Origin of the sequence: Weissella muntiaci (assembly GCF_008107635.1) — a bacterium.
Classification (GTDB): Bacteria; Bacillota; Bacilli; order Lactobacillales; family Lactobacillaceae; genus Weissella; species Weissella muntiaci.
The window spans coordinates 1-57,671 of record NZ_SDGZ01000010.1 but is presented as its reverse complement, the minus strand read 5'-3'; the positions used below and the strand labels follow the sequence as shown (position 1 = coordinate 57,671).

At 40.4% G+C, this 57,671-nt stretch carries 59 protein-coding genes and 5 tRNA genes (1 of these 64 running past the window's edge); 54 read left to right on the top strand and 10 right to left on the bottom strand.

Annotated features, from left to right (window positions below; genetic code table 11):
• The 4 genes from ESZ50_RS03190 to ESZ50_RS03175 all read left to right on the top strand — a co-directional run.
• Positions 1-357, top strand: the 3' end of a protein-coding gene (locus tag ESZ50_RS03190; RefSeq protein ID WP_148622152.1) for a YitT family protein. 597 nt of this gene lie to the left of the window's left edge; 357 of the gene's 954 nt are visible here — the last part of the coding sequence; its start codon lies beyond the left edge, outside the window; it ends in the stop codon at positions 355-357.
• A gap of 22 nt (positions 358-379) precedes the next feature.
• Positions 380-565 (top strand): 2-hydroxymuconate tautomerase, encoded by a 186-nt coding sequence (locus ESZ50_RS03185; protein ID WP_148622151.1) that lies wholly within the window; start codon positions 380-382, stop codon positions 563-565.
• Between the two features lie 135 nt (positions 566-700).
• On the top strand, positions 701-2,200 hold the full coding sequence (gene glpK, locus ESZ50_RS03180) for a glycerol kinase GlpK (protein WP_148622150.1): 1,500 nt from the start codon (positions 701-703) through the stop codon (positions 2,198-2,200).
• A 128-nt stretch (positions 2,201-2,328) separates the two neighbouring features.
• Complete coding sequence (locus ESZ50_RS03175) at positions 2,329-3,300, top strand: LysM peptidoglycan-binding domain-containing protein (protein ID WP_148622149.1); 972 nt, start codon at positions 2,329-2,331, stop codon at positions 3,298-3,300.
• A 48-nt stretch (positions 3,301-3,348) separates the two neighbouring features.
• Here the strand turns inward: ESZ50_RS03175 and ESZ50_RS03170 are convergent, their stop codons facing one another.
• Positions 3,349-3,990 (bottom strand): deoxynucleoside kinase, encoded by a 642-nt coding sequence (locus tag ESZ50_RS03170; protein ID WP_148622148.1) that lies wholly within the window; start codon positions 3,988-3,990, stop codon positions 3,349-3,351.
• A gap of 252 nt (positions 3,991-4,242) precedes the next feature.
• Here ESZ50_RS03170 and ESZ50_RS03165 point away from each other — a divergent pair, with 252 nt between their 5' ends.
• The 6 genes from ESZ50_RS03165 to ESZ50_RS03145 all read left to right on the top strand — a co-directional run bounded on the left by ESZ50_RS03165 (position 4,243) and on the right by ESZ50_RS03145 (position 9,306).
• On the top strand, positions 4,243-5,076 hold the full coding sequence (locus ESZ50_RS03165; RefSeq protein WP_148622147.1) for a Cof-type HAD-IIB family hydrolase: 834 nt from the start codon (positions 4,243-4,245) through the stop codon (positions 5,074-5,076).
• Between the two features lie 4 nt (positions 5,077-5,080).
• On the top strand, positions 5,081-5,284 hold the full coding sequence (locus tag ESZ50_RS11630; protein WP_187387537.1) for a hypothetical protein: 204 nt from the start codon (positions 5,081-5,083) through the stop codon (positions 5,282-5,284).
• Entirely contained in the window at positions 5,271-6,008 is a 738-nt protein-coding gene (locus ESZ50_RS03160; RefSeq protein WP_246111504.1) for a CPBP family intramembrane glutamic endopeptidase, read from the top strand. The genes ESZ50_RS11630 and ESZ50_RS03160 overlap by 14 nt, the downstream gene beginning before the upstream one ends.
• A 145-nt stretch (positions 6,009-6,153) precedes the next feature.
• Positions 6,154-6,660 (top strand): antibiotic biosynthesis monooxygenase, encoded by a 507-nt coding sequence (locus tag ESZ50_RS03155; RefSeq protein ID WP_148622146.1) that lies wholly within the window; start codon positions 6,154-6,156, stop codon positions 6,658-6,660.
• Between the two features lie 64 nt (positions 6,661-6,724).
• Positions 6,725-6,808: transfer RNA gene (locus ESZ50_RS03150), tRNA-Leu, on the top strand.
• A 665-nt stretch (positions 6,809-7,473) separates the two neighbouring features.
• Positions 7,474-9,306, top strand: coding sequence for a VaFE repeat-containing surface-anchored protein (locus tag ESZ50_RS03145; RefSeq protein ID WP_148622145.1), 1,833 nt, complete (start codon positions 7,474-7,476; stop codon positions 9,304-9,306).
• Positions 9,307-10,015: 709 nt separating this feature from the next.
• Here ESZ50_RS03145 and ESZ50_RS03140 read toward each other — a convergent pair.
• A complete protein-coding gene (locus ESZ50_RS03140; protein WP_148622144.1) occupies positions 10,016-10,654 on the bottom strand; it encodes a DUF1361 domain-containing protein in 639 nt (212 codons plus the stop codon).
• A 396-nt stretch (positions 10,655-11,050) separates the two neighbouring features.
• On the opposite strand from ESZ50_RS03140, the gene ESZ50_RS03135 reads away from it, so the two are divergent.
• The 8 genes from ESZ50_RS03135 to ESZ50_RS03100 all read left to right on the top strand — a co-directional run bounded on the left by ESZ50_RS03135 (position 11,051) and on the right by ESZ50_RS03100 (position 17,741).
• Positions 11,051-11,611 carry a DUF1643 domain-containing protein gene (locus ESZ50_RS03135; RefSeq protein WP_187387536.1) on the top strand — a complete coding sequence of 187 codons (561 nt, stop codon included), beginning with the start codon at positions 11,051-11,053 and terminating at the stop codon, positions 11,609-11,611.
• Positions 11,612-11,632: 21 nt separating this feature from the next.
• Entirely contained in the window at positions 11,633-12,214 is a 582-nt protein-coding gene (locus tag ESZ50_RS03130) for a hypothetical protein (RefSeq protein ID WP_148622142.1), read from the top strand.
• Between the two features lie 443 nt (positions 12,215-12,657).
• Positions 12,658-13,062 carry a transcriptional regulator SpxA gene (gene spxA, locus ESZ50_RS03125; RefSeq protein ID WP_148622141.1) on the top strand — a complete coding sequence of 135 codons (405 nt, stop codon included), beginning with the start codon at positions 12,658-12,660 and terminating at the stop codon, positions 13,060-13,062.
• Between the two features lie 86 nt (positions 13,063-13,148).
• Positions 13,149-13,892, top strand: coding sequence for an adaptor protein MecA (locus ESZ50_RS03120; protein ID WP_148622140.1), 744 nt, complete (start codon positions 13,149-13,151; stop codon positions 13,890-13,892).
• A 118-nt stretch (positions 13,893-14,010) separates the two neighbouring features.
• Positions 14,011-14,880: a competence protein CoiA family protein gene (locus ESZ50_RS03115; protein ID WP_187387535.1), complete on the top strand. Its 870-nt coding sequence runs from the start codon at positions 14,011-14,013 to the stop codon at positions 14,878-14,880.
• Between the two features lie 52 nt (positions 14,881-14,932).
• Entirely contained in the window at positions 14,933-16,744 is a 1,812-nt protein-coding gene (pepF, locus tag ESZ50_RS03110) for an oligoendopeptidase F (RefSeq protein WP_148622138.1), read from the top strand.
• An 86-nt stretch (positions 16,745-16,830) separates the two neighbouring features.
• A complete protein-coding gene (locus ESZ50_RS03105; RefSeq protein ID WP_148622137.1) occupies positions 16,831-17,232 on the top strand; it encodes a DUF948 domain-containing protein in 402 nt (133 codons plus the stop codon).
• 5 nt (positions 17,233-17,237) lie between these two features.
• Complete coding sequence (locus tag ESZ50_RS03100; RefSeq protein WP_148622136.1) at positions 17,238-17,741, top strand: hypothetical protein; 504 nt, start codon at positions 17,238-17,240, stop codon at positions 17,739-17,741.
• A 42-nt stretch (positions 17,742-17,783) separates the two neighbouring features.
• Here the strand turns inward: ESZ50_RS03100 and ESZ50_RS03095 are convergent, their stop codons facing one another.
• On the bottom strand, positions 17,784-18,884 hold the full coding sequence (locus ESZ50_RS03095) for a M24 family metallopeptidase (protein WP_148622135.1): 1,101 nt from the start codon (positions 18,882-18,884) through the stop codon (positions 17,784-17,786).
• 265 nt (positions 18,885-19,149) lie between these two features.
• Here ESZ50_RS03095 and ccpA point away from each other — a divergent pair, with 265 nt between their 5' ends.
• The 5 genes from ccpA to ESZ50_RS03070 all read left to right on the top strand — a co-directional run bounded on the left by ccpA (position 19,150) and on the right by ESZ50_RS03070 (position 23,034).
• Positions 19,150-20,154 (top strand): catabolite control protein A, encoded by a 1,005-nt coding sequence (gene ccpA / locus ESZ50_RS03090; RefSeq protein WP_148622134.1) that lies wholly within the window; start codon positions 19,150-19,152, stop codon positions 20,152-20,154.
• Positions 20,155-20,268: 114 nt separating this feature from the next.
• Positions 20,269-20,340 (top strand) — tRNA-Glu (locus ESZ50_RS03085).
• 122 nt (positions 20,341-20,462) lie between these two features.
• A tRNA-Ser gene (locus ESZ50_RS03080) sits at positions 20,463-20,551 on the top strand.
• A gap of 301 nt (positions 20,552-20,852) precedes the next feature.
• Positions 20,853-21,395: a hypothetical protein gene (locus tag ESZ50_RS03075; protein WP_148622133.1), complete on the top strand. Its 543-nt coding sequence runs from the start codon at positions 20,853-20,855 to the stop codon at positions 21,393-21,395.
• Positions 21,396-21,837: 442 nt separating this feature from the next.
• Positions 21,838-23,034 carry an Ig-like domain-containing protein gene (locus tag ESZ50_RS03070; RefSeq protein ID WP_148622132.1) on the top strand — a complete coding sequence of 399 codons (1,197 nt, stop codon included), beginning with the start codon at positions 21,838-21,840 and terminating at the stop codon, positions 23,032-23,034.
• A 77-nt stretch (positions 23,035-23,111) separates the two neighbouring features.
• Here the strand turns inward: ESZ50_RS03070 and ESZ50_RS11625 are convergent, their stop codons facing one another.
• On the bottom strand, positions 23,112-23,252 hold the full coding sequence (locus tag ESZ50_RS11625) for a hypothetical protein (RefSeq protein WP_187387534.1): 141 nt from the start codon (positions 23,250-23,252) through the stop codon (positions 23,112-23,114).
• A 203-nt stretch (positions 23,253-23,455) separates the two neighbouring features.
• Between ESZ50_RS11625 and ESZ50_RS03065 the strand changes: the two genes are divergently transcribed.
• The 28 genes from ESZ50_RS03065 (at position 23,456) to ESZ50_RS02930 (ending at position 52,745) form a co-directional block, all read left to right on the top strand.
• Positions 23,456-23,528: transfer RNA gene (locus ESZ50_RS03065), tRNA-Asn, on the top strand.
• A gap of 4 nt (positions 23,529-23,532) precedes the next feature.
• Positions 23,533-23,604 (top strand) — tRNA-Gly (locus ESZ50_RS03060).
• A 150-nt stretch (positions 23,605-23,754) separates the two neighbouring features.
• Complete coding sequence (locus ESZ50_RS03055) at positions 23,755-25,230, top strand: helix-turn-helix domain-containing protein (protein ID WP_148622131.1); 1,476 nt, start codon at positions 23,755-23,757, stop codon at positions 25,228-25,230.
• Positions 25,231-25,756: 526 nt separating this feature from the next.
• Positions 25,757-26,965 carry a bifunctional phosphopantothenoylcysteine decarboxylase/phosphopantothenate--cysteine ligase CoaBC gene (coaBC, locus tag ESZ50_RS03050; RefSeq protein ID WP_148622130.1) on the top strand — a complete coding sequence of 403 codons (1,209 nt, stop codon included), beginning with the start codon at positions 25,757-25,759 and terminating at the stop codon, positions 26,963-26,965.
• On the top strand, positions 26,962-28,146 hold the full coding sequence (locus tag ESZ50_RS03045; RefSeq protein WP_187387533.1) for a hydroxymethylglutaryl-CoA synthase: 1,185 nt from the start codon (positions 26,962-26,964) through the stop codon (positions 28,144-28,146). Before coaBC ends, ESZ50_RS03045 begins: the two co-directional genes overlap by 4 nt.
• Before the next feature lie 48 nt (positions 28,147-28,194).
• Entirely contained in the window at positions 28,195-29,082 is an 888-nt protein-coding gene (locus tag ESZ50_RS03040; protein WP_187387532.1) for an N-acetylmuramoyl-L-alanine amidase family protein, read from the top strand.
• 280 nt (positions 29,083-29,362) lie between these two features.
• Positions 29,363-30,682: a histidine--tRNA ligase gene (gene hisS, locus ESZ50_RS03035; RefSeq protein WP_148622128.1), complete on the top strand. Its 1,320-nt coding sequence runs from the start codon at positions 29,363-29,365 to the stop codon at positions 30,680-30,682.
• A complete protein-coding gene (aspS, locus tag ESZ50_RS03030) occupies positions 30,679-32,484 on the top strand; it encodes an aspartate--tRNA ligase (RefSeq protein ID WP_148622127.1) in 1,806 nt (601 codons plus the stop codon). The genes hisS and aspS overlap by 4 nt, the downstream gene beginning before the upstream one ends.
• A gap of 4 nt (positions 32,485-32,488) precedes the next feature.
• The gene (locus ESZ50_RS03025) at positions 32,489-33,370 is read left to right on the top strand and encodes a YitT family protein (protein WP_148622126.1); all 882 of its coding nucleotides are present in this window, start codon (positions 32,489-32,491) and stop codon (positions 33,368-33,370) included.
• A 151-nt stretch (positions 33,371-33,521) separates the two neighbouring features.
• The gene (rpsU, locus tag ESZ50_RS03020) at positions 33,522-33,707 is read left to right on the top strand and encodes a 30S ribosomal protein S21 (protein ID WP_027698383.1); all 186 of its coding nucleotides are present in this window, start codon (positions 33,522-33,524) and stop codon (positions 33,705-33,707) included.
• Positions 33,708-33,780: 73 nt separating this feature from the next.
• On the top strand, positions 33,781-34,224 hold the full coding sequence (locus tag ESZ50_RS03015; RefSeq protein WP_148622125.1) for a GatB/YqeY domain-containing protein: 444 nt from the start codon (positions 33,781-33,783) through the stop codon (positions 34,222-34,224).
• 112 nt (positions 34,225-34,336) lie between these two features.
• Positions 34,337-35,320, top strand: coding sequence for a PhoH family protein (locus ESZ50_RS03010; RefSeq protein WP_148622124.1), 984 nt, complete (start codon positions 34,337-34,339; stop codon positions 35,318-35,320).
• A gap of 4 nt (positions 35,321-35,324) precedes the next feature.
• The gene (ybeY, locus tag ESZ50_RS03005) at positions 35,325-35,807 is read left to right on the top strand and encodes an rRNA maturation RNase YbeY (protein WP_148622123.1); all 483 of its coding nucleotides are present in this window, start codon (positions 35,325-35,327) and stop codon (positions 35,805-35,807) included.
• Complete coding sequence (locus ESZ50_RS03000) at positions 35,791-36,210, top strand: diacylglycerol kinase family protein (protein ID WP_425473109.1); 420 nt, start codon at positions 35,791-35,793, stop codon at positions 36,208-36,210. Before ybeY ends, ESZ50_RS03000 begins: the two co-directional genes overlap by 17 nt.
• Positions 36,211-36,241: 31 nt before the next feature.
• Positions 36,242-37,150: a GTPase Era gene (gene era, locus ESZ50_RS02995; RefSeq protein WP_148622121.1), complete on the top strand. Its 909-nt coding sequence runs from the start codon at positions 36,242-36,244 to the stop codon at positions 37,148-37,150.
• 127 nt (positions 37,151-37,277) lie between these two features.
• Positions 37,278-39,077 carry a pyruvate oxidase gene (spxB, locus tag ESZ50_RS02990; RefSeq protein WP_148622120.1) on the top strand — a complete coding sequence of 600 codons (1,800 nt, stop codon included), beginning with the start codon at positions 37,278-37,280 and terminating at the stop codon, positions 39,075-39,077.
• Between the two features lie 127 nt (positions 39,078-39,204).
• Positions 39,205-39,843, top strand: coding sequence for a hypothetical protein (locus ESZ50_RS02985; protein WP_148622119.1), 639 nt, complete (start codon positions 39,205-39,207; stop codon positions 39,841-39,843).
• Between the two features lie 14 nt (positions 39,844-39,857).
• A complete protein-coding gene (locus ESZ50_RS02980; RefSeq protein ID WP_148622118.1) occupies positions 39,858-41,933 on the top strand; it encodes a DNA topoisomerase in 2,076 nt (691 codons plus the stop codon).
• A gap of 184 nt (positions 41,934-42,117) precedes the next feature.
• A complete protein-coding gene (gene rpmG / locus ESZ50_RS02975) occupies positions 42,118-42,267 on the top strand; it encodes a 50S ribosomal protein L33 (RefSeq protein WP_027698392.1) in 150 nt (49 codons plus the stop codon).
• A gap of 2 nt (positions 42,268-42,269) precedes the next feature.
• The gene (gene rpsN, locus ESZ50_RS02970) at positions 42,270-42,539 is read left to right on the top strand and encodes a 30S ribosomal protein S14 (protein WP_148622117.1); all 270 of its coding nucleotides are present in this window, start codon (positions 42,270-42,272) and stop codon (positions 42,537-42,539) included.
• A 192-nt stretch (positions 42,540-42,731) separates the two neighbouring features.
• Positions 42,732-43,553, top strand: coding sequence for a bifunctional hydroxymethylpyrimidine kinase/phosphomethylpyrimidine kinase (gene thiD, locus ESZ50_RS02965; protein WP_246111503.1), 822 nt, complete (start codon positions 42,732-42,734; stop codon positions 43,551-43,553).
• Between the two features lie 8 nt (positions 43,554-43,561).
• Entirely contained in the window at positions 43,562-44,047 is a 486-nt protein-coding gene (locus tag ESZ50_RS02960; protein ID WP_246111502.1) for an MscL family protein, read from the top strand.
• An 11-nt stretch (positions 44,048-44,058) separates the two neighbouring features.
• A complete protein-coding gene (locus tag ESZ50_RS02955; protein WP_148622116.1) occupies positions 44,059-44,634 on the top strand; it encodes a TetR/AcrR family transcriptional regulator in 576 nt (191 codons plus the stop codon).
• Between the two features lie 422 nt (positions 44,635-45,056).
• On the top strand, positions 45,057-46,853 hold the full coding sequence (locus ESZ50_RS02950) for a glycosyltransferase family 2 protein (RefSeq protein ID WP_148622115.1): 1,797 nt from the start codon (positions 45,057-45,059) through the stop codon (positions 46,851-46,853).
• A gap of 104 nt (positions 46,854-46,957) precedes the next feature.
• A complete protein-coding gene (locus tag ESZ50_RS02945) occupies positions 46,958-47,938 on the top strand; it encodes an ABC transporter ATP-binding protein (RefSeq protein WP_148622114.1) in 981 nt (326 codons plus the stop codon).
• A gap of 5 nt (positions 47,939-47,943) precedes the next feature.
• A complete protein-coding gene (locus tag ESZ50_RS02940; protein WP_148622113.1) occupies positions 47,944-48,771 on the top strand; it encodes an ABC transporter permease in 828 nt (275 codons plus the stop codon).
• Positions 48,772-48,788: 17 nt separating this feature from the next.
• Positions 48,789-51,014, top strand: a complete 2,226-nt coding sequence (locus tag ESZ50_RS02935; RefSeq protein ID WP_148622112.1) for a glycosyltransferase family protein — start codon at positions 48,789-48,791, stop codon at positions 51,012-51,014.
• A 228-nt stretch (positions 51,015-51,242) separates the two neighbouring features.
• Positions 51,243-52,745: a hypothetical protein gene (locus ESZ50_RS02930; protein ID WP_148622111.1), complete on the top strand. Its 1,503-nt coding sequence runs from the start codon at positions 51,243-51,245 to the stop codon at positions 52,743-52,745.
• Between the two features lie 40 nt (positions 52,746-52,785).
• On the opposite strand, the gene ESZ50_RS02925 is transcribed toward ESZ50_RS02930, so the two are convergent.
• Both ESZ50_RS02925 and ESZ50_RS02920 read right to left on the bottom strand, forming a co-directional pair.
• Positions 52,786-53,043, bottom strand: coding sequence for a hypothetical protein (locus ESZ50_RS02925; protein WP_148622110.1), 258 nt, complete (start codon positions 53,041-53,043; stop codon positions 52,786-52,788).
• Positions 53,044-53,047: 4 nt separating this feature from the next.
• Positions 53,048-53,467, bottom strand: a complete 420-nt coding sequence (locus ESZ50_RS02920; protein ID WP_148622109.1) for an HIT family protein — start codon at positions 53,465-53,467, stop codon at positions 53,048-53,050.
• Positions 53,468-53,662: 195 nt separating this feature from the next.
• On the opposite strand from ESZ50_RS02920, the gene ESZ50_RS02915 reads away from it, so the two are divergent.
• Positions 53,663-53,881, top strand: a complete 219-nt coding sequence (locus ESZ50_RS02915) for a hypothetical protein (RefSeq protein ID WP_187387531.1) — start codon at positions 53,663-53,665, stop codon at positions 53,879-53,881.
• 147 nt (positions 53,882-54,028) lie between these two features.
• On the opposite strand, the gene ESZ50_RS02910 is transcribed toward ESZ50_RS02915, so the two are convergent.
• The 4 genes from ESZ50_RS02910 to ESZ50_RS02895 form a co-directional block, all read right to left on the bottom strand.
• Positions 54,029-55,189, bottom strand: a complete 1,161-nt coding sequence (locus ESZ50_RS02910; protein WP_246111501.1) for a tyrosine-type recombinase/integrase — start codon at positions 55,187-55,189, stop codon at positions 54,029-54,031.
• 75 nt (positions 55,190-55,264) lie between these two features.
• Positions 55,265-55,819, bottom strand: coding sequence for a PH domain-containing protein (locus ESZ50_RS02905; protein ID WP_148622108.1), 555 nt, complete (start codon positions 55,817-55,819; stop codon positions 55,265-55,267).
• Between the two features lie 109 nt (positions 55,820-55,928).
• The gene (locus ESZ50_RS02900) at positions 55,929-56,360 is read right to left on the bottom strand and encodes a hypothetical protein (protein ID WP_148622107.1); all 432 of its coding nucleotides are present in this window, start codon (positions 56,358-56,360) and stop codon (positions 55,929-55,931) included.
• Between the two features lie 9 nt (positions 56,361-56,369).
• Positions 56,370-56,642: a helix-turn-helix domain-containing protein gene (locus ESZ50_RS02895; protein ID WP_246111500.1), complete on the bottom strand. Its 273-nt coding sequence runs from the start codon at positions 56,640-56,642 to the stop codon at positions 56,370-56,372.
• A gap of 319 nt (positions 56,643-56,961) precedes the next feature.
• On the opposite strand from ESZ50_RS02895, the gene ESZ50_RS02890 reads away from it, so the two are divergent.
• Positions 56,962-57,168, top strand: a complete 207-nt coding sequence (locus ESZ50_RS02890) for a helix-turn-helix domain-containing protein (protein ID WP_148622105.1) — start codon at positions 56,962-56,964, stop codon at positions 57,166-57,168.
• A 179-nt stretch (positions 57,169-57,347) separates the two neighbouring features.
• A partial coding sequence (locus ESZ50_RS02885) for an antA/AntB antirepressor family protein (RefSeq protein WP_187387530.1) occupies positions 57,348-57,671 on the top strand: 324 nt, incomplete at its 3' end.

The following is a 57,671-nucleotide window of genomic DNA, read 5'->3' as shown; positions in this document are numbered from 1 at the left end:
CGCTACCAGAAGTTAACCGCCTTTATCGTGACAAGACGTTCTTCCGAAGTTGCAAAGGCCCTTCAAGAAAGTGTTGTACGCGGAATTACGATTATGCCATCTTTCGGGGCGTATACCCAAGAGCCATCGAGTACATTGATGATGGTCCTGTCACGGTATGAATTACGTGAGATGGAGATCCTAACTAAAACGATTGATCCGGAAGCGTTTATTAATATTGTTAACACCGTTGAAACTTCAAATAACTTCTGGAATGAAGATTTACAAAGTCAAATTCGTTATGAACGAATCGCGGCTCAAGCGCAAATTACAGAAGCACTGAATTTAGATGAAGAAGCGGAAAAGTTTAAAAACTAATACAGAAATTGAGGAGATTAGCATGCCATTTATTCACGTAGAACTTGTTGAGGGACGCAGTGATGCGCAACTTAAAGCAATGATGCAAGAGATTACTGATGCCGTTGAAAAGAACACTGGAGCGCCACGCTCGGCAATCAAAGTGATTGTTAATGAGATGCGTGCAGAACGCTTTATGGATGGCGGAAAGCTTCGCTCAGAAGGTTAATATGGATACCATGATGCTTCAGCATCATGGTATTTTTTTGTCGATAATCAAGAATTGTTTAAATTAGTAGACGGTTATATAACTAGTGTCCTAAAATATAGTTATAAATATTGATTACGAAAATGAGGGGCCAAGATGACCGACCAATATATTATGGCTTTAGATCAAGGCACAACTAGCACGCGTGCAATTCTTTTTGATCACAGTGGGACAGCAATCGCAACTGCCCAAAAAGAGCTACCACAAATATTTAGAGAGTCCGGTTGGGTTGAGCACGACGCAACCAAAATTTGGGATGATGCCAGGCAAGTTATGGCAGAGGTAGTTATTCAAGCAAATGTAGCGCCTTATAAAGTGGCCGGAATCGGAATTACTAATCAAAGAGAAACGACAATTATTTGGGACCGAAAAACTGGTGAGCCGATTAGTTCAGCGATTGTTTGGCAATCTAAGCAGACTAGTCAGATTGCTGAGGAACTCAAAAAGCAGGGGTTGACTGAGCTGGTTCACGAAAAGACAGGTTTGTGGATTGACGCATATTTTTCAGCAACTAAAATTATGTGGTTGTTGGAGAATATACCTGGTGCACGCCAAAAGGCTGAGGCAGGGGAGCTACTATTTGGGACAGTCGATACATGGTTGCTGTATAAGTTAACGAATGGTGCCATCCATGCTAGTGACATGACAAATGCTAGTCGAACGATGTTGTATAACATCCATACCTTGGATTGGGATGATAAATTGTTAGAATTATTTGACATTCCACGAGCCATGTTACCTAAGGTGCAGGAGTCATCAAGTAACTTTGGTTACACGGCCGACTTTGCTTTTTTTGGGATTCAGGTACCAATTACGGGAATTGCTGGTGATCAGCAGGCAGCATTGATTGGACATAAGGCCTTTAATGTCGGTGATGTGAAAAACACTTTTGGAACGGGATCCTTTATTGTTATGAACACTGGGGATCATGTGGCGCAATCCAATAATGGCTTGCTATCGACAATTGCCTATAGCATTAATGGTGAAGTTAGGTATGCATTGGAAGGGTCGGTTTTTGTTGCCGGTGCGGCTGTGCAGTGGTTACGTGACGGTCTGAATCTGATCAAATCAGCCAAAGATACTTCGGATATGGCACAACGCGGTTATGAACAACATCCTGAACCGGTTTATTTGGTACCTGCTTTTTCTGGACTAGGTGCCCCATATTGGGACCAGCAGGCTCGAGGCGCAATGTTTGGATTAACACGAGCCACGACTAAAAATGATCTTGTACGGGCAACCTTGGATTCATTGGCCTATCAAACGCGGGATGTCTTGACCGTTATGGCTGAGGATACAGCAATTGACCTTTCAAGCTTGGTAATTGATGGTGGTGGTGCGGCTAATGATTATTTGCATCAATTCCAAGCAGATCTGTTACAAATGGAGGTTACACGACCTAAGCAAGTTGAAACAACAGCGCTAGGTGCAGCCTTTTTGGCCGGTTTAGGTGTTGGATATTGGGCATCAGTTGCCGACTTACCTGATGCAAGTGAGGTGATTGTTCGTCAGCCAGAGTATGCTAAGGCAGAAGAGCGTGAACGCGCATATCTGGGCTGGAAAAAGGCGATTGCAGCAACACAATTTTTTAAATAATTACTAAATTAGTTCTTTATTGGGAAAAATTGTGAACAAACCGTTTCCGATGGGAACATAAGGTATAATAAAATTATCTTAGCAATTATATTTATGACACTTGTTTTTATGAAAGAGGTGGGACGAACATGGGTAAGGTTTCAAAGAGAACGGTCTTTGCGGGTGTTGCCGGAACTATTGGTGTAGTAGCAACCACGCAAATTCCAGGCGTTCAAGCGGCAGTTGAAAAGTTGGCAGAAGGTCAGGTAAGCGATCCAGCAACTGAAGCAACTAGTCAGACTAAAAATACCTTCGCCAAAGTTAGCAGTGCAGACGACAAAACAAACGTCCGAACTGCGACACAAGTTGCACAATCGCAAGAAAAAAAGGCAACAAGCAAACAAAATGGGATGGTTGTCGAGAAGGATCAAACGGATAACGCTGTTGTGACAGTTGATAAGAGCGCAAGTTCGCAATCAACCAGTAGCGAGGCGGCAACGGCAACGCCATCTGAAGCACCTGTGACACCAGCGGAAAGTGCGGCGATTGCCAGCACAACACCACAGGTTAAGCCGGCTAATACTGTGCAAGTGACCATTCAAGATGGCGATACGCTAACAGCAATTGCCACACAATTTGGTGTAACGGTCAACGATATTGTTGCAGCGAACCAAACTGACTTGAGTCTGCTACAAATAGGGACGGTCATTTATGTCCCAGATGCAAATGACTCGACAAATGTAGCGACCGGGGAAAGCAATAGCAATAATTCATTAACGGATGCTGAAAAGAGCGACGTGGTTAGTGTTGCCCAGACGATGGCAAATGAACAAGTCACTGGTATCTCGGCGGCGACCTTCGTGAGTCAAGTCTTTGCACAAGCTGGAATTACACTACCTGCCTCAACGATTGCGCTTGAAGGGAGCAGTACGATTAGTACAGATACCAGCAGTGCACAAGCAGGTGATTTACTATTCTGGGGCACCCAAGGAGCTAGTTACAACGTAGCGATTTCACTGGGTGGTAATTTGTACATCGGCGTTTCACTTGAAACCGGACAAGTCCAGTTCGCCTCTTTTGATGCTACAAACGGGCCTAGTTTTATCGGCAGTGTGAATTAAAAATAAAAATACCGAAGCAGTTAACTGCTTCGGTATTTTTTAACTAACTTAATTTTGTGCATCTAGTTCCGCAAGGCGGGTATCAATAACATTAAGGACTGCTTGACGATTGGTTTCATCTTCTAAGTCATATTTTTGTAGATCAATCTTTAGTTTTGGTGAAGCGTCATATTCTTCAAACCATTGCTTGTAAGCTGACCACATCTTGAAATAATATGCACGTAGCTCATCATTATCATCAAATTGTTCGTAGTCGCGGCCACGCTTCTTGATACGATAAAGGATTGTTTCGAAATCTGCGTCCGCAAAGACCATCAAATCGGGTCGGCCTTTTTGCATAGACTTAATCTCATCCATCATGTTATTAAGCAGGGTCATATAAACATCAAGCTCAGCATCTGAAATATTACCTGAACTATGGTTTTCTTTGGTAAACAAAGCATCTTCGTAAATTGAGCGATCTAAGACGTTGTTGTCATCAGCAAGAGCTTTTTTGATCATCGCAAATCGCTTATTCAAGAAATAGATTTGTAGTAGAAAGCCGTATTGTTTAGGATCGGCATAATAGAGTGGCAAAACTGGGTTTTCACCGACTGGCTCAAAGAAAGCCTCAGTTCCTAAATGAGTAGAAATTAGTTCTGTAAGAGTTGTTTTACCAACACCGATCATACCTGCTGTGATAATCACCATGGTAGTCCTTCTTCCGCTGAAATTTTATCTTCGCTTGCCAAAATCTGGCAAGAATCAAAGCTCTGTCATTTATAATAACGGAGAAAAAAGGAGATTACAATTCTTGACATTTGATGAGAAATAGCATGTTAAAGACCGAGCTTTTTTTAAAAAGATAATATAAATATGAAAGGTATTTTTTATGCCCATGGTAATTGTTGAAATGCCATATTTTGGTACAATATAATAAGAATGTTAAGCGAGGATGAATTAATGGCCTATAAAATACTAGTTTCCGATTTAGATGAAACATTGTTGAATGACGACGGAACGGTTAATGAAAAAAATGTTAACGCAATTAAGGTAGCTAGCGCACAAGGCTTTAAGTTTGTGCCTAATACTGGTCGGTCATACCTATCAGTACAACCCTTACTGAAAGAGTTGGGACTGTATAACAAGGCTGACCAGTTTGTGATTTCATATAATGGTGCGGCAATTATTGAAAATGAAAATAATCAAGTTTTCTTAAGTCGGGCGATGGACTTTAAATTGGCGAACCAAATCTTTAAAGCGGGATTAGTTGATGAAACTGTAGATGCCCATATCTATACAATTGATCAGTTGTATATCTATAACCTATCAGCCAGTGACGAGAAATATATGGCAGAGCGGGCGGTCCCTTTTGAAGTGATTGATAATGCTGAGATTGATTTTCTTATGAACAAGCCGATCATGAAAGTGATTTTTGAGTCGCCAAATTCGGCAACCCGCGAAAAGATTAAATTAGCAGTTATCGAAGCGGTTGGAGAGACAGCCGTCGAAGCAACCTTTTCATCACAGCGCTATGTCGAATTTAATCAAGCTGGTGTTGATAAGGGTGCGGCGGCGTTACTGTTGGGAGAAAAACTAGGCATCAAGGCTGAAGAAATCATTGCTGTAGGTGACAACAATAACGATATTGCAATGATTAGGGCGGCTGGTTTAGGCATTTCAGTTGCAAATGGTATTGAGACAGTTCAGGAAGCAGCGGATGTAGTCACTAAGCGGACCAATAATGAAGGCGCAATTGCAGAAATTATTGAACGCTATGTTTTAGAAGGGAACTAAGCAAATGCGGGCGCATGCTCAACAAATTATTTTTGCGGTGGTATTATTCGGATTATTTATTGGACTAATGGTGTTAAGTTCAACTTTTGCTTGGAATAAGACGCTCACCTTTTTTGGAATTGTGATGCTATTTATCATGACTTCTGTTATCATGACTAAACTTACACTAAATGAGAAGAAACGGAAGCGAGATCGTGAAAAAAAGTAGTATTAAGATGATGTTGATTGGGGTAATTTGGGTTATTGTGGGGATGTTTTTCGACGTAATCATTCAATTGCTCGGTGTATTAACATCAAAGTTTCTTGGATCAATCAGTGGCGTTGGACGGAATACATTTGGTCCAATCTCGGCAAGTGTGCTAATGATGGTGGTGCTAACTGCATGCGCCTTTTGGGTAATTGCTAAATGGGGTATCCGACCTTATTCACCAAACTTTGGCTTTCATCGTGTTCAGGGTGAAAAGATCATCTGGATCCTTTGGGGCTACTTAATGGTTCTAGGAGTTGGTGCAGTTTTAGGGATTATCCAAACCTTATTGAAAGGGAGTGTTGAGGTTGCTCAAAACCAGCAGTCCTTGGAAGAGATGGCGAAGCAGGGACCTGGCGCATTAGCGTTCGTTCTTGCGTTATCAGTATTAGTCGCACCTTTTTTAGAGGAAATCATTTTTCGCGGTGTAGTGCTGAATTATTTCTTTAAAGGTAGTAATTGGTGGATCAATGTGATTCTATCGGGTGTGCTATTTGGTTACTTCCATTTAGCGGGTTATGGTGGTTTTGACATTTTTGCATTCTTACAATATTCAAGCATGGGAATTGTACTGGCGGTTGTTTATAAGAAAACAAAGCAAATTCAGTATTCGATCGGGCTACACATGCTAAATAACAGTATTGCGGCGATTATGTTAATTGCAATGGCCTTGAATGTTAAATAGGTAAACTGGGATGAATATTCATCCCAGTTTTTTTAGTGCCAGTTATGCGCAAAACATGAAGAGAGTATAGATAAAAAAAGAATCTGCCTGCTTTTTGTAAGGAAAAAGCCTATAATATACAATAGGACATGTAGGAGGTACTACTATGACACGTTACATTCATACTACTTTTGGTACACGAGAAGTTTTAAATGAAATTCGTAGCAAGCACTTGGATCGCCCAATTCATTTAAGCATTGACGATAGTGATCACTTGCGCGGAATGTTGATTGAGTTAACTGATGATTCGAAATCAGCTTTTGCTATGCCAACATCTTACAAGGTATTATCATCTGCTGGTGCTGATGAAGAATTGCGTGGGTGGTTGATGTTTAGCTTTATTACGTTGAACGATCAAGAACGTGATAACTTCATCAGACGTTATGAAGCATTTTTGAGCCAAGGAAACTTACATGGCGGTCTGTCATCGTTTTTGCTACAACGGACCAATAATGATCATCAGTTAGTATTACTGTCAACTTGGAATACAAAGGGGCAGTGGGAAGCTTGGTCACAAGAAGACGATTTCCCAATGAAGCGTTATGAAGGAGCCAATGCAAGTTATAATTTGCGTCGAGCAAGTTATAGTTTTGCAGCTTTCACGAAAGCTTAATTCAGTAAGTCAGATTTTACTAGGCAACGGTTCCATTTTTTGATAGAATAGGACTGTTGTTAAAGCCGCCGTGGCGGAACTGGCAGACGCGCACCGTTCAGGTCGGTGTGGGATTATTCCCGTGCAGGTTCGATTCCTGTCGGCGGCATTCTAGGGCATTTTCAATAAATTGAGCAAACGCTGATATATAGGCACAAACGCCTACATGTCGGCGTTTTACTTATTCAAATTGAAATGAATGGTGAATCAATTTGGCTGAAGTTCGCCTATGTTGAGTGTAAGATTTAAACGGAAAAAAAAGCAAGATAGTTCATTTTTTATTTATTTCATATCAAAATACCCCTAAGCAGATCAATTTCCGTTTAGAGGTGTTTTTTGATTTAAGAATGACTTGGAACAATACATATAATTAGCAATGTCCCTCGGTGCTTTCGTTGTACCACACCTCATTAACTTCGTCATATAGACGGAGGTAGTCATTCTTGATAACAAAATTGATTACCTCGTCCCTGCTTAGTCCTGTTAGTTTAACAGCGGCATGAACATTGATAATTTTCATCCTCAATATATCTGATGCTAGGCGATAGTACGTCTCTTCTTTAGTAGTAGTTGGCATGTGAATCCCCTTTCGGAATTGTTAAACATTTCACAAATAAATTGTACATGCAATTTAGCACTTAATCAAGTATGAATATTGAAGTGTTGCTAGGCTAATTTATTATTAGCTGGTCTTTTTTTGCTTGATTAAGCATCAGTTAAGTTATAGAATATTGTTTGAACGTTCGTTCTAATAATTTTGGGAGTGGTTTTATTATGAAAAAGTGGTTTGGAGTAGCCGGAACAGCGATTGTATTGGCTCAAGTTCTTATCTCTCCGTTAACTGGTGCAAAAGTAAGTGCCGCCGACTTAACGGGGACGAAGCAATTTGAACCTGTGACTTGGAGTAATGGCACATGGTCTGATGGTATTTCTACGGGCGGAAGCTATCTTAATATCGACAACAATGGTATTATAACTGGATTCGCGAAGGATCAGGATGGAAACGAATGGAATGGACAAAAATTCAAGAATATAACGGATAATTCATTAGCATATTGCCTAAACTTCAGTGAAATGACCCCAGATGGTGAATCTAATCCGGTCGATGACTTAACAAACACCCAAAAGAAAGAGTTAAGCAATTTATTGAAGCTTGGCTATACTGAGATTGGAACAACTGTGTATAAGGGGCAGGGGGTCACTACATTAAGCAACATTGATGCCTTTACTGCTACCCAATGGATGGTTCATAAAATTATTCCTACAGAGGATATGAGCAAGTTTACGATCACGAACCCTCAATTGGCCGCTGCAACAGAGAATTTAAGCAAATGGGTCGATGAAGATCTAAGCATTACTTTGACAAAAACATCAACGGATGATTCTCATTCGCAAATGTTTAAGTTGGCTGCTCCACACGATTTAACAGGAAAAGCTAAATTGACTCTCGACAAGGACGTATCAGGGGCAACGGTAACGGTTGACGGAAAGACAACAAATATTTCTTCAACAGAAGGTCCTGAAGTTGATGTTCCATCAACAATCACCTTAAATATTCCAAGTGGGACTGCTACAAATTCAGCAACACTTATTGCTACTGGTGGAACAACAGAGTTCACATTTATGAAGTATGATCGTCCGAGTGCTGGTCAACAACAGGCCCTCGTTATTGGAGATAAGACTGTTGGAAAAGATGAAGTAGCTAAAGCGCCATTTAACTGGAGTACAGAAGTTCCAGCGGTACCAGAGATTCATACAACAGCAGTGGATAATTCTGATGGCGATAAAGATATTGAACATTCAAATAATGTATCAATTAAAGATAGTGTTTCTTATACTAATCTAACTCCAGGGGAATCATATCAAGTTACCGGTACCTTGATGGACAAAACTACGGGTAAGGAGCTAATAGTAAATGGAAAAACAATTACTACTAGTAAAGACTTTATTCCCACCTCTGTAAACGGGACGGTTGATGTAATCTTCAATTTTGATGCATCTAATCTGGCAGGAAAAGATTTAGTTGTATTTGAAAAGTTGGCGATTAACGGTAGTGTAGTTGCAGTTCATGAAGACATGAATGATGTTGGGCAAACCGTCTCAGTTAAGCCAAATCAACCAACAATGCCATCGATTCGCACAACAGCTACCGATAAAATGGACGGGGATAAGTCCATTGACGCAACCAACAATGTTACGATTGTTGATAAAGTTGAATATACAAATCTGACCCCGGGTCAGCGTTATACAGTTAGTGGTAAATTGATGGATAAGAGTACAAATACTCCATTGGTTATAAACGGGCAAGAGATAACTGGAACTGCAACATTCTTGGCTACTGCGGTAGATGGATCGGTAAATGTTGAGTTCAACTTTGATGCCTCAAATCTCGGTGGGAAAGATTTAGTTGTATTCGAAAATTTAGAAACTGATGGATCTGTTATTGCTACACACGCAGATATTAACGATTCAGGTCAAACGGTTAATGTAAAAGCAGTTTCAGAATTACCAAATACCGGCATGGTAGCTACGGCATGGTTAAGTATTCTAGGATTAGTTGTCATTATCGGATTATCAGTATTTGCATTTAAAAAAGAGACTAAATAATTAAAAATGACACTTAAATTGGTATTCACCATTTAGGTGTTTTTTCATAAGCATAAATTACGAAAAAATCTTGTACGAACCATGGAAGACATAGAAGAGGGGGAAGCTAGATATTTGTAATATCGAAGCTACAAACTCTCAATCATCGAAATTTCGTCACCAAGATATTAAAGAATTAAAAAAAAAGATTGCAGGACAAAAAGTTGAAGGACAATAAAAAAAGACCCGAATCGGGGTCAGTCCTAAATAGTTACTATAAATCGTTTCTGAGTCCCATTTATAATTAAGTAGGAATATTCTTGTCGATTCCTGTCGGTGGCATCCAAAGTATCCTTGCAAACCTTTATTTTAAAGGAGTGTAAGGATGCTTTTTTAGTTAGTAGAGTCGTAATCTCAAACATTAATTTTGTGTCTTTTTTTCTGTATGAGTATGATAAAATCAATTAATTGAAAACGCTTGCAACTTGGACTCGGAACTGTTGTAATATAGGTAACGATGATTGAATATGATAATCACAGATATTGATATAGGGGGAGCATATGAAAGATTGGTTTGGGGATCGTGAAAATTGGATGACAAGCCTACTTTTAATCGTAATTGTGGTCGGATTAATTGTAATGGGCTTGTTTTTCGGCTGGTTTTAATTAACTCTCAAAAAGAGGCGCAACTTTGAACATTGGTTCATGGTTGCGCCTCTTTTTATGTATATTAATTGATTTCGTTCAAATTAGTTGTAGCATAGTCAACGGCTAACTTGAAAATAAAGATTAAGAATAGTTGTAAGAGTGCAAAGCAAAATACGAAGATGAGCAAGTCTCTTTCGTTGGCCGAAAGAATTACTTGAAGTGTACGACTGGGATTGAGCAATAAGTCACTAGAGTTCAAACGCATAAACCGGCCAATATAGATGGCGAAGGCTGAGATAAAACTAAGTACCGTGTAACTAAGGGTTTTTAAAAGAACATTCTTAACCAGGACGTTTACGATGATCTCCATGCTAATCAAACCAATGATTACAGCAAGGATGATGCTACCAGTTAAGATCGAATAATTATAGTACTGAAAGGGTGTGGCCAAGCCGGTACCAATTGATGATAAATGACTAAAGTCTGTCAGCATATACGTTGTATTAGGGTAAAAAATTAGCCAGATTAAGGCCAAGGGGATTTGCAAATACTTATGGGGAAGTCGCCGAGCCATAAGACTGAGGTTGAATGGGATCAAAGCTAAGCCAAGATTAGTAATTAGAAATTGGTAGCGCGAACCAGAGTAGTAGATAAAAATAATTAGTATTAGTGTAGTCAAGTTGATTAAAAGTGCGGCATGTTTTTTAAGGATTGGCTGCATGGTGTTCCCCCTTAACTTAATGTAAATATTATTTAGTATAGCTGATATTAGTTAGCTGGGAAAGTTGAATGTTCTTTTCTAAGAATAAACTTAATGTTGCAGGCTTTTTGAAAAAGAAATTTGACAAAAAAAGCAACAAGCCACTATCATTTTAAATTATGCTCACCCGCCTGACCAGACAAAGAAGAATAATTGTAGTGATATAGTTTGAAGTGGCTTGCTGCAATATTGGGGAAATCAAGAAAACTGTTTCCTGAATATAGATAACATTATTTATCAAATTGGATGCGGAAGCAAGCCTTTCATCGCAAATATATGGTTTAGCTTACAATATCGTGATAACAGAGGTGAAGCGATGTGTTATCATGAAGCGAAGCAGTAGTAAGGAAGATGATTATGACGAAGATCACGAAACAAAATCATAAGTATCCATTAGGACAAGAACCAAATTTTATCGTACCAAAAACTTATCAACCCTATCGTTATGTTCTTGGTCATTATGGTGAGAAGATGTTGGTTGTCCTCGGTATGAATCCGTCCAAGGCGCAAGCTGGGGTCAGTGATGCGACCGTTAATACGATCATCCGGCGTTCGATGATGTTAGATGATTATGATGGTTGGGCAACAATTAGTATTTACCCCGAACGAGCAACGAATGCTAGCGACCTTGATCCACTTAACGAGCGGTTGATTGAGGGGAATATTAAGGCAATTAGAACCTTCGTTCGTGAGTATCATGTTACTGAAGTTTGGGGTGCGTGGGGCGTACCAAAGCAACAGCAATTACTGCGGGGGCGAGATGCGGTTTTGGATTTGTTTCGTGAAGAACACGTGAGCGTCTATGGCTATGCTAAATTAAAGAGTGGAAATCCACATCATCCATTGTATTTATCATTTAAAGATGCGCAACGATTTGAGTATGATCTGTCTTATTCAAACGCGGAGTTATTTGAGTAGGTTATCTAAGAAGGAGGGGTAATGCAATATTTAGTTTTAGTGGGGGCGGTTGTTTCCTTTTCGTTCGGTTCATTTTATATATATTCGACCCTAAAAGGGCGGGTTCAGCCAAATAAGGTCACTTGGCTATTGTGGGCAATTGCACCTTTGATTGCTACATTGGCAGCAATTTCAAACGGAGTCACCTGGTCAGTTATTCCAGTATTTATGTCGGGATTCATGCCCTTATTAATTTTTATCGCATCATTTTTAAACAAAGATGCCTATTGGGATATTAGTCGCTTTGATTTGATTGTAGGAGCGGTTTCGATCCTTGCATTGGTGATTTGGCAGTTGACAAAGAATCCAGTTTTGGCAATCTGGTTCTCAATTCTTGCAGACGGTTTAGCGGCCGTCCCAACGGCATATAAGGCTTGGAAGTTTCCGGAGACGGAAACCCCAATTTTCTTTATGGGTGGGATCTTTTCTGCTAGCACAACTTTTTTCGCAGTAACAGATTGGAACTTTATTTCAATCGCCTTTCCGATTTATTTGATTAGCCTGGATATTACAATGATTTTAATCATTAATCGTAAACGCTTAATGACGCTTTTAGGAGCTTAATTTAGCCAAGAGAAAGGGATCTGACAATTTTAAATTGTTAGATCCCTTTTTTAAATTAAAAAACTAAAGCTGGCAAGGAGAAGCAAGAGCAGACCAATAATTAGTGGTATAGACAGGCGCCATGTCCCATAAGCGATACGACTCGTAATTTGCGTTTTAATACCAAGTGAAATGAATGTAACAGCGATAAACAGAATTAGGACAGCCATTGTCAATACCTCCGTATGTTTATTATTTAATTCTATTCGAAGAATCTGAATATTTAATAGTCGAACTTTAACCAATCTATGTTTGAAGTTGGTAGGAAATACGTTGATTAAAATGCTGATTATTCGCAAGTTTGAATTAAAATAGTGCCAAAAATGACAAAGGTTCTTCATAACTTGCCATGATAATAAAAGTATTATAAATCGCAAATGAAAACCAATGGAAGGAGTATTCGGATGGTCACTATTTTCACATCGCCAAGTTGTACTTCATGTAGAAAGGCCTTGGCCTGGCTAAAAGCCAACCAAATCCCAATGATTGAACGTAATATTTTTAAGGAGCCGCTTACTCGTGATGAGTTAAAGATGATTTTGCGGTTGACCGAGGATGGGACCGAAGAAATAATTTCGACACGTTCAAATCAATTCCAAAAGTTGAATATAAATTTAGATGAATTAAAGCTAAGTGAGCTAATTGATCTATTAATGAAGGAGCCGACATTATTGAAGCGACCACTGATGGTTGACGATCGACGTTTACAAGTTGGTTACAATGAGGACGAAATTCGCTGTTTCTTACCACGGACAGTTCGTCAGGAAGCACTAAACGATTTCATCAATTTAGCTGATATGCATGCCTAAGGGATATAAACACGCCAACTTACTAAAAATTTGTTATACTTACTAATAAGTATTTACTGAATTAAGCTGAAAGGGGTGTGCCCATCATGGAAATGGAACGTATTAATGAAGACACGATTCGGGTGGTTGTTACAAATGAAGACTTGGCCGAGCGTAGTATGTCAGTGATCGACCTTCTGGGCAACCAAGAGGAGATCGAACATTTCTTTTACAGTATTTTAGAAGAAGTGGATGTAGATCACGACTTTGAGAATAATGAGGCTGTGACCTTTCAAGTCCTTCCTAACCGTAATGGCTTAGAGGTTTTCATATCGAAGAATTTGAACGATCGAGATATGGTTAATGGTGTAATGGACTCGATGCTTGGACAGCGTGATGCTTCCGACGCTAGTGACGAAGTGTCAGATGCCTTATTGGAGCAATTGCTTGATCGTGACGGTCAAGAAGCACCCCATCCAGACGTCAAGCAAACAATGGCCGTGGAAGAGAATGAAGCAGTCGATGAATTGTTGGATGATGTTAAGAATAAGACAGTTGCCCAAACAACAGCACATATTATGATGAAGTTCGAGGATTTTGAACATCTAATTGGTTTTGCTAAGACAACAATGAGTATCCCCGCACGTACAACTTTGTATGAGCTGGATGCGCGATATTATCTCGAATTTTTGTTTAGTACGGCAACCCGTCAAACGGATATCCAGGATATTATGGCAGTAGCACGAGAATATGGTGAGGTCACTCCGATTTCGCCAGAGGTATTAACAGAGCACGGTAAAGTGATCTTTGCTGAACATGCGTTGGCTTCAGTTAATCAATATTTTAAATAAAGAGAACTCGGACGTTAAACTACGTTCGAGTTTTTTTATACATATCTGAAACAACATGGGTCCTATTTAGTTAAAGTGGTTTTAAAGTTAAACGCATGATATAAATGAGGGAATCTTATTGAAGTGGGCAAAGCGTGAGGATTGTCATAAATTTTCTGAATCAGCTGAGCACTTAGCGGGCAAATCAGAATTGGCAGATTATTTTAGAACACATGATTTCGATGTGCGATTTGAACAATGGTTAGCAGAAATTAAGCAACGTCCAGATTTATTGATCACGAAAGGAGCGTTAAAGATTGCTATTGAATATCAATGTTCAGATATATCCCAGTTGGTAATTAGGCAGCGGACATCTGGTTACAAGCGTTTGGGTTTACGGGTGTGTTGGGTTCCTGGGCGTCGTTTACGAGCAAAAGAACGAAGTTATTGTATTTGGAATAAGTTTAGTCAGCGATATCGAGAAACGTTAGGTCTTTTTGAATTACGGGGCGGGCGGTTGATTTTCAGAACTTGGGAGTGGTGTGACGTTTTTCAGTTCGACAGCTTACGAAAAGAGGCTGATCTCCTGCAACGGGAGGTTAGCCGAGGACACCGACAATGGCGAGCAATCATATCGGAGCTATACCAACAGAGAAGAGTATTGAGTGGCATACCATGGGAGTGTCACGTACCTAGGCTGACTTCGAAAAATCTACGGAGTCCATCATGGTTAATGAATTTAGATATTCTATTGCAGTTAGAGAAAAGCTCAATGACGATAACGGAGATTACTAGTGAATTAAGATTAAATAATTGGGATGACTACGCCCTATTATCAAGGGAAGTCAATCAGCAGTGTTATGTCAGTCATGTGTTAAAGGTTTGGTTGCTATATGGGATTGTCGAGTGTAGTGGTGGTATTTATTATTTAAAGAGTAGCCCAAGGTGGTTCCCAGATACCCTTAGTAAAATTCAGGCGCTTACCGGTTGGTTGGATCGCTTTCACTAGGAAATTAGCTTATAATACTATACAAAGAAATAGTGAAAGTGGTGGAGATAGCATGGCAAAGAATTTACCAACTAGAGCAGATCTAACAGAAAGTATGACTTGGGATTTGACAACAATTTTCGCAGATGATTCTGCCTGGGAGACGGCCTTTGATGATTTAGATGACCGGCTGGCAGGCGCTGAGTTGATTGCTAATAATGCAGCAACATCTGGTAATGGTTTGTTGATGGCACTTAAATATGGTTTGGGTCTGATGCGCGACTTGGAAAAGCTATATGTATATGCATCAATGAAAAGTGATCAAGATACTAATAATAATTTTTATCAAGGGTTAGATGCAAAGGCCGGGGCATTGGCGGCAAAGGTCTCTGCTGCGATTGCGTTTTTTGATCCATTAGTGTTATCACTGTCAGAGAAGACATTGGAGGACTTTTTTGAAGATACCCCAGAGCTGAAAGACTATCAACACTATTTTGATGCAATTTTGACTCAACGGGGGCATTTACTTTCAGCAGATGAGGAACGATTGTTGGCATCCGCGGGCGACATTTTTGGTGCGTCACAAAGAACTTTCGGTATTTTGGATAACGCCGATATTAAGTTTGGAACTGTGACTGATGATAACGGTGATGTAGTTCAATTATCTAATGGTGTGTACAGCCGCCTACTTGAATCAACGAATGGAGTAGTTCGAGAGACAACCTTTAAAACATTCTACGAATCATACATCGAATTGGAAAACACCTTTGCTTCATTAATGGTTGGAAATGTTAAGGCACAAAACTTTACTGCACAAGTTCATAATTTCGATTCTGCACGCGAGGCCGCTCTGGCACGGAATCACGTGCCGGAGGTTGTATATGATAATTTGGTAAATGAGGTTAATAAGGCGTTACCTTTGTTGCATCGTTATATTGCTTTGCGCAAGCAATTGCTTGGTGTAGAAGAATTGCACTCTTACGATTTGTATACGCCAATTTTAGGCGAACCGGATTATCAAATTGATTTTGAAGGTGCTAAGGCTGAAGCATTGAAGGCATTGGCTCCTTTAGGAGAAGATTATCTCGCAGTCGTTCAGGAAGCATTTGATCATCGTTGGATAGATGTAGTTGAAAATCAAGGGAAGCGATCTGGCGCTTATTCAGGTGGCTCTTATGATACAAATCCGTTTATTCTATTGAATTGGATTGATAACCTCAATAATTTAGGCACGTTGGTTCACGAGATGGGTCATTCTGTACATTCATATTTCACACGCCATAATCAGCCTTATCATTACGGGGATTATCCGATCTTCTTGGCTGAAATCGCATCAACTACAAATGAAAACCTACTCACAAATTACTTATTGGGTACTGTCGAAGATAAGAAGATCCGAGCGTATATCTTAAATCAATTCTTGGATGAAGTTAAGGGAACTGTCTTCAGACAAACCCAATTTGCAGAATTTGAACAGTGGATGCATATCCAGGATGCTGCGGGGATACCTTTAACAGCAGAAGTTCTTAATGAAGCATACGCAGAACTTAATCAACGTTACTATGGACCGGAACTAACTTTTGATGAAGAAATTGCGCACGAATGGGAACGGATTCCACACTTCTATTACGACTTCTATGTTTATCAGTATAGTACTGGCTTCGCGGCCGCGGTTGCGATGAGTGATAAGATCCTAAATGGTCAGGCCAAAGACGTTGATGATTACAAGGCATACTTAAAGGCTGGTTCATCAGCTTACCCAATTGATGTTATGAAGGCGGCAGGGCTTGATATGACAAAACCAGACTATTTGCAGGCGACATTTAAACTATTTGAACAGCGTTTAGATCAGTTTGAAGCGCTAGTTGCTGAATTGGCGAATTAAATTTAGAGTTAGAATAGAAAACGCTTTTATTGAAACCATTGATGAAAGCGGTTAAAATTAAATCATTAGATGATATGGAGGGTGATATGACAGCTGGAGGAATTGCATTGATTATTCTTGCGAGTGCTGTAATGCTATTTGTGATATTCTTGGGAATCTTTATGATGCGCTTAACGCAAAGCTTAGGAGTTGTTACTCGTGATGTGGACATTATTGCACGCGAGGCAAATGATATTATGGCAAACGCAAACACTTTACTAAATGATGTTAATGGCAAGGTCGCAACGATTGATCCAGCCTTTCAAGCAATCGCTGATGTTGGAACATCTGTGTCGGATTTGAATGATGCCGTTCAAAACGTGACGACGAAACTTCGCTCAAAATCATCGCATCGTGGTACGACAGGCGCGGCGGCTGTGTTCGCGGCGGTCAATGGGATGCGTAAAGCAAAAAAGAAAACAGACAAAGCAAGTAAAGAAAGCAGGTAAGGATTATGGGTAAGGGATTATTTACCGGATTGGCATTAGGTGCCGCCACTGCTACAGCTGGTTATCTAGCTTATAAGGCTTTAACACCAGAACAACAAAATGAATTAAAGAATAAAGTTGATAATGTCGTAAATGACACCCGCGACTGGGCCGAACCGCATGTGCAAATGGCTGGTGAAAAAGTCAGCGATTTATTAGATAAAGCAGATGAATTCATTGAAGGGCAGGGTTATGGTGATACTCGTGACCAAGCTTTAGAGAAGTTGGATGCACTGATGGCGACAATTCAGGCAAAGAAGGATAAAATCAAGCAAGGTTATGATGGTTTGAAAGATCAGGCCCGTGAAAAGATGGCACCAGATTTGGCTGAAGCAGACATTAACATTGTTATGGATAGTAACGATGAACAATCGTTGTCAGATGCTTTAGATGACATTTATGGTAATGATGATGAGCTAATCAATATTACAGAACCAGTTGAGGCTGCCTCACAAGTAACTGAAAAGTAAATAAAAAGACCTCTTAAAATAATTTTTAAGAGGTCTTTTATATTAATCAATAATACGTAAGTCTTTTGAAAGATGTGTAAACGAGTCTGCACCAGTGTCTGTTAACACAATTGAGTCTTCGATACGAATTCCTAAGTCGCCTGGAATATAAATTCCAGGTTCGATTGAGAATGCCATACCAGATTCAAGGATTAAATCGTTACCGCCGGCAATTTGGATACTCTCATGAACAGATGAACCAATTCCATGACCGAGACGGTGCACAAAGTATTCACCGTAACCGGCTTTTGTGATCACATCGCGGGCAATTGAATCAAGCTCGCCAGCAGTCATTCCAGGTTTAACCGCATCTTGAGCAGCTAGCTGGGCTTCAAGCACAATATTGTAAATATCGCGTTGATGATCTGAAACTTGTTTAAAGGCAACTGTACGAGTTGCATCAGAAACATAACCTTCGAAGAGTGTTCCTAAATCAAAGAGCGCTAGATCACCCGCATGTAAAGTGCTATCACCAGTTGCACCATGAGGCTCGGCAGCATGCTTACCAAATTGAACCAATGATTCAAAGCTCATGCCGACAACGCCTTGCTTCTTAAGCTCATATTCAAGTTTGGCGGCGACGGCTAATTCAGTAGTATTCTCTGCCAAGGCAGCAAAGCCAAATTCGAATGCTTGATCAACATCGCGACCAGCTTGATGCATTTTGGCAATTTCATCAGGTGTTTTGATGAGACGGAGTTGAGTCATCAATGGAGTTAGATCAGCAACGAACTCGGCATTTGAAACTGTTCGTTTGACTTCATTAGCGCGAGCAAGTGTTAGTTGTCCTTGCTCAACTGCCCAATTCTTTAAGGAATTTGTACTGCTTTGAAGATGCTGAGCAATCAAGCCATAAGCATCCTCGCCATCACGATAACCGAAAACGGGGTGTGACCAGCCAGATTGTTTGACTGCTTCGACTTCAAGTGCTGGGGCAAAGATGAATGGTTCGGCATTCGGGAAGACAAACAAAGCTAAGGTACGTTCAATTGGATCAGATTCAAAGCCAGTCAAGTACGCGATTGAGTGGTAGTCTGAGAAGTAACCCACATCAAGTTGATGTTCATTCAACCAGTCAGAAATTTGTGCGATTTGTGTCGTCATAAAAGTAACCTCCATTGAAAATAGTTATATGATAAGAGAAGTCCATTTGGCCGACTTCATGTTAATAGATAATTGTACGCTAGTTTAGAAAAAAACGCTCACATAGTTTGAAATTTGTGATATGATAGTCTAGTTTTTGAAAATTAATGAAAACATGCGGTTAAAGAATTGTAAGCGGTTGCAGTTGTTTCTGAAAGCGCTTATAATACTATTATGATTTAGATATTTGATTTATAAGAAAAATATCAAAAAAAGGGGAATAATAATGGACAAACAAACAGTAACGATTTACGATGTTGCCCGTGAAGCAAAGGTTTCGATGGCAACGGTTTCGCGAGTTGTAAATGGGAACGCTAATGTAAAACAAGAAACAAAAGAAAAGGTAGAAGAGGTAATTAAGCGTCTGGGGTACCGTCCCAACGCGGTCGCTCGTGGACTAGCATCACGTCGGACAACGACAATTGGGGTTGTAATTCCTGACGTTACAGATGACTATTTTGCGGAATTGGCACGTGGAATTGATGATGTTGCGCAAATGTACCACTATCATATTATCTTGGCAAACTCTGATGAGGCGGGGACTAAAGAGGCCCAAGTAATTGATAACTTACTTAGTAAGCAAGTCGACGGAGTCATTTTCATGGGTAACATGATTAGTGATGCAGTTCGTGAAGAAATGGTTCGTGCAGATGTACCATTTGTCTTAGCTGGGACAGTTGATCGGACAGGTGTACAGCCATCAGTAAATATCGATTATGTTTCCGCAATTGATGAGGCGACAGCTCGTCTAATCAAAGCCGGTCATAAGAATATTAGCTTTATTTCTGGGCCACTGACGGATGAAATCAATAGTGAGTATAAGTTGATGGGTTATAAGAATGCATTGACTGTTGCTGGTTATGATTATGACCCAGCCTTGGTGCTCTCAACTGGTTATGATTACCAAAGTGGATACAAGCTTGCAGATCAAGTTCGCAATACTTCTGCAACGGCGGCAATTGTTGTTAGCGATGAAATGGCGGCTGGGGTGTTGAATGGATTGACTGATGCCGGAGTTCGTGTGCCAGAAGAGTTTGAAATTATTACAAATAATGACTCAAAACTTGCAACAATCACACGACCACAACTTTCTTCAATCACACAACCAATGTATGATCTTGGAGCGGTTGCAATGCGAATGTTGACCAAGATGATGGAACGTGAAGAGCTAGCTGTTAAGAGTGTGATTTTGCCACACGGTTACGTGGAACGTGATTCAACAAAAGGGTAACTTAAGGATCAATTTCAGACGGGAAAACTTTTTTGAAAAAAAGCTTGCCTAAATAAAAAATAGCTGGTATATTAATATCTGTTGTTAAGAGCAAAGACAACGTGTTAAGCTCTTGGCCCATTCGTCTAGTGGTTAGGACACAGGATTTTCATTCCTGCAACAAGAGTTCGATTCTCTTATGGGCTATACAGATATTTAAAGGATTCAGGATTGAGATTATCTCGATTTTGAATCCTTTTTCTTTGCTTTTATACGACAAAGGTATTGAAGCAAACGCAATTTTTCGCTATACTAACTTAGTACCATTTGGAGCTATGGCAGAGTGGTAATGCAGCGGACTCGAAATCCGCCGAGCCGATGTTGAGTCGGTGCACGGGTTCAAATCCCGTTGGCTCCTTATATATTAGTGTAAAAGGTCTTTAAGTTTCTGCTTAAAGGCCTTTTTCATTTAATCAAGCAATGTACTTCAATCAGCAAGCAGGGATGTAAATTGATATGAATGTAAGGATTTGGGTACACTAGTACTTAAATATAGAATCGAAGCAACTATCAATATTAAAATCTTGAAATTGCTTCCTTATGCAATTTATTAGTTCAATCAGCAAAATATCGGTCTTTTTTACAAGAGTTCAAATACTTGCTAAAGAAAAGTAAGGGTTGTATTATCATAAAGTTGAATGAAATACGGGGGACTATAAATGATTTCAAAGAATGTAAAAATTGGTGTTGCTGGTCTTGTAACAGTTGTGGCAGCTTTCGTGGGCGGAAGCACAATGGCAGATAATAACTGGATCGGTTCAGGGGCGCTGTCGAATGTCCGTTCATCAATTGACGTACTTGTTGGGAAAAATAAAGACTTATCAAATAAATATAATCAGGCAAACCAAGAATTGAGCAGCTCGAAGAGTAGTGTCACCAGCTTGAACGCTCAAATCACAAGTTTGCAAAGTCAGTTGACGGCTAAGCAAAATGAGCTCAACACGGCGGTGAGCCAAGCTAATACTACTAGGCAGGCCGAGATTCAAAGCAAGATTGCTGAAATAAACCAAAAGATTACTGAGGGTAACCAAAAGGTTGCAGAGAAGCAGGCGGAAGTTGATGCTAAGCAAAAAGAAATTGATAGCTTAACAACGCAACTAGCAGCGGCTAATTCAAATAATGAAGAGTTACAAAAGGCATTGAAGGACGCACAAAATACTGAGAAGTATGCCAGCGACGCAGCTAATTCAGCTAGTAATTAAACTTGAAGTTTGAAAGTAACTGAAAAATCAAAAGACCGTTTGAAATAATTTTCAAACGGTCTTTTGTGTGTATTAAAAAGGGTAAAACAGAAGCCACCCAAGCAAAGAAATTAGCGCCATATGCTCTTAGAGAAGGCGATTAGTTTCTCGATTGTGAGAAAGGTGTTTATTATATTTGAAACTGAGAAAATAAAATTTGATTTAATTATCAATAAAAAGTATTTTCCAAACCTGATGTCCGTAAGCTACTGGCATTTTGGGTGTAGTATATTTTCTTCAAAATAAAAATTTTTCATAGAATTAGCTGATAAATACCAGCCATTATACTGGTAATCTAAAATAATATCGTTGAATATAGTGACTTTGGCTTGAAAATGTAATCAAAGTGCTTTAATATCAGATTTAACGTTGTGAATTATTTAATTTATATTGGGGTGTAAATATGCAAAAAAAGATGGTTGCAATTGGCTTTATCTTTTCATTGATTTTATCAATGTTTGTTTTTAGTGGCGGGCAAATTAATGCACGCACTTTTGATAATAGTCATGTTACAGATGTTAATATCACTAATGGGAGTGATTTCACTTACAGTCATGGTGTTAAGCTTACATATTCTTTTAATATGGGCTCGGAATCAGTCTCTGCCGGAGATCAGTTGGTAATTGATATTCCCAAAGAGTTCAAAACAACACCGGGAGATAAGTTCTCGGTGTTGGATAATGACGGAAATGAGATTGGAACAGCAACCTTCGGTGAAAATAACCAGTTGATAGTTGTTTTTAATGATTCTGTTGAGGGCAAGACAAATCTAGATGGATATTTGAACTTAGTTTTGAAACTGAATCCAGATGAGGTTACTGACGGAGAGAATACAATCTCTTTTCCAACACAAGACGGAAATAAGGACATCACAATCAATGTTGGATCTTCTGATCGTGACGTAAGTAAAAAGGGAAGCATTGAAACGGACGAAAATGGGAATAAGCGGATTCGTTGGACGATTATCGCTAACCGTAACGAATGGGACATCGAAGATTTGGTTATCAAGGATAGCATGATTGATGATCGTCTGGAGTTGGATATGAGTTCGGTGACTGTATCAACTGGTATGTGGACAAATGATGCAATGAGTTCTTATAAGCGGGTCAAGCAGTTGACGGCGGGTACCGACTATGATTTGGTTGCTGACGGAAGTAACGGTTTCAAGATTAACGTTCCTGGTGCAACTAATGAAATGTATATCGTCGATTTCTATACGGATGTACCGGATCAAAGCCTATTTGACGATGATTCAACCATCTTTAAAAACGAGGCCTCAATGACTTGGAATTATCCAAATGGTGACGGCTCGGATTCTGGAACTGCATCCGGTAAGGTCCCAGTTGCGGTTAATTCAGGTGGTGCAGATGGCTCGAGTAGTTCATCTAGCAGCTCTTCAAGTAGCTCTTCATCAAACAACAGTAGTGCTTCATCAAAAAGTAGCTCGAATGGCTCAAGTAGCCAGTCTTCAAGTAAGCAAGGTAATAATGACACTAATAGTGTCCTCCCTAGTTTAGGTAACTTGAAGGAGCCGTTGTTGGGGCTCGCAGGTATGATAATACTTGTCTCGGCAGCTTTTATCTATAAGAATAAGCATTAGATAAATAATTGAATTAAAAAAGGTCTGATAAGTTAGTGTTGAGGCTAACTTATTAGACCTTTTTAGATTGTATGCGACTAGAGCAAAACGGCCAATGCGGTGCCAATACCACCGAGCAAGACGATTGCAATGGAAATAATAGCCAGATTGCGAATTGTGTGATCTTCTTTTACGTTTTCTTGATGCATTTCTGCTTCGGTTTTAATCTCTTTGGTCATCAGATAACTCCTGTATCAATAATTGATATGATAAACTGCTTATCGTGGTAGGTCTAATACTTATACGAGTGTTTTGGAATGCTTGAAACTACCTTTTACTATAATAACATTGATTAATTGTAATTATACAGCCGACTTATAGTTTGTAAGGTCATTTAGGTCTTGCATACTTAATCCAAGTCCTGTAGAATACAACTTGTTATTCCGAATTAGCTCAGTTGGTAGAGCACCTGACTGTTAATCAGGTTGTCGCCGGTTCGAGCCCGGCATTCGGAGTTATGCGGATGTAGTACAATGGCTAGTGCTCCAGCCTTCCAAGCTGGGAATGCGGGTTCGATTCCCGTCGTCCGCTTAAATTGCAGACAACGTTACGAAAGTGCGTTGTTTTTTTATGCCCAAATTTCAATCTAAAGCTAATTGCCTAGAGGATATGTTATTATATTATACGAGAGTTAAGGTATTTGCCGGATAAATATATTGATATTTTTCGAGGGGAGAGTAGATGATGGAGGAACTTTTTTCTTGGGTTTTGGAACGTAAAGACTATGAAAAGTTACAGCTAAACGATTATTTTTATAGCCGTCCAGAAATAATTGTCCCGGTTAAGACAATTATGAAAGACCTGGACTGGTCACGTTATCGAGTGTTATCTACATATGAGTTATTAAGTAACGATATAAAACAACTCGAACCAACAGCAAAGCATGCGTTTAATTATGATGATGAGCTAAAGGCGGTGGTTGTTGATCACGATGTACGTTTAGATCGACAAATGTTGCAACGGAGGTATTTGGATGCATCAATTGTTTGGCAATATCTTGGTGAAGTAGTGGACGAAAGCATTGCATCCCTCGAGGATTTTGCGCAACGTCATTTGACCTCGATTCCGGTTGTACGGGCCGCCAAGCAGATTGTAGACGAACATCTTGCGCAATTAAATTTGAGAATCTCGAAGGACAACCGAGTTATTGGATCTGAAACAACCATTCGCTCTTTTTATTTTGGCATTGTACGATCAGTAAAAGGTTTGCTGATGATCTCGGCAACCAGTGATCGGTTTGACCAGCAGGTTGATCAAATCTTTCGGAAGGTTACGCAGAAGCTTAGTGGTCGGATGCGTCAAACAAATATCTTGAAATTAAAATTGACTATTTCAATTTGGTTTTTGCGAATTCGGAAGAATAATTTTGCGACGGCCGAAGATGTTACCTATGTTTTTGATGATAAAAATCCGATTGATGAGGATGATTTTCATCAGGCTATTTTAGATGTAGTTGCTGAATTGATTGAAAATGAAAATATGCGTAAAGTTGAGGCACGGTTCTTAACTGCGGCGATTTATGCGACTGGAGTAGTTCCTGGTAATCACGCACGGGTCTTTGATGAAGAGACACAACAAGTGTTAAAAGGAATGAACGATAGTTTAAAGCAGAGTTATCAAGAATTCTTTAAAGTTGCACTCACAACAACGCAAGCAGGTGAATTAGATGACATGTTGTTTGCAACGCACCTGTCAGTTCTATTTTTCCCTTATGCTCGGTTTGTAGCACGGAAGAATCATCAAATCAAGGTGGATTCATTGCCTGTTCAAAGTATATTTGCTGAATTCGCAATGCAAAGGATTATCAGTGATCACGGACTTCCATTAAAGGTGGCAGAAGCAGGTTTATTTAACGATTATTTAGTGAATTTCACTTATCTAATCCCAACGGAGCTGCTGCCAGTTGTGAATGTTGTCTTCGACTTTGCTGATAATCATGGTATGGCCAAGTTACTGTATCAGCGAATTGGAAATATTCAAGGGGTTAATATCAATATTTGCGATTATTTATCTGATCAAACAGACATCTATGTATCAGACCAAATTTTAACTTGGAATCAGGAAGTACCGGCCTTTCTATGGAATGAGTTACCAAGTGATTACGCTTTTTCACAATTTTTAAAGCGTGTCGTGGAAATTACCCGGGATCAGCTTTGACAACTGTTAAGAATAAAAGATCGCTTTTTTTGAAAATAATTTAAAAAAATCTCATGGACGCGTTTAAATGAGTTTAGTACATTGAATAGGTAGATGATTAAACATTTCTATCCGGATATGTAAATGTTATTAAGTGTTCTCTTTGTTGATAGGATTAACGAGTTTTGGGGAAATTTGTAATGAAATCTAACTGCGATCTTTAGGATTGTAGTTTGTTATAAACAAAGACAACGATTCCTGATAAAGGTCGGCTTTGCAAACGGGGGTTTGAAAAGTGAACTTTTAAGGGAAAGGTCAAAGGTTCTTGGGCGTTTTTACGTCAAGGAGCCTTTTTTCTTTTTAGCAATTTAGCAATTTGGGTTACAATAGTAAACGAGATAATTTTCTCGTGAGAATTATGATGGATATGATTGTTTTATGAAGTTGCATTCCGGTGCGGCTCTTGCCAAGGATATGTTTTTAAGGATAACAGAAAGTAAATGCGGTTGATTTGCCCATTAATGGCAATGACGCGGAGGATGCCACTATGTTTAATAACAAAAAGATTGTTCTAATTGTATCGGGCGGAATTGCGGCTTATAAAGCAGCCGTCTTTGCACGATTATTGATGAAGTCTGGTAGCCAGGTCCGGGTTGTTTTAACTAATTCAGCGCGTGAATTTGTGACAGAGAAAACCTTCGCTGGTTTGACGCATGAAGAAGTACTGACAGACTTGTTTGCGAATAATTCGGAGGTAATTCCGCATATTGCTTTGGCCGATTGGGCGGATTATATTTTTGTTGTGCCAGCCACGGCAAACATCATTGCTAAGATTGCACAAGGATTGGCAGATGATGCCGCCTCGACGGTCATAGTGGCTCGGCATACACCGCTGATTATTGCGCCAGCGATGAATGTAAACATGTTCGAGAATCCGGCTGTGCAGCGTAATCTTGCAACTTTGAAGGCAGATGGTGTGATTATTGTTGAACCGACTGAAGGTGCCCTAGCAGAAGGTTATGTTGGTAAAGGGCGTATGCCAGAGCCAGAGGAAATTCTAGCTCGGGCGGAAATAGCTTTATACCAACAGGATGGGCGACTAAAGGGTAAACGTGTCATGATTTCAGCCGGCGGAACAGTCGAGGAAATTGATCCGGTACGTTATATTTCAAATCGTTCATCAGGGAAAATGGGTTATGCATTTGCACAGGCAGCTGCTGAGGCGGGGGCTCAAGTGACATTAATTACGACCAGTCTTCGTTCAGTACCAGCTGGTGTAAATGTTATCCAAGTTGCTTCAGCCAGGGAAATGCAGACGGCGCTGACAGAGCGTTTTGAAGTAACTGATATTGTAGTTATGGCGGCAGCTGTATCTGATTATCGGCTTGCAGAGCCAGCAAGCCAAAAAATGAAGAAGCAGCCCAATCAAGAGCACTTGGTACTCGATTTGGTTGAAAATCCGGATATTCTAGCAGATTTGGGAGCTCAAAAAACGCATCAGTATTTGATTGGTTTTGCCGCTGAGACGGAAGATTTGATTGAGCATGCTCATGAAAAATTAATTAAGAAAAATGTTGACTTGCTATTAGCCAATGACGTTTCAAAGCCTAATGTTGGCTTTGGTCATGATACTAATCAAGTAACGGTGCTCAGCCCGAATGCCGAGCCAATTGTTTTACCACTACAAGACAAATTAGCATTGGCACGTGAGATCTTGAACCAAGTTGCCGATCAAATTGCGGAGGAAGATAAATGATTGCTGTTGGAATTGATAAATTAAGTTTCTTTTCACCAAATCAATATATTGATTTAACTGAACTCGCAAAACGTCGCGACACTGATCCCAATAAATATTTGATTGGAATTGGACAAAGCGAGCAGGCTGTCATTCCAGCAAGTCAAGATGTGATTACCATGGCAGCAAATGCAGCCGATCAACTGCTGACAGAAGCAGATCGTTCAGAAATAAGCATGATCATGTTTGCGACTGAGTCAGGGATTGATAATTCAAAGTCAGGAGCGGTTTATCTACAAACATTACTAGGTATTAATCGTTATGCTCGTACGATTGAGCTCAAGCAAGCGTGCTATGCTGGAACATACGGCTTAATGCAGGCGCGTGATTACGTGGCTTTGAATCCAGGGGCGAAGGTGCTGGTTGTTGCCAGCGATATCGCCCGATATGGACTGGCAACAGCCGGCGAGGTGACGCAAGGTGGCGGTGCAGTGGCGATGTTGGTTACTGAAAACCCCAAGGTTATGACCTTAGAGCGTGATAGTCAATTTATGAGTCAGGATTTAATGGATTTCTGGCGACCTGTATATGCGACGGATGCATTAGTTGATGGTCATTTTTCCCAAGATGTTTATCGAGAATTTTTTAAGGAATTATGGCAGCGTTACCGGGAACAAACTGGACGTACGATTGCGGACTTTCAAGCGTTTGCTTTTCATTTACCATACACAAAGCAAGGTTTGAAAGCCTTGAAAGATATTTTGCCAGAAGCGAATGCAGAACATGCAGAACACTTGTTGGCTGAATTTGAAGCGTCAAGGGTTTTCAATAAGCGAATTGGTAATTTATATACTGGATCACTGTATCTCAGCTTGCTATCGTTGTTGGTAAACTCGGCAACCCTGAAGGCAGGCTATCGAATTGGATTGTTCTCCTATGGCTCAGGGGCTGAGGGTGAGTTCTACTCAGGCCTTGTACAAGCAGAGTTCAAAAAAGGTTTGATTAATGAACAAGTTGAACGATTACTGTCGGAGCGTCGTAAGATGACGATTGAGCAGTATGAGAAAAATTACGGACAGGCACTAAATGGTCCACTTGATCGAGAGATTGATTTTAAAGATGACCCAGCGAAATTCGTTCTAGCTGGGCTGGTTAATCAGCAACGACAATATATAAACCAACAAAATCACGGTGCAGAGTAGGAATATGGTATGATAAACACTGACTTTTTAAGGAGGATCAAGAGTGTGATGCGTAAAGTCAGTTCAATTCTGGTTAAGTGGGGTCATCGTTTTTGGCTTCCGTTGATTTTAACAATCGGAATGCTTGGTGTAGCCCTTACTCTGATTTTGCTTTTGTTGAATCAAGATCAAGTGACAGTGGCGATTCCGAATATTCCAATTCATAAAACAGCTGGGGTAACCGGCGTTTCAGAAGGTGTGCTAAATGAGGGGGAGCATCTGACGATCTTGCAACGCCAGAATGGCTGGTATGAAGTTCGACGTTCAGATGAATCAAAAGGCTGGGTTGCCAGCTGGCTTGTTAATCGGACTAAGCCGATTAATATTACACCGCTTTCGGAAAGCACAATCGTGTTAGACCCCGGCCATGGTGGTTCGGATTCTGGAGCATTGTCGACGGGCGGCAAGGAAGAAAAAGTTTATACATTGCAACTCGCTAAAAAGGTTCAAAGTAGCCTAGAGGCGACAGGCGCTCGGGTGTTGATGACACGTACAAATGATCAGATTGTTTATCTTAGTAAAATCCCATTGGTTGGCGAGAACGCTGATGCTAACGCTGAGATTTCCTTTCACTTCGATTCTTCGCCGGATGCCAACACGGCATCTGGTTTTACGGCATATTATTATCATAAGGATAATGGATCTGACGTTTTGGCTAAATATATCAACGATGCAATGGCACCCAAAATGCCTTTGGAAAATCGGGGTGTCGAATATGCTAATTACCTTGTCCTGCGTGATAATAAGATTCCAGCGATTCTGTTGGAAAATGGCTATATTAATGATGATCATGATTTTAGTTATATCAAAAAGAGTAGCTACCAAGAGACGATCGCTAAGCAGATTACAATTGGTCTGAATAATTACTTTTCTGATTTGCAAAAAAATGCAAAGTAACTTGACCAAGCGGATATAGTAGTCGATAATATACAGAGATATTTGAACCGATAAGGAAGCTAACTTATGGTCGTCAGCACAGCGAATGGGGATTGGTGGAAGCCCATCATGGCGTAAGTGAGGTGACACTTCTTAGGTCGCTGCAAAGCGCGTTCGCCTCGTTACGGCATGAAAGATCCAAAACAAGGTGGTACCGCGCGAAAAGCGCCCTTGATGACAGTTTATCTGTCATTTAGGGCGCTTTTTTGATTGTATTACCACTATTTTGAAAGGGAAAATTATGGCTAAACAAACATTTCAAAAGCCCAAGGGAACAGCCGATTTACTGCCTGGTGATTCAGCAAAGTGGCACTATGTTGAAGAGACAGCACGGTTGCTTTTCTCAGATTATCAATACTCGGAGATTCGAACACCATTGTTCGAAAGTTTTGAAGTATTCTCACGCTCAGCTGGTGATACATCCGATGTTGTAACTAAGGAAATGTATGATTTCTATGACAAGGGCGAGCGGCATATTGCTTTACGACCTGAAGGAACAGCTGGAGTTGTTCGTGCTTTTGTGGAAAGTAAATTATTTGGCCCAGAGCATCAAAAGCCTTACAAGGCGTTCTATATTGGACCGATGTTCCGTTACGAGCGCCCACAAGCAGGCCGGATGCGCCAATTCCATCAAATTGGCGTTGAGGCGTTTGGCTCCGAATCACCAGCTTTGGATGCAGAAGTAATCGCAATGGTTGTTGATTTCTTTCAAACCCTGGGACTCACGAATCTAAAAGTAACTGTAAATTCTTTGGGCGATCAGAGTTCACGTGAGAACTATCGACAAGCGTTGATTGACTATTTGAAGCCACATTATGACGAGTTATCTGCCGATTCACAAGTACGTTTAGAGAACAACCCACTACGGGTTCTTGACTCTAAGGATCCACGAGATCAACAGTTTGTCGCCGATGCGCCATCAATTCTTGATTACCTATCAGAGGATGCACAACAACGTTGGGATCAGCTACAAGTCTTCTTGGATGCCCTTGGGGTTGAGTATGAGATTGATGCAAATGTTGTACGTGGACTAGATTATTATAATCACACGATTTTTGAAGTTATGACACAAAACGAGGCACTTGGCCAAGGTTGGTCGACGATCGCTGGTGGCGGTCGTTATGCCGGGCTCGTGGAAGAATTTGGCGGTCCAGAAATGTCTGGGGTTGGTTTTGGAATTGGACTAGAACGCTTGATGTTGCTGTTGGAGAATACACAAGCACCGTTACCAGAGACGGCACCATTGGATGTTTATGTTGCTAATCAAGGTGCGGGAACCGAAGTTGTTGCCTTACAGATGGTACAGGCAGTTCGAAGCTTTGGTTACTCGGCTGAACGTGATTATCAAGATCGTAAGTTGAAGGGACAGTTTAAGTCCGCTGACCGCTTAAAAGCACAATACATTATTACAATTGGCGAGCAAGAATTGGCAGAGCAGAGTGCCAATTTGAAGAATATGGCAACCGGTAAGCAAATTACAGTTAAATTGGCAGAATTATATACTGATTTACCAAACTTATTGGAAGCTCCGGCATTGGCAGAAAATGAGGCAGAAAAATGAAACGGACGAATTATGCAGGATTGATTGATGAAACATACCTTGATCAAACTGTTACATTGCAGGGTTGGGTACAAAAGCGCCGCGATTTTGGTGGATTGATCTTCGTTGATTTGCGCGATCGTGAAGGATTAGTACAGTTAGCATTTTCCGAAGAGCTTTCATTAAACGCCTTACACGTAGCGGAGAAGATGCGTGCTGAATATGTTGTTGAAATCCAAGGTGTTGTTAAAGAACGAGTGGCTGGTCAAGAAAATAATAAGCTGAAGTCCGGTAAAATTGAAATTCAAGTGACCGAGGCAATTATCTTGGCGGAGGCTCAGACGCCACCATTTGAAATTGATAACGCGGATAATGTGTCTGACGAAATGCGTTTAAAGTATCGTTATCTTGATTTGCGACGTCCTGAAATGCAACAAAATTTGTTGACACGTTCAAAGATCACGGCCGCAACGCACGAATTTTTGGATGCCAATGGCTTCATCGATATTGAGACCCCAATTTTGGCAAAGTCAACGCCTGAGGGTGCACGTGATTACCTCGTGCCTTCGCGCATTTATCCAGGTTCATTTTACGCACTACCTCAATCACCACAGTTGTTCAAGCAACTATTGATGGGAGCAGGTTTTGATCGATATTATCAAGTTGCTCGCGCCTTCCGTGATGAAGACTTACGTGGAGATCGTCAGCCTGAATTTACACAGCTTGACGTTGAAATGTCATTTATGACGCAAGACGAAATTATGGCATTGGTCAATGACTGGGTTAAGGCCATCATGAGTAAGACTGTTGGCTATGATTTGGATGTAACAACGATCCCAACATTGGACTACGCTGACTCAATGCGACGTTTTGGAACTGATAAGCCAGATATGCGCTTCGACATGGAATTGCAAGACCTATCTGACTTAATGGCTGATGCCGAATTTGGCGTTTTTGCTAACGCAATTAAAAATGGTGGACAAGTAAAAGCAATTGTCGTGCCAAGTGCTGCGGATAAGTATTCACGTAAGGATATTGATAAACTTGCTCAATATATTGAACGGTTTGGAGCTAAAGGTCTTGCTTGGTTGAAAGTAACTGATGAAGGCATTACTGGCCCAATTGCGAAGTTCCTTACGGCAAAGGCGGATGCCTTGCTAAGTACAACAGGCGCTACGAGTGGGGATTTGATTCTATTTGCAGCTGATCAAGCAGAAGTGGTAGCGGCAACGCTAGATGCATTACGTCGAATGACCGCTAAAGAGTTAGATTTAATCGACGAGAGTAAATGGGCGTTTGCCTGGGTGGTTAACTGGCCATTATTCGATTATCAAGCAGAAGAGGATCGTTGGATTTCAGCTCATCATCCATTTACGATGCCAAATGAAGAAGATCTACCCCTGCTTGATACAGTTGAAGGTGCTCATCAAGCACATGCACAATCATATGATTTGGTCCTAAACGGCTATGAATTGGGTTCTGGTTCAATTCGTATTCATCGAATGGATGTACAGGAGAAGATGCTGGCGGCGCTTGGCTTCACCAAGGAAGCCGCCCACAACGCCTTTGGATTCTTGTTGGAAGGGATGTCCTATGGCTTCCCTCCAATGGGTGGAATTGCACTTGGTCTTGATCGTTTAGCAATGTTGTTAGCTGGGCGCGATAACATTCGTGAAGTGATTGCTTTCCCAAAGAATTCAAAGGCAACTGAACCCATGACGGAGGCGCCACTACCTGTGGCTCAAGTTCAAGTTGTAGACGAACTTGGCTTAACTGCGCCAGTATATGCAGAGAATTCTGCGCCAAATATGGCAGAGGCATAAAAAAATGGAACGTTTTGATCGGTTTTCTGGTGAACATGAGTATTCAGCGCGGATTGGTGCAGCGATGGTTTATGCCGTTGCGGCATCAGTTGCCTTGAATTATTTCTGGACACCTGGGCATATTTACTCTTCAGGATTCACTGGAATGGCACAGCTGTTAAATACTTTATTTGACCGGCTGGTTGGTTTGACTGTCCCAGTTTATGCAATCTTTTTGATCGTAAATATCCCACTCCTTATTATTTCTTGGTTTAAAATTGGACACCGCTTTACTTTCTTTTCGGGAGTAGCGATCGTTCTAGCATCTGTTTCGATGCGAGTTCTTCATGGACCAGCAGTTCCATGGGTTCAAGATCCATTAGTTGATGCCATCTTTGGTGGCGCTCTGAATGGATTTGGAACAGGTTTAGCCTTGCGTAATGGGTTGTCAACCGGTGGTTTGGATATTATCGGCATTCTAGTTCGACGTTGGACTGGGATGAAGATGGGGGCCGCTAATTTAACTTTTAATTTCTTCATTTTGTTAGGATCAGGACTATTATTTGGACCTGAATTTGCGTTGTACACCGGTATTGGTTTAGTCGTAAATGCTCGTGTGATTGACTTGGTGTATACACGCCAACAAAAATTGCAGGTAATGATTGTAACTGAGAATCGTGAAGCAGTCGTTGATGCGCTGCAAAATAAAATGCGTCGGGGAATTACAATTGTGCACGACGCTGAGGGTGGGTTTAATCATCATAATAAAGAAGTTTTGTTCACCGTTATTTCAGAACATGAACAATATGACCTACAAGATGCAATTCATGCTGCAGATCCAGTAGCGTGGGCCTCAGCTTGGCGAATTGACCGAACCTTTGGACGCTTCTTCGAGCCTAAGTTATAGTCGATTAACAAATTACCTAATTAAATGTCTGAGTTTGAAACGGGTTTCAATAAAAACGTTGACATAGTTAGACATTCTGGTAACATAGTTAGAGGATAAAGTGTGCGACGAATATAGTTGAAAACTAACACGGGAAGGGAGGGTAAACATTATGGCTAAGACAGTTGTTCGTAAGAATGAGTCTCTTGATGATGCTCTCCGTCGTTTCAAACGCGGTGTATCAAAGGATGGTACTTTGCAAGAGTACCGTAAGCGTGAGTATTACATCAAGCCATCTGTCCAACGTAAGTTGAAGGCAGAAGCTGCACGTAAGCGTAAGAACAAGAAGAGCCGCTAAGAGCAGTTCTAGCCGGATTATCGTTTAGGCGATGATCCGGTTTTGTTTTATATCAAGAAAGTGAGAGTGCAAAATGAGTTTATTGGAACAATTAACTGCTGATATGAAAACGGCAATGAAGGCTAAGGATAAGGAAACTTTATCAGTAGTTCGAATGGTAAAGGCATCTTTGTCAAATGAACAAATCAAATTAGGTCATGATTTAACAGCTGATGATGAAATTGCTGTTTTGTCACGTGAAATGAAGCAACGTGTTGAAGAAAAGACTGCTTACGAAGAAGCAGATCGTGGCGATTTGGCAGTTGAGATTCAAAAGCAAATGGACGTTTTAAAGCGTTACTTACCTGAGCAATTATCGGCTGACGAAGTTACTGAAATCGTTAAAGCAACGATTGCCGAAGTTGGAGCAAGTTCAAAGGCTGACCTTGGTAAAGTCATGGGTGCATTGATGCCTAAGGTAAAGGGAAAAGCTGACGGAAAGTTAGTGAGCCAAACAGTCCAATCTTTGCTAAATTAAGCGATATTTACACAGCTCAGGGATTTAAAGTTACCCTTGGTTGTGATACATAAACCAGAATCCGGAAGTCTGCGGTATAATAGAAGGACTAAAGTAGATAAGGGGAAGAACTTTGACAGGATCATTCGAGAAGAAATATACATTTGAAAATGCTGAACAAGAGATAGGATTAGTGGGCGCTCAAGATGCTAATTTACGTTTACTTGAAGAAGGTATGAAAGTGGATGTCACAGTCTTTGGCGATGATTTAACAGTTCGTGGTGCCGAGTCAGCAGTTTTGGCGACGGTTGAAATTGTTCGAGCACTAACCGGTTTAATAAAAAAGGGTATTAAGCTGAATGCAACGGATGTTGTTTCAGCGATGAAGATGAGTGAACGGGGGACGTTGGAATATTTTGACGACCTCTATACGGAAACCTTGTTGCGAGATAATAAAGGGCGTTCAGTACGTGTAAAAAATTACGGACAGCGTAGGTATGTTCAGGCAATCCGCCATAATGACATTACCTTTGGCATTGGACCGGCGGGAACTGGTAAGACTTATTTAGCAGTTGTAATGGCTTTGGCTGCCCTAAAGCGTGGTGACGTTGAACGAATCATTATTACGCGCCCCGCAGTTGAGGCAGGTGAGAGTTTAGGCTTTCTACCGGGCGATCTGAAGGAAAAGGTTGATCCATATTTACGACCAATTTATGACGCATTGAATATGCTGATTGGTTCGGAACATACAGAACGCTTTATGGACCGTGGCACAATTGAAATTGCACCGCTGGCATATATGCGAGGGCGAACATTGGACAATGCCTTCATTATTTTGGATGAGGCCCAAAATACAACGCCACAACAAATGAAAATGTTTTTGACCCGGCTCGGTTTCGGATCACAGATGATCGTAAATGGTGATATCTCACAGATTGATCTGCCAGGTAAGGTGCGATCAGGCCTGATTCAGGCACAGACTATTTTGAAGCAAGTTGACCATATTGAATTTATTGAGTTTGGGGCGGATGATGTTGTGCGACATCCCGTTGTTGGTTCAATTATCAATGCGTACGATGCATATGATTTAGATCAAGAAAGTAAGAAGGAAGCGTAAGATTATGGATTTGGCAATTTATGACCAAACAACAGCGGGTGTTCCCGAAGCACATATCGAGTTAACGAAGAAAGTGCTCGATTTCGCAGGCAAGTATATTGAGTTACCAGATGATACAGAGATGTCTGTTACCTTTGTTAATAATGACGAAATTCAACGATATAATCGAGAATATCGTGGCTTGGACAAGCCAACTGATGTGATTTCTTTTGCCATCGAAGAGGATGGTGATGATTTGCCAATCATTCTGGACGAGGAAATGGCGGCTGATTTAGCCAAGAACATTGGTGATATTATCGTATCAGTTGACAAGATTGCAGAGCAAGCGGTCTATTTAGAGCATTCATATGAACGCGAACTTGGTTTTTTGATTGTGCATGGCTTCCTACACCTAAACGGGTATGATCATATGCGGAGTGAAGAAGATGAACGAGTGCATTTTGCACTGCAAGCAAAGATATTAGATGACTATGGCCTTACAAGATAAAGAACATACGCCACAAATTGAAAAGAACACAAATTTTCTTCAGGCACTAGGACATGCGCTTGAAGGAATCGGGCAGTTATTGGTGCGCGAGCGTAACATGCGCTTTCATTTCTTGGCGGCCATTGTTGTTTTGATTTTTGGTTTAAAAGTCGGACTCGGTCGCTCAGATTGGTTGTGGGTGACTGTGGCAGTGTTTACTGTAATTATGGCGGAATTCGTGAATACGATTGTTGAATCAATCGTGGATTTAATCGTAGGTGACGAATATTATACGTTGGCAAAGGTCGCCAAGGATGTTGCGGCGGGTGCAGTTTTGGCAGCGGTTGGCTTCGCAGTCATTATTGGCGCATTAATCTTTGAGCCATATGTATGGCCGTGGATCAAGATGATATTAACTAGATAAGTTGTGGGGATTCCCAGATTGGATATTAAAGATGAGCGAAGAATTTAAGTCAGGCTTTATTGCCTTAGTTGGACGACCTAACGTAGGTAAGTCAACCTTGTTGAACAAGATGATCGGTGAAAAGATTGCGATCATGTCACCTAAGGCACAAACGACCCGTAATAAAATTCAAGGAATATATACAACTGATGAAGGTCAAATTGTGTTCCTTGACACCCCTGGAATTCATAAGCCCCAAAATTCGTTGGGTGATTTTATGGTGAGAACAGCCATGTCGGCTTTGCATGAAGCTGATGTAGTTTGGTTCATTGTGAATGCTGATCAACGTCGTGGTGCTGGTGATGATTTTATTATTAATCGTCTTCGTGAGACTGAGACACCTGTTAATCTTGTAATCAACAAGATTGACTTAATTCATCCAGAAGAGCTATTAGCAATCATTGCCGATTATTCACAGCAAATGGAATTCAATGATATCTACCCAATTTCAGCACTCAAGGGGGATGGTGTTGATGAACTTTTGGGGAATGCGATGGACGGCTTAGAGGTTGGACCACAGTATTATCCAGCAGACCAAATTACTGATCATCCTGAGCGTTTCATTATGGCAGAGTTAATCCGTGAAAAGGTGTTGTTGCTAACTCGTCAGGAAGTACCACATTCAGTCGCAGTGGTGATTGATAAAATCGAACGTCAAGATGATAAGCACCTGCATGTTCAAGCGACAATTGTTGTAGAGCGGCCAACGCAGAAGAATATTGTGATTGGTAAGCAAGGCTCAATGATTAAAGAAATTGGTACGCGGGCACGCCGAGATATCGAGCGCTTACTTGGTGACAAGATCTTCTTGGAGACTTGGGTCAAGGTTGAGGAACGCTGGCGTGATAAGCCACAGGCTCTGCAAACCTATGGCTATAAAGAAGATTCAGATTTCATTTAAAGATTAGAAACATCCATTACGAGTTAATGGATGTTTTTTTATGCGAAATGAGCATTTGAATTGCACTTATAAATAATAAGTATTATAATAAAAGCGTTGACAGGAATATTTTTGGGAGGAACGAAGGATGACGAACAATCAAGAAATGATTAAGGCTGGGAACGCAATGGTTAAGGTCCTTGAAGCATGGGGCGTTGATCATTTATACGGAATTCCAGGTGGTTCGATTAATTCAACGATGGATGCATTACTTGAAGAAAAAGATCGCATCAAGTACATACAGGTCCGACATGAAGAGGTCGGTGCCATGGCTGCAGCGGCTGATGCCAAGTTGACAGGTAAAATCGGTGTTGCTTTTGGCTCAGCTGGCCCTGGCGGAACTCATCTCCTGAACGGGCTCTATGATGCCCGAGAAGATCACGTACCAGTTTTGGCCTTAGTCGGTCAGTTTGGTACTGGTGGTATGAACATGGATACATTCCAGGAAATGAATGAAAATCCAATTTATGCTGATGTGTCGGTTTATAACGTAACTGTGATGACGGCAGCATCACTACCACATATTATTGATGAAGCCATCCGGCGAGCATATGCCCAAAATGGGGTAGCCGTTGTGCAAATACCAGTTGATTTGCCATGGCAAGAAATTCCGGCTGAAAGTTGGTATGCTTCAGCAAATAGCTTCCAAAAGCCAGTTTATGAACACGTTGACGCAGCCGATGCACAAAAGATGATTGATATCTTAGCAGAGGCTGAACGTCCATTAATCTATTATGGAATTGGTACACGTGGTGCGGGTACTGAATTAGCATCCCTTGCAGAGAAGATGAAGATTCCAATGCTGAGTACTTATCCTGCTAAGGGGATTTTACCAGATCGCCATCCGCACTATCTGGGATCGGCTAACCGAGTCGCGCATAAGCCAGCAAATGATGCACTACCACAAGCTGATGTGATTCTATTCATCGGTAGTAATTATCCGTTCGCAGAGGTCTCAAAGGCCTTTAAGAATGTTAAGAAGTTCCTGCAGATTGATATCAACCCTGCTATGCTGGGAAAGCGTCATCACGCAGACGTGGCCTTGCTGGCAGATGCTAAGCAGGCGTTGATGAAATTGGTTGAGTTGGCACCAACTAAGGAAGTATCACCTTGGTGGCAAGCTAATCTCGCAAACATTCAGAATTGGCATGCTTATTTGGACAAGCTAGAGCATCAGACTAGTGGTGACTTACAAGCTTACCAAGTTTATAATGCTTTGAACGCTATTACGAACGACGAGTCGATCTTCTCTTTGGACGTTGGTGATGTGAATATGTTGGCAAATCGCCACCTATTGCTCAAGCCAACTAATCGTCATTTCACATCAAACCTATTTGCCACCATGGGAGTTGGAATTCCAGGTGCTATCGCTGCCAAGTTGAATTATCCTGATAAGCAAGTCTTCTCGCTATCAGGTGACGGAGGCGCTGCGATGGTTATGCAAGATCTCGTGACGCAGGTTCAGTATGGTTTGCCAATTATCAATGTGGTGTTCTCAAACCAACAGTTTGGTTTCATCAAAGATGAGCAAGAAGATACTAACGCAGGTTATATCGGAGTCGAGTTTAATGATATAAACTTTGCTAAGGTTGCTGATGCGGTTGGCATGCAGGGCTTCCGTGTTCAAAAGATTAGTGAATTAGCAGATGTTTTTGCTAAGGCTAAGGAAATTGCAAAGACACAACCGGTTTTGATTGATGCGCGGATTTCAAATGAGCGACCAATTCCAGTTGAAGCAATGGAGTTAGACTCAGCTCGCTTTGATGCCAAGACGATTGCTGACTTTAAGCAACGCTATGCGGCTGACGATCTACAACCATTTGCCCATTATTTGGATCAATTTGGTGTTGAAAACAGTCAAGCAGAAGCCCAACAGGGTGGCTTCTAATTAAATCGAATTAGTTTGCAAAGGGACACAGCAAAGAGTGTTCCTTTGTTTTTTGTTTTTGTAGCGGATCTTTTTTGCTAAAATAGACTTCTAGGATAAAATTAACAGGTAAAAACTGGAGGCAAGTATGCAAAACGAATGGTGGCAAAGACGGTGGATACTTGGGCTAGGCGTGCTAGGAAGCTTATTAATAATTATATTGCCTTTAGTGGGCGGAATTATCTGGCCCTTGTACAAGCCAGCAACTGCACCAATTGCAATTTTGATGGCACAGGATGCAGATTTTAATATTGGGTTTAAAACGGTTCAACTAATTGGAATGGTCTTGATTTTGATGATGCTTTTGGCATTGCGACAGCTGTATAAGCATGAAGCAAGCTTGAAATTACAACGGGCAACGATGTGGTTGTTTGTTGGCGTGCTGCTATTAGCAGGATTGAATTATCTATTGCCTTTACAAACGGTTGTTGAGGGGGCTGTTTTTAATGTTACGTGGAGCGTCCGTGACATTGTTGCGTTAATGGTTAATCTGTTCTTAGCAGTTGCTTTATGGCGGTATAGTAATGCGGTTGCCAATCATGGGGCTACCTCTCTGGCGAATGTTATGAAATTAATGGCAATCTTATTTTTGCTATTTAATGCACTCGAGTATGGTGTTATTTTACTTAATTGGCCGCTAGTTGGATTGATGGACTTGCTTAGTTATGATAGCTTGATGCTTGGATTCATGTATTTATCATGGTATTACATGCGGCAAGCGGCTTAAATAGAAGGATCGCGATGAAAAAATACTTGTTATTAACTGAAAAGCCGTCGGCTGCCCAAAATTTTGCAAAGGCCTTAGGTGGGCTTAGTGGTGACTTTGGTGATTTTACCTATCAGATTACTAATTTACGTGGGCACGTGATGACCTTAAAGGATCCAGAAGAGATGGTCCCTGAGACGCTACAGAAGCATTATAAGTCGTGGCAAATCAAGTATTTACCATGGCGCTTGAGTGATTTCTCTTGGGAGCGGACCTATATAAAAAGTCGTAACCTGAGGACAGGCAAGCTTGAGTCGACGAAGAAACTTATTGATGATTTACGCAAAGAAGTTCGTCAAGGCTATGACGCGGTTGTTATTGCGACTGACACTGATCCTTCAGGAGAAGGTGAGTTGCTAGCTTGGGAGGCCTTGGAGGCTGTTAAGTGGTCTGGTACAGTTCTACGGGCTAATTTCACAGATGAATCGACCAAGGAAATCAGGCGTGCACTGTTAAACTTACGTGATGTATCAGTGATGAATGAAGATGGCGAATACCTGAAGGGTGAAGGGCGGAATCGTTGGGATTTTGCTTCAATGCAATTAACACGAATTGCGACAACCGCAGCAAAAAAGGCCGGTTTTAAGGTGGTTGCCCGCGAGGGAAGGCTGAAGTCAGTGATTGCATGGAAAATTTATGAACAGCTGTTAGCAATCAAAAATTACGTTCGAAAGCCTTTTTTTGAAGTTAAGTTTATTGATCCGGCTGGCCATATTTTCGGGCGAAAGATTAAAAACGATGAAATCGTTCCTTGGCGCTTCGCTGAGCGATCAGCCGCAGAAATTGACCTGGAAAAATATCACGAGAGTAGGGTTGTAAATGAGCGACATGAGACGAGGCGCCAGCAGCCGGGAAAATTACTTGATCTAGCTGGATTAGCAGCCGTTTTGGCCCCACGTGGTTATGATTCAAAGGAGATTTTGGCGACATATCAAAAGATGTATGAGGCGCAGATTGTCTCATATCCACGAACGGAAGATCGCACGATCACCCCAGAACAGTTCAAAGAGTTAACGCCTTTGGCGGAACGGATTGCAGCTTTAGTTGGCGTTGATCAGCAATTGTTAACCCATCGACAGCCAAGATCAACGCATGTTAAGCCAGTCGGATCCCACGGTGCAAATCGGCCTGGTTTAACTTTGCCAAGTAGCGTAGCCGCCTTGAAAAAGTATGGGGTGAGTGGTCCTGCTATCTACGAAGTGTTAGCAAAGAATTATTTAGCAATGTTGGCAGAAGACTATATCTATGATCATGTAACTGCTGAGCTGTTCGATTATCCCAGTTTTAAAACGGCGTTTAACATAACTATTCAATTAAATTTTAAAGCAATCTTTGATAGTAAGGGTGCTTTGGATGATGATAGTGATACAGGTGAGCCGAAGGACCATACTCTTGGGCCAAGTGCCAAACCACAACTGGTGGAGGGGGCAAATCCTAAGCCGCAGCAACCAAGTACGAAGTGGATTATGGCTTATTTGGAACAACATCAAGTTGGGACTGGAGCTACCCGTGTGTCTACTTTGTCTGAAATGGCACGAGGAACTAAGGCGATGCTGAACGAACGCAAGGGGAAGTTGACATTGACTGAGACAGGTAACGTCTCAGCTGTGATGGTTAAGGATACTTGGATTGCATCGCCTAAAATAACCAAAAGACTATTTGAGATGATGGATCAGGTTGGTAAACTTGAGTTAACTCAAGCGAAGCTCCTTGAGTCAATCACATTACTTGTCGAGCATGACTTGCCAATCATGGTGGCGAATGCGGAACAATTAACGATGCTGTTAGGGGCTCCGAAACCAGTTAAAGTTCGCGTTCCGATTGAAAAGATTACTGGGCGTTGGCATGAGCAAGAAATTTCTTTCGCAAAAACTTGGAGTGGGCACACCTTCACTGATGAAGAGATTCGAGCGCTTTTAGCAGGTGAAGAAATTTCCTTTCCAGCTAAAAGTAAACGGGGCAAGGCATATAATGCAGTTGGTAAAATGGCCAAACAGAGTTATAAAGGGGCGACTTATTATGGATTTAAGTTAAACCCTAAACAGAAATAACACAATTTTATAATACGCATACTATATTTTCCCTTGCAATATGATTATAGCTCCTGTAATATGAATATTTGTAATTTACTAGCTACTGTAACGACGCCAATGATGAACTGGCTGAATTCAGCCTAGTTCTGTCGTTAATTTAGTCGTGGTCTGAGACCACAAATACATTTAAGGAGTTATGTTAATGCGCATTAACATCATTTTAGAAGCTGCCGAAACTGGTGAGCGGATCTACCTTACTTCAAAGAATCGTCGTAACACGCCTGATCGCTTGGAGTTGAAGAAGTATTCACCAAAGCTACGTCGTGTCACTACATTCAAGGAGGTAAAGTAATCATGGCTAAGAAGTCAAAGATCGCTAAGGCAAAGAAGATTGAAGCTACTGTTGAAAAGTATGCTGCTAAGCGTGCAGCCTTGAAGGCTGCCGGTGATTACGTTGGACTATCAAAGTTGCCACGTAACGCATCACCTGTACGTATGCACAACCGGGACATGCTTGACGGACGTCCTCACGCTTACATGCGTGAGTTCGGAATGTCACGTTTGAACTTCCGTCAATTGGCACACAAGGGTCTTATCCCTGGTGTTAAGAAGGCTTCTTGGTAATCTACCACCGAAGTCGAAATGTCGCACAACATTAGTTGAGTGGCATTTTGATAAAAAGGCTACTAGAAATAGTAGCCTTTTTATTTTGGCAAAACGGTAAGGACTCCGATAGTTGGCATTAAGAACTGGCTTCAATCCTGAACAAAAACCGGTATAATAAGTTAAGACTTTATGGCAGGGATGGTGCATATAATGGTAATTAATGAATTTCCGCAAGTTGTAACAATTGCTGGTAATGATAGTGATGGGTCGGCTGGTGGACCAGCTGATTTACACACCTTTTTTACACGGAACACATACGGTATGATGATTTTAACTGCGGCAGTTGCGGGAAATTCACACGGTATCACCGCTGCCCATCAAATGCCAACCGAGTTTATTGATGCGCAGTTTAAGGCAATTGCGGACGATTTTGCCATTCGAGCGGCCAAAACAGGCATGCTTGGAACTGTTGAGGTTATTGAGAACGTTGTTGCTAATTTAAAGGTGGTAGATTTTGGTTATCTGGTGGTTGATCCGGTGATTTCGACCAAACATGGCAATACCTTGCTCGAGCCCGATGCTGTAACGACGATGAAGGATAAGTTACTCCCCTTGGCGGATGTAATTACGCCCAATTTTTACGAGGCACAAATTTTAGCAGATATGACGATTGGCTCGAGTGCTGACCAAATTGAAGCAGCCCATCGACTGCAAGGATTAGGGGTTAAGAATGTTGTCATAAAAGGCCCCCATGACAACTTTGGTGCAGAGGCGCTCGTCCGTGATTTTGTTTTACTAGAGGATGGCGAGAGTTTTTGGCTGGAGGCACCTTATATTGCGACGGATCGAATTAACGGAACTGGTGATACCTTTGCGGCAGTGATCGTTTCTGAACTGGCTTTAGGGAAAACAGTTAAACAAGCAATTGAGACGGCTAAGTTTGCAACCCATCGTGCGATTGCAAAAGAAATTGCTGTGGGACATCAGTATGGTCCGATTAATCATTGGCAATTATTAACAGATATGGAGTGAATAGATTAGTGGAACCAGAGAATAATAATAATCGACTTGATCAATTGGAAAAGAGCATGCAGAATCTGCATACAGCGACCGATACATTGATGCATCATTCGTTAGTGGTTGATTTCAGGAAATTTCTCACTAATGATAAGGTGATGGGGTTTGCAATTGGTGTAATTGTTGGAAACACGTTTACAGATGTTGTTAAGTCATTCGTGAGCCTCCTTGCGGGAATCGTTAATTTCTTTGGTATATTGATCTTTTCATCGGATCATATACTAAAGTGGCAGGTGATTCCAATCTCCGGCTTTATTCAAGCCTTCTTATCAATGCTATTGATTGCGGGATCAGTCTTTTTCTTTGTAAAACTGCTTAATAATGTTTGGGCGCGTAACCCGGAGGAACAATTTGGCTATAATGCAACGTTTGTTGAAACGCAAAAGTTGCGTGAAGCTCAAGAAGAAACCAATGCCTTGCTACGTGAACTGATTAGTAAAACGAAGTAGGTGGTTTAATAATGCGAACAAAGGATACCCAGAAGGTATTGGCGTTACAGCAGGCGGCATTTGATTTGGTTGCAACGGGTGGCATTAGTAGTTTGAGTATGGCTAAGCTAGCACGAGCTGCGGAAGTCTCAGTTGCAACAACTTATGTATATTTCGAAAATAAGGCCGATCTGTTAGGAAGTTTGTATGAAGAGGCTTTACAATATCTACTAGCGGCTCAGGAGCAAATTGATTTAACGCAGCACTCGCTTGATGATGCCTTTAAAATTATATTAGAAAATTATGCCAAGCGATTGATTGAAAACCCACGTTATGCGAATTTTATAAGCGCAATGAATGCAAATCCAGAGTTTTTGCCAGTTGAACTGCGTGGGCAAGGTTCATTGATCAGTGGTGACTTTCTGTGGATGATTGGCCAGGCACAACAAATGGGTCGGCTACGTACGAAGAACCTTGATTTAATTGTTGCTCAAGTCATTCAGCCAATGTTTTGGTTGATTACTGAACGGCAACGTAATAATTTGACGATTGACGCTGAGGAAATTAAAACCTTTGTTGCGATGGGACAAAGAGCGATTTTTATTTAGGTTATAAAAACAGGGTTAGCGAATGAAGCTGACCCTGTTTTTAATATGATAATCGCCGATAGAGATCACAACTGGCCTTACCCGTCCTGAAATTGTAGTAACAATAGTGTCGTGATATAATGGAATGTCTGTATTGAATATTCTAGTAACCATTACTAGGCAATGATGAGCATAAATCAAATGATAATTTAGATTAAAATTGGCTTAATATAGCAGGATTATTTAAGTTAATGGGGAGATAATGAATTATTACGGGTCAGCGAATGTGGATGGTGATGTTTGATTAAGCAAATTAATAGCATATTTACAAATTCAATGATGGGTAGCTCGGCATTTAGCTGATCGGACTATAACTATTAAAGTAAGGCAACAAGCGTCAGATTAATATGATGTTTGGATATTAGCAAAAGGGTAGGAAATAAATGGAAACTTTACAGAACTTTATTTATCCAATGAACGCAGCTTTCGGCTCGGCTGAAAAGTACCTTCGGACCGAAGGGAGCGTACATTACAATGATACAGAGATGTTCTTGCAAAAGTATTCAAATGTCCAGTTTGATACATATTACAATGCATTTTCGATTCCATTATGGCAAAAGCGGGTTGGCTTGAAAACGGCTAGTCTGCAAATTGCAGGAAGCGGAAAAGTTGAAGTAGAGTTGTGGGAAGTGGTCCAAAGCCGGCTAGACGTTAGCTCTTACGGATACCCAAAGAAGTTGCTTGCGAAAAAGAGTATTGAATTAAGTTCAGCAGTTCAGAGTGTATTTGATATTAATATCACGGATGAACTTGAGTTTACAGGTTTGGTGTATCCTAAAATAATCGCTTTGGAAGATGTGAAGGTAACGAACCTTACTTGGAGTACAACCGACGAAAAGCGTAGATCAGTCAAGGTGGGAATTTCTGTTACCCACTTTAATCGCAAAGAATATGTGATCCCAGCAATTAAGCGCATTAAGGAAAACCTACTTGATGTTGAGGAGTGGGCAGATAAGATTGATTTTATCGTCGTTGATAATTCACAAAATATTACACCAGAAGAATCGATGGGCGTTAAAATCGTTCCAAATGAAAACACAGGTGGTTCAGGAGGCTTTACACGTGGCTTCTTGCATTATAAGTACAATACCGAGGCCACACATGTGCTGTTTATGGATGATGATGCAAGCTTAGAAGTCGAAAGCATTAAGCGTGCTTATCAAATCTTGAGCTTTGCGGTTGAAGATAACACAGCAGTTGGAGCAGCACTCTTCTATGATGAAAATCCTAATTTCTTGATTGAGCGCGGAGCGTATCTGTCAAAGCGCTGGGTTTCAGCAGACTTTCATAATGCAGAAACGATCACACCTTGGGATGTTTTGAAGACTGAATTGGGTGAGAACACTGACACAACCTATATGGGGTGGTGGTTCTGCGCCTTCCCAATTAAGTATACTAAGCGGTTGGTGCCACCATATTTTGTACGAGGTGACGATGCATCGTTTACACAAATCAATGATTTTAATATTATTTATGCTAATGGAATTGCTGCATATGCTGAAAGCTTCCTAACTAAGGTGGCAGGGATGACAACGTACCTGGACACGTTGAATCCGTTCATCGTGAATGCCTTGTTCAGTAACCATAAATCACTTATTTTTGCTGAATATATAAAGCGTTATCTGGAACAGATTGTTTCTGGTCGTTATGGCTATGTCGATGTTATGCGTTTGGCATTAAAGAATTTTGGTAAATTAGATGCCGAGCGCTTCGTTGAAAGTATCAATTTGAAGCCAATGTTCCCTGTATTTAAGGAACTGACTAAGGATAATGCGCTGAAAGAAATTGATCTGGCAGAGTTGCCAGTTATTAGTCACGAAGTCGATCATGAAAGCCGATTGAAGAAATTCGGCCGTTTGATTACATTCAATAAATTGTTCTTACCGTTGAACAATACAAAAATTGTGCAACAAGAATTTATCCACCGGGCACACTTCCGTGATATTGCTGGTTTCAGGAAGATCGTTTATTACGATATAAAGTCTAACAAGGGTTTTGTCACCGAAGTCAGCCGTTGGAAAACACTCAAGTATCTGTTGCTATTAGCTGGCGATGGAATTAAATTCATTTTCACTTATCCAGCCACTCGTCGGCGTCTTTTGAAGAATTTTGACTATCTTACGAGTGAACAAATGTGGGATGATATTTTGAAATTAGATTATCAAGCTGAGAAAAAGTAGTTATTTGTGCTAGATCAGAAGAATATGAAGGATTTGAAATTTTATTGAGAGTTCTGTACAATTATCAAAAATTAAAATAATCATGGTTGAAAACGAGAAAACAAATGACAGATAATAAAAAAACAATCATGGCCAAGGCGGAAGGGGTCACAAAGAATTTTTCTTTGTATGCCAATCAATCTGAAAAGTTGAAGTCAGTCTTCAAGGGTAATCGTGCAGAATCCAATTTTTGGGCTTTGCGTGGATTAAGTTTTGAAGTTGAAACGGGTGATGTCGTCGGAATTGTTGGAACTAACGGATCCGGAAAATCAACGTTGCTTAATATTTTGAGTGGTGTAATTCCGCAAACATCGGGGAATCTAACATTGAACGGTACGATTGGTGTCGTAGCAATTAATGAAGGTCTTAACTGGGAATTAACTGGACGTGAGAACATTCGCCTGAAGCAAATCATGATGCGTAATAATATGAAGCAAATCAATGCCATGATGGATGACATTATTGATTTTTCTGAATTAGGTGATTTCATTGACCAACCTGTTAAGGATTATTCGAGTGGAATGCGCGCAAAGCTAGGATTCTCGATTGTGACCCACAATGATCCGGATATCTTGATCATCGATGAGGCATTGTCGGTTGGTGATTCTAATTTTGCTAATAAAGCGTTGGGTAAAATTCAGGAATTCATCGCTAAGGGTAAAACGATTTTCTTTGTTTCGCATGACTTGGAACAGGTTCGTAAATTTACCAATAAAGTTATGTGGATTCAGTATGGTGAAATGCTCGATTACGGACCTACTGAGGAAGTTGCGGATGAATATGCGGCCTTTGTTAAACGTTTGGATAAAATGGATGTCCAAGAGCGTGATGCATATGTAGAGGTAGAGAAGGCTAAGCAACGCTCATTTAGTATTAATGATTTACAAAAAACGTTACGTACCGATGGATATGATGATGATGAGATTCGTGAGATTACACGTTCTCGTAGCTTTGAAGGCTTTAGCCGATTTAGTTTATATGGATCATTATTGATTGTCATCTTGCTAATGGCATATATCGTGTATCGTTTTGTCAATGGAGGTTAGCAAGAATGTGGACTGTTATTAAGTCAATATGGGGGCTTGCCGTAGAACAAGTAACTAATTTAGGGATGACGGTAAGACTGGCAATTTATGATACGCAAGCCCGAAATGCACATAAGTATCTTGGAACAATGTGGGAGATCCTTGATCCCTTGTTTCAAGTTTTAACATATGCTGTGATTTTCGGTGGTGGATTTAGGACAAAGGCCCCAGTTGAGGGAATGCCGTACTTTGTATGGATGTCAGTTGGGTTTGCGGCATGGTACCTTGTAAATCAAGGCTTTTCAGATACAATTCGCTCAATGCAGGACCAGATATTCATGGTGCGGAATGTTAAATTCCCAGTATCAATATTACCCTCAATCCGAGTGGTGCAAGTTTTCCCAGCGGTTGCCTCAATTTCAATTGTTGCGGGATTATCAATGTTCTTGACCGGTAATTTCCATCCTAGTTTATTCTGGTTGCAAATTATTTATTACGGTTTCGCATCATTGGTCATGCTATTCTTTTTGGGAATTTTCTCTGCAACAATCAATATATTGATTCCTGACTATGATATGATTATTCGACAAATCTTACGATTGACGTTCTTCATGTCAGGAATTTTGTTTCAACCGGAACCAGGTACATTCTTTAACAATATTATTTACTATAGTTCGAAGATTAATCCGTTTTATTATATTGTTAATGGTTGGCGTGAAACGTTCCTTTATCAGAAGTGGTTCTGGAATTCACCATCAATTATGGGGATGTTCTGGCTGGAAATTGCAATTTTCGCCATTATTGGAACACACCTTTACTTAAAGTTTAAAGATCAATTAATTGATTTCATTTAGTAGACGATAGGGATAACATGATTAATTTTATTAGGAAGACTAAGTATCCATTGATTATGGTAATCGTCGTGTTAATTACGGCACTGATTCCGTTAATTAAATATGATAATTTTTATTTATATGCGGATACGGTTAATGGATATGTCGGGCAAATGTACCATACTGGGTATTTAATTCTACATGGACAATTACCTGTATTTAGTACGAATTATTATGCGAGCGGTAACTTTATTGCTGAAGGACAGTGGGGGACGTTCTCACCTTTGTCTTGGCTAATAGGAGTATTTATTTACCTTTCGCCCAATGTCACATTCTCGATGACAATAGTTAAAATTGCTGCTTTGGTGGCTTTGTCAATTGGTGTTTACCTCTTAAGTCGATCATTTGAAATTGACAGACAGTGGAGTAGTATTGCTGGGTTTCTGGCACCAAATGTAGGTTTCATTCACTTTACCGATGCACCGAGTTGGATCACAGATTTGTTGAGTTTGGTCCTATTCATCTTTACGTTCTGGGCTTATCGGAAGTATGTCCATGATGGTTGGAGCATAATCGTACCATTCATTTTTGGCTTTTTCTTGGTAACGCAAGGGTATGTTTATGGTGTTATTTACTTGGTTATTCTGTTGGTAAGTCATTTCTTGGTGGTACTCTTTACCCGAAATTGGCGACAGTTAAGGCGAGTGCTCTTATTTGATATTTTAATGTTGATGTTGACGTTAGCTGTTTACATGCCTGGGATCTTAACCGGATCGGTAACCACGCGAGCTCAGACTTTTGCAAATACTGACTTCGGATCACCAACATTTAGTGATTTCATAAATAGTTTCTTTCCGTTGGCGCAGACCGGTATGACCGTTTTTGCATCGGGAACTAATTATGTAAATTATATTGCTTGGGTTTTTGTATTGTTGCCGTTCATTAACTTCTCGAAGGTTAAACAAGCTTTACTCAAATTACGTTTAAAAGAGGCAACCCTATTTATTCCAATCGTTGTACTAGTGATTTTTAATTTTGGAATGTTATTGGCACCTGATCAGATGGGGCCAATTAGAATGCCATATCGTAATTTTGCATATTTGGGAGTGTTCGAGATTATCTTCTTTGCCTTGATGGCACATGCAAGTCAAGGTTTCGTGTATTCGAAGAGACGGCTAGGAACTTTTTTTGCGATCATTGTCGCAGGATACTTCTTGAACTTCTCGCAAGTACCTTGGTTATCTAAACGTTTTGTCCTCGCGGCAGGTATATTAGGTGTTCTCGGTGTTCTGATTTTCTTGTTTAAGGCAAATTTGTTACAAAAACTATTTTGGCCAATTGTTGGAATGACCTTGATTGTAACTGGGTTACAGACAATTCGTTATTATGATATTGTTCCTAATTTGACAGCAGAGCATACGGTTGAATATAACTGGCCTGGAATCTACTCAAAGAAGCAGGCTGAGAATTATACACCAGCAGTAAAGGGGAGCGTGGCGGCCTTTGGGGCACCGAAAACGGGCACTTACGTAGATAAGAATAACTACTTATTTGCCAATACTTGGTATTTTAGTAAGCATCAAACCATTAATGCCTACACGCCGGTTTCATTTGGTGCTTTCTGGTCCTTCCTAAATTTCACGCATGTCGAAGGTACAACTGCCATTGAAGGTGTCAATAATCTATTTAGCACGAATTCTGTGTTCGAAAAGAATTATGCTGATTTATTGGCAATTGACAATGTAATTATTTACCAGGCTAATGCGTTGCCCGAAACTTATACCAATACGGATTATGCGAATTATAAAGCTGATAATAAAACTTATCGGAGCTTCCTAACTAATCCACCAGCTGGCTGGCATATTAGCAAGCAAAATAAGGATAATTACGTTCTATCACGTGACACACCATTTAACGAAGTTGGAAGTGTGACTGGTGCTTCAAATGGAGCAAATGTTCAGGTGATCTCAAATACAGATCGCAAGCTTACATTTAAAGTTACATCGGATAAGCAGACAGATGTTCAAGTTGTATTCTCTAGACTGGCGTGGCCAGGTTATAGCATCGACAATGCTAAACTAAATCGACCAATAAAGGATATGCTGGTAAATGCAACGATAAAGCCCAATCAGTTTGGTAAAACAATTACTCTGAGCTTTGATCCGCCGTTTTATGCGACTGGAAAAATCTTAGTTGGTTTAACAATCTTAATTGTACTTATTGTTGTGGCTGTTGATGTAATTAAGTATAAGCGTAGAACGTAATTGATGATGATGATTTTCGAAAGTTGTCAATTTGCTGTTCGAAATATTAATATAGACTTTTAGCAATCATAGCCGTCTTTTCGACTTTGATTGCTTTTTTATAGATGAATTTGGCAGACCATGGATGTTAATTGCATGGTAAGATATATATTAGTTTGGTAAAACGTGTGTAAAGCAAGTTGCCAGTTGATTTTTGAAATTATTAAGGAATAATTTAGGGAGATGTTCATGATGAATGGGATGTTAGAACGAGAGAAGACGATATGGTCGCAGGTGTTGACCTGGATTGTGCTGATTGGTTTGACCATTGTGACGCTCTCAATAGTAACTGTTGGAAATTGGTTTCAAGAGAACATATCGATTAATAAGCTTGTGTTGCATCCGGGGATTTATGTATTAATACTGAGCTTACTTGTTTTTGGGATTTTTACACTTCTTAAAAAAACGCAGCTAATTGCTACTAAAAGCTTGAGTATTATTTTGCTGATTGCAATCGTCGCAGTGGTTATCTGGACGGTAGTATTTTTGCGAATTGCACCGGTTTTTGATGGCGCAGTTGTGTCAGATCAGGCATATCAGCTATTCAACAGCCCACAATGGGAAGATTACTTCTATCAATTCCCTAATAATATCAATATAGTTACAATTACATATCTGCTTGCCAAACCTTGGATGAGCCTACATTTGATTCACAATTTGCAAGACTTTCAGCTATTAAGTAATGCGATTAGTAATGTCCTACTGATTCTAACAATTTTCATGTTGGCTGATTTAGTAAAAAAGGTTCGTGGTAGGCAAGCACTTAATGTATTCTTGGTGCTCACATTGTTAATGAGTCCCATGTTGGCAGTATTCTTTAGCGAGCTTTATACACAACAAATCGCAATTGTAGCGATGACAGCTTCCTTTTTTGTACTAAATCGTCTAGTTCAAGGTGAGCATAAGTATCTGAATGGACTACTCTTCCTATTCTTTTCTGCGATGACCATCTTAGCACGGCCTAATATGTTTTTACCCTATTTGATCATTGCAGGATTGGCATTATTCGTTTATCGATTAAAGGTGTTGAAGTTGATTCTCTGGTGTCTCATGATGTTTGTTATGATTGGTGCCTTGAAAGGGGCAATGAATATCTATACGCAACATATTGGTTATCGATCAAACCCGGCGCTTACTAAGCAATATGAATTGCCAGTTTCAGCATGGTTCCTAACAGCATATAATTATCAAGGTGATGGTAGAAATAGTGCTCAGACAAATGCAATTATTTTCCATGAGCCGACAAAAGCATCAAAAGATGCGTATATCAAAGATTATCTTATTAAAACAGTTAAACAAGAAGGCATGGGCAATACGTTGAATTTGTATCGTAAGAAGACAGCTGTATTATACGGTTGGACATCGGAATATAGTATGGGCTATTTCTCCGGTCGTATCGGGCAGGCAAAACTTAGCTGGTATAACAACTACGTTCGCTCGATTGCGTGGCTCGCTGACAGCGCTTTGTTCGTAATCCTATGTGCCAATTTAGCATACGCGGTAAAGTTAATCAGGGGTAAAATAACAGTTAATATACCATGGCTTTTGTTAAACTTGACTGCAATTGCTTTAACAGCGTTTTACGTTTTGCTATGGGAAGTACAAGAGAGTTATGCGATTCCGGCAATAATATTACTGCTAGCAGCAAGTGCATTTACCCCATTCTTTCAAAAACGAGTAACTGAAAATTAAAAAGCGACTTGGAGTGTTAAATTACACTTCAAGCCGTTTTTTATTTCCGTCGATATTTGCTCATCTCTAATTCGATACGCTCTTGTGCTTCAGCGATCCGTTCAAGGTGGGGCTTATTCTTAAAATCAAGTTTTTCTTTTTTAATAGTTAGGTCATCCGTGAATCTTTCCACAGCTGGTAAAGTTGATTCAAGCTTGGCAACTGCATTTTGCAAGCCAGTAACACTATCCCCCAAGTGTTTGAAAGTTGCTTGCCAGTCGAGCCAAGTCTGCTTTAATTGCTCAAAGTAATTCTTCATAAGGCTATTTAATCTGAGCCGCAATTTCAGCAGCCATTGCAGTGTACTTGGCCGCATCGTACTGGCTACTGTGATCGGGAGCTGGTAGGACAATTCCATCATCTTGATAGCGAGGGATTAGATGGAAGTGTGAGTGAAAGACAGATTGACCAGCAATCTCGCCATTATTTGAAATAATGTTCATGCCCAAGATCGCAGAATCACTGGCTTGGATTGCCCGAGCAACTAGTGGGAGCTTGCTTAGTACGCGGGCGGCAAGGTCAGCATCAAATTCAAAAATATTTGCAACGTGTTGCTTAGGAACTAATAACGTGTGCTTAGGTGTTGCTTGGCTAAGGTCAAGGAACGCTAGTACATCGTCGTCTTCATAGACTTTGTAAGCAGGAATTTCACCTGCAATGATTTTGTCGAATATGTCAGCCATACGATTGCCTCCAAAATTATTGTTTATTTCATTATAACGTTTGCTGGAATGATAATAAACGGCTTTGCCTCAATAAAAGATATCCGTTCTTATTTAACATAAACTTTCTTCTTACTTGGCCCATACAATAAAGGAGGAGTGAGAGTCCAGCTGTCTGACAATTTTTGTCAAAAACTGATTTGAGAGGTAGAGATTATGGAAGTGAATAAGAGTGCGCGACCAGGCGTTAAGGGTCTGGGATTAGTTGCGTTAGTTACAATGGCGATATCATCGTCAATTGGTGCCGGAATCTTTGATTTACCAGCAACCGTTGCGCGGGCGGCGACCCCTGGGGCGGCTTTAGTAGCGTGGGGCATCACAGGCTTTGGTATCTTAATGTTAGCACTGTCAATGAGTCACTTGGCAATCAAGTGACTTTTTATGTACACAAACGCCTTTATATCAACGTTTGTAGCTTGTGTATAACTCGTTTTTGTTCAAATGGGACTCTTTCGGGACTCATAGAGTTTCATACAGTTTCATAGAGTTTTATTCTGATGAGTCCCAAGTGAGTCCCGCCTATTAAAAATTGACTAGGGACGTAAATACATCTACAGTCTTTGCCCGCATGTCTTTTGTAACTGATGCATAAACGCCTAATGTAGTGTTTATATCATCGTGTCCGACTTGGGCTTGTAGTGTTTTAATATCCATGCCTGCTTGAACTGCTAAGGTTATATAAGTATGTCTTAGCCCGTGTATATTGGTTTGAGGAATATCTGTGCCTTTAATAGCAGACAACAACCATGTTCTGGGTAAAGAGTGCGTTGTATATGAGACAAGGTCTTTACTTGTAAAAACGATGTCAGAACGGACACCAGAGGCCATAAACGCTTGTTGTTGTATATTACGCCACGTCTTTAATGTCCTTGCTGTTATCTCGTCTACCATAACTACTCTTTTACCAGCCTCGGTTTTAGGAGGATTTATACTGAAATTTTGCCCTCTGTAACGACTCAAAGTTTTTGATATGGTAATATTTGTACCACTATCAGTGAACTCAATATCAGACCATAGAAGAACTGTAGCTTCACCACTACGCATGCCGGTAAAAGCGAGCAATCTCAAATACACATATTTTCTATAATCTAGATTTGGTTTAGCGAATTTATTTTCCACAGCATGAATAAATGCTTGAAGTTGGTCATAATCATAATTTTCAACTCGATAAGATCGATTCGGCTTGTCAATAGGTGTTGGATAATGAACTCTTTCAAATGGATTCGAGTCAATGTATTCATAAGATACAGCAAAATCAAATACACGCTTTAATTGAGAAGCGTTTGATTTATAGGTAGATTGCTTATTAGCAAGTTCATCTATCCAAGCTTGAACAATAGGGCGGTCAATTTTTGAAATCTGTACATGATTAAACCATTCATTGGTTAAAACATACAATTCAAAAAATCTATTGACCCGACCTATTGTAACCTTACGTTTACCTCGGCTATAATCAAGCATGAACTTATCAATTAGTTCATTCATCGTGATCTTTTTATGAACCTTGTTGAATGTGCCAGCATCAACTTCGTTTAAAATTTCCCGCTCAGCTCGTTTGGCCAGAGTTAGGGATGCAACAGTTTTCTTTTTATTACGGCGTCTACCTAGTGAGTCAGTGAATTGCACTCTTACTTGGTAGTTGCCGTTTTTTTGTTTCTTGATACTCATAATCTTGCCTTTCATAATATCGACCCTCATCGAATTATGTATGACTATTTGAGTAAGTCAGAAAGTAGGGAGGTGGTGATTTGCCACCCCTTAGTTATTTAGTAATTTAGCTTTTTGCTGATTAAATTCATCTTCGGTTAGAATACCAGCATCTTTTAAACCAGATAGTTTAGTGAGTTCATCAGCAAGTGAATTACTAGATGAAGCATTTACTGGACTGTTAGCATTGTCTTGGAACGAAGCGATGGCACCCTTAAGCTTATCGACAAAAATTGGTGCGGTTTTTTTATTCACATTGTCTATTTTCGTAGTGTTGGCTCCGTTGTCTATGCTGATGTCAGCTAAAAGTAATCTAGTAGAATAGTTTACTGCATTAATTTTTGAGAAAGGAATCTCACGGAAATTGGTGCCGTAAATCAAACCGCGGTCAACGAATAAAAGTCGTTTATCAGTTACAACAACTAACACGGTTCCGGTTCCAACTATTCCGGACGTGGCGTAAATGATAGTCTCTTCTACGTCTAAAATAGTTGGGAGTGCTTTTACTTCTTTTTTTGTACCAAATAGATCGGAGACCCCAGCTCTGTCCATCTGATTTTCTATTTCTCGCAAACGCTCAACATTTTCAGTGCTTTGTTTCGCCATTTCCAATACTCCTAAGCTTTTAACGTGGATCATTATTGCACGTATATTTTTATAAAGGTTGAGTAATTAAACAGATGATTATTTTTGTCTAATAAATCACATGAATACTTTAAAGAAAACTCCCTACGCTGGGAGTAACCAGATCTTTAATTTCATCTTCGGCAATTGCATATAGCTTTAAAGGCAAGTGAGCCCATTTGAGAAATACAACTACATCTAACGAATTGGGATAATTACCTTCAAAACCATTTATCCATTCTGACGCTTTTTTATGGATCATAAAACGATTAGCCTTAGATTCATTAATAATATGCAATTGTGGCGCACTTAAACGGGTTAGGATATCGCCATCGATTTTGTGTCCGAGTTCGTGCAAAACAACATTTTCTATTTCGGATTCAGATAGATCAGATTGGACGAATAGCGCACCAACAGGACTAATCATTTTAGCATTAGGCAAGTAAAGGCCTTTTGAGGCTATCGGTTCGTCTGACCAAATCAAAGGAATGCCGGTACTTTTAACAATATCTAAGTAATGCATATAAAGTATCTAACCTTCCTTAGTATCCAAATAGCCCTTAATCAAGGCCTTGATTACCTCTTTATCGTGATCAGTAATCGGCTTGCCGTCATATGCTTCCGCACCAATAAATGCATCCTCCAAATCTTTTTCAGTCGGCTCAGTTTGTGTCGGCTTTTTTTCGTCTGCATTTCCTAATAGGTAATCTACCGATACACCAAAATAATTTGCTACACTCTGTGCGTACGCATATGAAGGTGCAACACGGTCCCACTTGTTAATAGTTCCGTTCGAAATATCCAATTTTCTTTCTAACGCAGCGATTGATCTAACTTCCCAATCTATCGGGTTTAAAAGAAGTTCTTTGACTCTTTGTTTAGGGTTCATAGAATAAAAATAGAATAAAACGTTGACTTTTAGATTTGCGTTCTATATTATAGAATATGTACTTAGGGGTACAACAATAAAACGCAGAGCAACGAGTACAGTCAATTGGCTTATTATAGGTATTTATCATCGGAATCGATGTTCGAATATAATATATATAGCCCTATTTAACTATGTACTAATGATAGAATATATTCTATTTACTGTCAAGGAAATAGAAAGGAGATGTTGAAAATTGGCGATTTACGACAACATTAAGTTGATAGCTACAAAACGTGGTGTTAAATCCATTGCAGAATTAGAAAGAACAGTCGGACTATCAAACGGTTCTATCAGCAAGTGGAATGATTATGCGCCAAATGTGCGTAATTTAAAACTGGTAGCGGATGAGCTGAATGTGAAAGTTGATGTCTTGTTGAGAGATAGTTTAGAGGTAATTTGAATAAAATCAATAATATTTTCTTGATTTATCTAAACCAGTGAATAAGGTTCATGTTATATGAGGCGATATTTTATGTGTAAACAAAAATAAAAAGCCCATCACTTGACCTGTAAGCAAGTCAAAGTAAAAGGCTTAAATAATCTCATGCGATGGTAGGACATCGCAGAAAGGACATTCGTATGAATGATTTAATTCTAACACAGTCAGATGGCTTGGTTAAGCAGGAGGGCGATGAAAAACGAGTAAGCGCTCGTGAATTGTACAAGTCTTTGGAAGTTAAGCGATCTTACAGATTTAGTGATTGGTTTAGGTCGAACTCGAAAATGTTTGTTAAAGGTACTGATTTTGAGGGCGTGGACGTAACCACACCCTATAATCAATCAGCACCAGATAAGTTGCAAACACTTGAAGATTACCTGATGACTATGGATATGGCAAAGCACATTGCCTTAATGTCAGGGACTTCAAAAGGAGCTGAAATTCGTAAGTATTTCATTGAAGTT

What these genes read in the sequence shown, in the direction of transcription:
- ESZ50_RS03040 (WP_187387532.1), top strand. Translation starts at nt 28,195, where the DNA reads ATGCGTAAAGTCAGTTCAATTCTGGTTAAGTGGGGTCATCGTTTTTGG.
- ESZ50_RS03015 (WP_148622125.1), top strand. Translation starts at nt 33,781, where the DNA reads ATGAGTTTATTGGAACAATTAACTGCTGATATGAAAACGGCAATGAAG.
- ESZ50_RS03175 (WP_148622149.1), top strand. Translation starts at nt 2,329, where the DNA reads ATGGGTAAGGTTTCAAAGAGAACGGTCTTTGCGGGTGTTGCCGGAACT.
- rpmG (WP_027698392.1), top strand. Translation starts at nt 42,118, where the DNA reads ATGCGCATTAACATCATTTTAGAAGCTGCCGAAACTGGTGAGCGGATC.
- thiD (WP_246111503.1), top strand. Translation starts at nt 42,732, where the DNA reads ATGGTAATTAATGAATTTCCGCAAGTTGTAACAATTGCTGGTAATGAT.
- ESZ50_RS02920 (WP_148622109.1), bottom strand. Translation starts at nt 53,467, where the DNA reads ATGGCTGACATATTCGACAAAATCATTGCAGGTGAAATTCCTGCTTAC.
- aspS (WP_148622127.1), top strand. Translation starts at nt 30,679, where the DNA reads ATGAAACGGACGAATTATGCAGGATTGATTGATGAAACATACCTTGAT.
- ybeY (WP_148622123.1), top strand. Translation starts at nt 35,325, where the DNA reads ATGGATTTGGCAATTTATGACCAAACAACAGCGGGTGTTCCCGAAGCA.
- ESZ50_RS03145 (WP_148622145.1), top strand. Translation starts at nt 7,474, where the DNA reads ATGAAAAAGTGGTTTGGAGTAGCCGGAACAGCGATTGTATTGGCTCAA.
- ESZ50_RS02930 (WP_148622111.1), top strand. Translation starts at nt 51,243, where the DNA reads ATGATGAATGGGATGTTAGAACGAGAGAAGACGATATGGTCGCAGGTG.
- ESZ50_RS03120 (WP_148622140.1), top strand. Translation starts at nt 13,149, where the DNA reads ATGGAAATGGAACGTATTAATGAAGACACGATTCGGGTGGTTGTTACA.
- ESZ50_RS03095 (WP_148622135.1), bottom strand. Translation starts at nt 18,884, where the DNA reads ATGACGACACAAATCGCACAAATTTCTGACTGGTTGAATGAACATCAA.
- ESZ50_RS03000 (WP_425473109.1), top strand. Translation starts at nt 35,791, where the DNA reads ATGGCCTTACAAGATAAAGAACATACGCCACAAATTGAAAAGAACACA.
- ESZ50_RS03025 (WP_148622126.1), top strand. Translation starts at nt 32,489, where the DNA reads ATGGAACGTTTTGATCGGTTTTCTGGTGAACATGAGTATTCAGCGCGG.
- coaBC (WP_148622130.1), top strand. Translation starts at nt 25,757, where the DNA reads ATGTTTAATAACAAAAAGATTGTTCTAATTGTATCGGGCGGAATTGCG.
- ESZ50_RS02935 (WP_148622112.1), top strand. Translation starts at nt 48,789, where the DNA reads ATGATTAATTTTATTAGGAAGACTAAGTATCCATTGATTATGGTAATC.
- ESZ50_RS02980 (WP_148622118.1), top strand. Translation starts at nt 39,858, where the DNA reads ATGAAAAAATACTTGTTATTAACTGAAAAGCCGTCGGCTGCCCAAAAT.
- ESZ50_RS03045 (WP_187387533.1), top strand. Translation starts at nt 26,962, where the DNA reads ATGATTGCTGTTGGAATTGATAAATTAAGTTTCTTTTCACCAAATCAA.
- ESZ50_RS03070 (WP_148622132.1), top strand. Translation starts at nt 21,838, where the DNA reads ATGCAAAAAAAGATGGTTGCAATTGGCTTTATCTTTTCATTGATTTTA.
- ESZ50_RS02955 (WP_148622116.1), top strand. Translation starts at nt 44,059, where the DNA reads ATGCGAACAAAGGATACCCAGAAGGTATTGGCGTTACAGCAGGCGGCA.
- ESZ50_RS03135 (WP_187387536.1), top strand. Translation starts at nt 11,051, where the DNA reads ATGACGAAGATCACGAAACAAAATCATAAGTATCCATTAGGACAAGAA.
- ESZ50_RS02910 (WP_246111501.1), bottom strand. Translation starts at nt 55,189, where the DNA reads ATGAAAGGCAAGATTATGAGTATCAAGAAACAAAAAAACGGCAACTAC.
- ESZ50_RS03100 (WP_148622136.1), top strand. Translation starts at nt 17,238, where the DNA reads ATGGGTAAGGGATTATTTACCGGATTGGCATTAGGTGCCGCCACTGCT.
- ESZ50_RS03105 (WP_148622137.1), top strand. Translation starts at nt 16,831, where the DNA reads ATGACAGCTGGAGGAATTGCATTGATTATTCTTGCGAGTGCTGTAATG.
- ESZ50_RS02915 (WP_187387531.1), top strand. Translation starts at nt 53,663, where the DNA reads ATGGAAGTGAATAAGAGTGCGCGACCAGGCGTTAAGGGTCTGGGATTA.
- ESZ50_RS11630 (WP_187387537.1), top strand. Translation starts at nt 5,081, where the DNA reads ATGCGGGCGCATGCTCAACAAATTATTTTTGCGGTGGTATTATTCGGA.
- ESZ50_RS02905 (WP_148622108.1), bottom strand. Translation starts at nt 55,819, where the DNA reads ATGGCGAAACAAAGCACTGAAAATGTTGAGCGTTTGCGAGAAATAGAA.
- ESZ50_RS03130 (WP_148622142.1), top strand. Translation starts at nt 11,633, where the DNA reads ATGCAATATTTAGTTTTAGTGGGGGCGGTTGTTTCCTTTTCGTTCGGT.
- ESZ50_RS03055 (WP_148622131.1), top strand. Translation starts at nt 23,755, where the DNA reads ATGATGGAGGAACTTTTTTCTTGGGTTTTGGAACGTAAAGACTATGAA.
- ccpA (WP_148622134.1), top strand. Translation starts at nt 19,150, where the DNA reads ATGGACAAACAAACAGTAACGATTTACGATGTTGCCCGTGAAGCAAAG.
- era (WP_148622121.1), top strand. Translation starts at nt 36,242, where the DNA reads ATGAGCGAAGAATTTAAGTCAGGCTTTATTGCCTTAGTTGGACGACCT.
- ESZ50_RS02945 (WP_148622114.1), top strand. Translation starts at nt 46,958, where the DNA reads ATGACAGATAATAAAAAAACAATCATGGCCAAGGCGGAAGGGGTCACA.
- pepF (WP_148622138.1), top strand. Translation starts at nt 14,933, where the DNA reads ATGGCAAAGAATTTACCAACTAGAGCAGATCTAACAGAAAGTATGACT.
- ESZ50_RS02925 (WP_148622110.1), bottom strand. Translation starts at nt 53,043, where the DNA reads ATGAAGAATTACTTTGAGCAATTAAAGCAGACTTGGCTCGACTGGCAA.
- rpsN (WP_148622117.1), top strand. Translation starts at nt 42,270, where the DNA reads ATGGCTAAGAAGTCAAAGATCGCTAAGGCAAAGAAGATTGAAGCTACT.
- ESZ50_RS02950 (WP_148622115.1), top strand. Translation starts at nt 45,057, where the DNA reads ATGGAAACTTTACAGAACTTTATTTATCCAATGAACGCAGCTTTCGGC.
- ESZ50_RS03140 (WP_148622144.1), bottom strand. Translation starts at nt 10,654, where the DNA reads ATGCAGCCAATCCTTAAAAAACATGCCGCACTTTTAATCAACTTGACT.
- hisS (WP_148622128.1), top strand. Translation starts at nt 29,363, where the DNA reads ATGGCTAAACAAACATTTCAAAAGCCCAAGGGAACAGCCGATTTACTG.
- ESZ50_RS03185 (WP_148622151.1), top strand. Translation starts at nt 380, where the DNA reads ATGCCATTTATTCACGTAGAACTTGTTGAGGGACGCAGTGATGCGCAA.
- spxA (WP_148622141.1), top strand. Translation starts at nt 12,658, where the DNA reads ATGGTCACTATTTTCACATCGCCAAGTTGTACTTCATGTAGAAAGGCC.
- ESZ50_RS11625 (WP_187387534.1), bottom strand. Translation starts at nt 23,252, where the DNA reads ATGACCAAAGAGATTAAAACCGAAGCAGAAATGCATCAAGAAAACGTA.
- ESZ50_RS03075 (WP_148622133.1), top strand. Translation starts at nt 20,853, where the DNA reads ATGATTTCAAAGAATGTAAAAATTGGTGTTGCTGGTCTTGTAACAGTT.
- spxB (WP_148622120.1), top strand. Translation starts at nt 37,278, where the DNA reads ATGACGAACAATCAAGAAATGATTAAGGCTGGGAACGCAATGGTTAAG.
- glpK (WP_148622150.1), top strand. Translation starts at nt 701, where the DNA reads ATGACCGACCAATATATTATGGCTTTAGATCAAGGCACAACTAGCACG.
- ESZ50_RS02900 (WP_148622107.1), bottom strand. Translation starts at nt 56,360, where the DNA reads ATGCATTACTTAGATATTGTTAAAAGTACCGGCATTCCTTTGATTTGG.
- ESZ50_RS03165 (WP_148622147.1), top strand. Translation starts at nt 4,243, where the DNA reads ATGGCCTATAAAATACTAGTTTCCGATTTAGATGAAACATTGTTGAAT.
- ESZ50_RS02985 (WP_148622119.1), top strand. Translation starts at nt 39,205, where the DNA reads ATGCAAAACGAATGGTGGCAAAGACGGTGGATACTTGGGCTAGGCGTG.
- ESZ50_RS02940 (WP_148622113.1), top strand. Translation starts at nt 47,944, where the DNA reads ATGTGGACTGTTATTAAGTCAATATGGGGGCTTGCCGTAGAACAAGTA.
- rpsU (WP_027698383.1), top strand. Translation starts at nt 33,522, where the DNA reads ATGGCTAAGACAGTTGTTCGTAAGAATGAGTCTCTTGATGATGCTCTC.
- ESZ50_RS03155 (WP_148622146.1), top strand. Translation starts at nt 6,154, where the DNA reads ATGACACGTTACATTCATACTACTTTTGGTACACGAGAAGTTTTAAAT.
- ESZ50_RS03170 (WP_148622148.1), bottom strand. Translation starts at nt 3,990, where the DNA reads ATGGTGATTATCACAGCAGGTATGATCGGTGTTGGTAAAACAACTCTT.